Here is a 45,953-nt window from a genome sequence, read left to right on the forward strand (position 1 = left end):
TGGGAGTAAATTACGAATATCCGAAAGAAATGGAGAAACATTACACGGTTAGAGATGTTATAGGAAGTTTGCCAGAGCCGCCTGAAGATGGAAGTGATAGAATGATTTATATAACTGGCGACTGTCATCGGAATTTTGAGAGATTTAATACAAGGAATTTTCCAGAACAAAAGGAAATGTCAAAAGAAGATTATGTAATTATCTGTGGAGATTTTGGAGGAATCTGGGATCAGGAAGAGGAAAGTAAAGAAGAAACAATGCTCATGGACTGGCTGGATTGTAAATCATTTACCACTTTATTTGTAGATGGTAATCATGAGAATTTTGACAGACTCTATGAGTATCCGGTAGAGGAATGGCATGGCGGAAAAGTTCATAAGATCAGACCATCTGTCATTCACCTGATGCGCGGCCAGATATTTGAAATTGAAGGAAAAAGTATATTTACATTTGGTGGTGCGAGCAGTTATGATATTGATGGAGGGATTCTGGATCTGGACGATCCTGACTATAAGAACAAGAAGAAAAGGCTTGATCGCGGATGGAAGCCTTATCGACTTAATCATGTGAGCTGGTGGCAGCAGGAGCTTCCAGCCATAGAAGAGATGGAAGAGGGACGAAAGAATCTGACAGCACATGATAATTCGGTGGATTTTATCGTGACACATTGCTGTGCGTCGAGCACACAGATTCAGTTAGGCGGAAGTATGTACAAGCCAGACATATTAACAACTTATTTTGAAGAGATCAGGCAGAATACAAAGTTCAAGAAATGGTTCTTCGGGCATTATCATGATAATCAGAATGTGAGTGCGGAAGAGATATTGCTCTATGAGCAGATTATAAGAATTGTGTAACAGGAGATAATTAGAAATTAAGCCGGCTAGAGCAGAGATGTTCTGGCTGGCTTTATTGCTATAAAAAAAGAATGCGGATGTAGAACTTGAGCAATTGAATAAAAGGGTGGTGACAACAAATTTAAAAGGTTAATGGAAATTTTTGGTGAATACAGAAAACGCTATATAAATTCCAGTGTAGTAATGATACAATTAATATAAGAATGTTTAATTGCGGTTTACGGCGCTCAGCAGTCACTATTCCGTTTTAGAACGACCGCTTTCCGAAGTGAACTTGATGTGCCTGTGTTAAAGCGAGAGATAATGGAAGAATTAGACACAGAAGTAACTGTTGGAGAATGGATTGAAACAATAGAATATGATTATCCGATGTTTCATCTTTCCATGGATTGTTTTTGGTGTGAGATTGTAAAAGGGAATTTGGTGTTAGAGGAACATGAGGCAGCAAGATGGTTAAGTGAAGAGCAGCTAGATGAAGTAGAATGGTTACCGGCAGATGTGACACTTATTGAGAAGATTAGAAAGGAAATGAATGGGTAATAGGGTATGATTTCAGCAAAACCAACTAAAAATTTTGTATAGAGGTAGATTTTTCACGGCGGACTGAAGCATATATAAGAGGATGAGTTATGAGGAAAAAGAGAATTATATTAAAAAGAAGTATTTCTGCATTAGTAATAGGTGCAGTGACGATTTCAATTCTGGCAGGAGCGACATCCGCATCAAGCAGCGTGAATGCAGATGATGCGACGGCAAGTGTAGCTGTGTTTGAAAATCTGTTGAACGATCGCTCTTTTGTAGTCGATACATTTACGCAAGATACGATGCCGGAATCTAATCCATATGGAAGACTGGATGGAGTTGCAAATACAGATTATCTGTCTACGGATTTTCTGAAACAATATGAGAATGATCCGATTTTTAAAAGTGGTGTGAGTCTTTATTACAGAATGAACCATACAGGGGAGACAATCAGTGAGATTCCATCGGTACTTCTGGATGTTTTTGCAACGGATGCAGACTGGACAAAATTCTGCGCTGGTGCAAAGAGCAAAAATTATGATTCTCTGCTAACAAGCATTTATCAGAATGATTACAAATCCGTTTCAGGTAATTCTATTGGCAGTGAAGAGGAAGGTATGCAGACATTGCGGGCATATTCTGATTTATTGGACAATTCAAAAACCAAAGATGCATCAAAATGGTTGAATGACTATTTAGGAGCCATTACAGATGTTAATGATATAGATAAATATAATTACCTGTTAAAAAATACGGAGCTATACGATGAAAATCTGACAAAGTATGTATCAAATGTGAAAAAAACATTGCTTCAGGCATCAAAAAATTCAGATGGCAAAAAAGAGATGAAAGATTTTTCGGATTTGTATGAAGCACAGTTTTATGCGGATTACGGCGCGGGCGATATACCGCATAAATGGGATGATCAGTATAAGACCATGCAGATTGATAAATATGGCAGCAAAATTAAGAAAATTGCCAAAAGCGTAAAAACAGTGATCAGCACAGGTGTATCAACCGTTAATAATATCGTGATGATGGAAAATCTCTACAGAAATCAGGAGTCCATGCACGATACGCTGGTACGTGTACGCAGTAATGCAACGAAAAATAATGATAACACATTTATCCGTGCGTCATCTTCTTATCTGAGTCTGCTGGAATCTGATGAGCTTGGTGACAATGTTATTAGAAGTGCAGCGCTGAAATCTATTTACGATTATGGCAGCGACGAGCTTGGCAAATATGTATGGGACACTGCAAAGGGTGGTGCCAGAGATGAAGCTGCGATTATGGTTGCCAGAAAAACAGGGATGGACACATTGAGCTCCAAAATGGCGGTATCTGCAGCAGTCGGCAGAGCCAATGCGATACTGGCTGTAGGAAAAGACCTTATTAATTATGGAACCGGCTTTGATGATGTCTGTGAAAAAATATATTTAATGAAATATCTGCAGGAAATAAAACAGTACGCAGTTGATGCATTTAATGATGATAAGAATAATTATAATAAATATAAAAGCCAGGCTGATATGAAAAATATGGATATCTGGGCATCGGCAGCAATAGATGATCTGCAATTTATTAAAAGAATTGTGCTGCTCCAGAATGATCTGGGATACCAAACTGCAAATGCACAGATTGGCAGCAAATATGGAGAAATCCTTTCGTGGATTGATGGATGCAATGACGCAGCAGGATTGGAAGCAAGATACACGAATCTTCAAAATGCACTTGTGGATACGACAATCAATCCGGTTTCCACAAATCCGATTTCAGTTGACGAAGGCTGCACTTTGCAGATTATCCACTCAACAGACAGTGACTTGCAGACATATGCAGTTTATACGAACAGAAGTGGACAGAAGTGTTCCATTGCAGAATTTGAAAATGTGATGCTTGCCGGTATTCGGATCAACGGTGGTACATTGAAGATCAGTGACCAGTCGAAAGAAGAAATGAAGTTTAATGGTTTATTTGTAACGGATAAGGCAGGAAATCTTGAAATTACCGGCAACGGCGGAGAGATTTATGTCGGCAGACTGGATATCAATGGATTTTTACAGATAAATGATAAATGCTCGAAAAAGATTAATGTAGCAAGTAACCTTAATATCAGAAACTATGTAAGCATTAAGAACATGGATATCCATGTGGCTGGAAACTGCAATGTGGCTGGAAGTCTGGAATTTGCTAGCAGTGAACTGGTTGTAGATGGAAATATGGAGGCTGACAATGGGTATCTGCAGATGCAGGATACCGAGGACAAACTGCTTGTGAAAGGGAATCTGACGTTAGGTGAAACATATGGAAGCAGTAAGGGGGAGTGTTTAACAAATGGAACAGTAGAAGTAAAAGGAGATTTCACCTCGAACTATAAGGAAACAGGCTCCAACTGGTATGGCTATTATGAGACAAATATGCATAAGACGATATTTTCAGGAGAGAAGACACAGAAGATTAGTTTTAAAGAGCCAAGTCAGGTAAATGGATTCAATGATAATCTGGAACTTCAAAATAACAATATCAATTTTGTAACACCACTCTACTCGCTCACAGTAAATAATGATATGACGATTTCGAAAACAGAAGATTTACAGATCGTTACGCAATTGATAATTAATAATGGATCTTTTGTAACAACTGGAAATGTTGAGGCTAACATGTTAAACATCAACAATACAAAAGAAAATCAGATACAAGGGAATCTGAATATGACTGGAACTGTTGTCTTTAAAAAGGGAAGTCTGGAAGTAGGAGGAAATGCGAAATTTGACAATGGGTATCTGCAGATGAAGGATACCGAGGATAAACTGGTTGTAAAAGGAAATATGACGTTAGGTGAAACATATGGAGGCAGTGAGAGTGATTGCTTAACAAATGGAACAGTAGAAGTGAAGGGAGATTTCACCTCGAACTATAAGGAAACAGGCTCCAACTGGTATGGCTATTATGAAACGAATACGCATAAGACAATATTTTCAGGAGAGAAGACGCAGAAGATCAGCTTTAAAGAGGCGAGTCAAGTAAATGGATTTAGTGATAAGTTGGAGCTTCAGAATAACGATATCAATTTTGCAACACCAATTTATAATGTGAAGATCAATCAGGACACACAGCTTACGAATACAGAAAAACTGATGATAACAGGTACATTAAATACAGGCGGTTATAAATTTGCAACAACCGGAAATATAGATGCAGAAAGACTGGACATGGGAGGTGCAGGAGTAGAAATTGCCGGAGATGTAGCGGTCAGAACAATGAATGTGTCAGGCAGTGATAACCTTATTAAAGGAAATCTGATGGTGAACGGAGGAGGTGCTGCCTTTAAGCAGGGAAGTCTGGAAGTAGGAGGAAATGCGGAATTTAATAATGGCTTTCTGCAGATGCAGGATACAGAAGACAAACTGCTTGTGAAAGGGAATCTGGCGTTAGGTGAAACATATGGAAGCAGTAAGGGGGAGTGTTTAACAAATGGAACAGTAGAAGTAAAAGGAGATTTCACCTCGAACTATAAGGAAACAGGCTCCAACTGGTATGGCTATTATGAGACAAATATGCATAAGACGATATTTTCAGGAGAGAAGACACAGAAGATTAGTTTTAAAGAGCCAAGTCGGGTAAATGGATTTAGTGAGAATCTGGAACTTCAAAATACAGACATTAATTTTGCGACTCCGCTCTATTCATTGACGCTGAATCAGGATACCGTACTGATTCACACAAATTTGTTAAAGATTAATGAGTTCCTGAATCTGAACGGACATAAACTGGCAACTACAGGAAAAACAGAGTGCAGCAATGTAGCCGAAAATGGTGGAACATTAGAAGAAAATCCGAAATTTGGACATAATTATTATAATCAATTGAAACCGGCTGATTTAAAAGATCATGATATTAAATATGCGGATGAAGCGTGGGTATGTACAAGCTGTGGAAAAATATTTACGGATGCAGAAGGAATTGTGGAATATGATCCAGATCCATGCAAAGACGGACATACAATCGTGATTGATCAGGGAAAAGCGGCAACCTGCACTACCGACGGACTTACAGAAGGCAAGCATTGCAGCGTCTGCAAAACCGTTCTTGTACCACAGGAAGTAATTCCTGCAAGTCATAATTGGGAAGAAAATTTCACAATTGACAAAGAACCAAGCTGCACAACGGAAGGAAGAAAATCTATCCATTGCAAGAAATGTGGCGAAACAAAGGATGAGCAGGTTATTCCGGCAACAGGTCATGATTTTACCGAATGGGAGACGATTGAAGAAACCAGTTGCACAAAAGAAGGAATTACACAGCGCCGATGTAAAATTTGTGGCTTCACAGAGACGAAAAAACTGGATAAAAAGGCGCATGAATGGGGAACAGAATATACGGTAGATCAGCCGGCAACATTTGCAGCAGATGGAAGTAAGTCTATCCACTGTAAGAATTGTGAAACGATTTCAGAAGCAATCGCAATTCCAAGGATAAACTCTGTAAAAATTTCGGCAACGGCTTATACTTATTCAGGTGGAGTAAAAACACCGTCTGTAACGGTAAAAGATGCGAACGGAAATGCATTGCACAACAAAACAGATTATATAGTGCAATATGCATCCGGCAGAAAAAATGTAGGAACGTATAAAGTAATTGTAACTTTTAAAGATAATTACAGTGGTAAAAAGACGTTATCATTTACCATTGATCCGAAAGGCACCACTATAAGCAGTTTAAGTAAATCGAAAAAAGCATTTACTGCAAAATGGAAGAAGCAGAGTGCACAGACATCCGGTTACCAGTTACTCTATTCTACAAATAGTAAGTTCAAATCTCGAAATAAGTATGTCACAGTCAGCAGTTATAAAACAACTTCGAAAACTATTAAAAAGCTGGCGGCAAAGAAGAAATATTATGTGAAAATCCGTACTTATAGGAGTGTTTCCGGTAAAAAATATTATTCCGGATGGTCGGCAGCAAAAACAGTAGTGACGAAATAAGAGCAGAAAGGATAAAGGATAAAGCACATTATGAACAAGCTGGTGATATTTGACGCTGCTGGCAACGAAATCGGGATGATACTTCAAAAAGTAATAGAAAAATCATACGTAAAGGGATATATTTGAACATAGGAATGAAAAAGAAAAAAGAATCAAGTGAACAGTTGAATATCGTCATATTTCTGCTGCTTGTGATTGCCGCATTGGTCTGTCGCTGGCTGGGGAAGATGAGCGCCGGTCGCATCTTCTTTGGCACACTTCGGACGGTGATCTACATCGGATTATATATCGGGTGGGCGATTAGCATTCATAAGAGAGTCATTCAAAAATCAGTGAGAAATACATTGCTGTTAGTCGCAGGTCTGATGGTATTTTGGTTTGTTGTACGCACGACAAAATATTTCTTCACCTATGATCTGCAGATCTCGCGCTACCTTTGGTATTGCTACTACATACCAATGCTGTTTATTCCGCTGACTGCATTGCAGGCGGCCTTTCTTCTTGGACAGCCGGAAGAATACAGGCTGCCGGGGTGGCTGAAAGGATTATGCATTCCGACGGGGATTCTTAGTATATTTGTGCTGACGAATGATCTTCACCAGCTTGTCTTTGCCTTCCCGGAAGGAGCGGCATGGTCGGATAGCAGTTATACATATGGATGGGGCTATTATACAGTGATTTTGTGGGAAATTGTCTGTGCATTGATCGGCTTCCTTTTGATGCTCTATAAATGCAGACATTCCCGAAAGAAGAAATATTTACCGCTGATCGGAATTAGTGCAACTGTACTTTACGCGGCCATTTACGTAAGTGGTGTGGAATGGATGAAGAAAATAGGTGGAGACATTACCGCAGTTTTATGTTTATTTTTTGTGGGCATACTGGAAAGCTGTGTACGTTGCGGATTGATCCAGACAAATACAGGGTATGAGCGGCTGTTTGAAGTCTGCGCATTGGGAGCCAAGATTACAGATCAGGACTATAATGTCTGCTACACATCCTCCAATGCAATGCCTTTATCTAAGAAAATAATGAAGGAAGCGATGGAGAAAGAAGTCGTGATCGATAAGAAGACACTGATACAGAACCGGGATATCCCGGGCGGTCATGTTCTCTGGCAGGAAGATATCGAAGACATCATCCAGCTTCTTGAGAGACTGGAAGAAAACAGAAAGACAATCGAAGAAAGTAACTGTATTGAGCAGGAAAATTATCAGACAAAGGCAGCCATCAATATGCTGCGTGAGAAGAATCGCTTATTTGACAAGCTACAGACACAGACCGCAAAACAGATCGATCTGTTAAATGACCTGCTCCGCCACTATGACGAGGAAGAAAATCAGGAGAAAAGCCGTAGGCTTTTAGCGAAGATCAGTCTTGTCGGAACGTATATAAAAAGACGCGGAAATCTGGAATTTATCGAAGAGAGATCAAAAATATCCGATGCCGCCGAACTGGAAGCCTGCATAGAAGAATCTTTTTCCAGCTTGCGATTGATGGACATCGACTGTGCCTGTTCGTTCCCAACCGGTGAGGAGATTTATGTAAGTGACGCTGTGTCGATGTATCAGTTTTTTGAAACAGTGGTGGAAAAATGCGTGGACACATGCAATTCTCTGTGGATAAAGCTTCGAAGCCAGGGAGAAAAGCTTCTCTTCTGTATGGAAATAGAAAGCAAGATGGATCTTACCATTTTTTCGAAAATGGTGCAGTCCTGTACATGTGAAGATGGCATATGGCGTTTTACATTTGCCGTGGAAAAGGCAGGTGAACCGTAATGCAGACATTTTTAATGATCGTTATTTTATTAAGTCTCGTAGGGAATATGATTCTGTTGTTTGCTTTTCAAAATATGAAGCTGGATGATCGAAAATGGTATATCAACATTGCACTTTTTGTGTTTTTATTTCTGCTTTTAAATGCGTTGGCCTATTCATTCGAGGCGGCCCATGGAGGAGAAATATATTTGCAAATGCCATCTGTTCCGATCGGAGTATGGTGGTGTGTTGTCGGTGTGATCGATGCGTTACTTATCTGGGAAGGACTTCGGCTGAAAAAGATGAGAACAGAAACTATCAGGCAAAATTCTATCAAAGAGGCGATGAACGTACTGCCGATCGGAATCTGTTATTTTATGGATGATGGAATGTTGAAGCTTTGCAATGAGCAGATGTATCGCCTTTTTCAGACGCTCACTCACAGAGATCTGCAAAAGCAAGAAGAATTAAAAGAAGCGCTTCAGCAATGTGAGCGCTACGGTGTGAGTCGGATCAACAACAAAGAAATCTACCTTTTCCCTGACGGGAAGGCATGGAGCTATCGGGAAAATGAAGTGACAGATCGAAAGGGAAAGGTATATACAGAAGCTATTTTTCTGGACATTACGAAACAATATGAGGAAAAAATAAATCTGACAAAGCAGACCGAAAAGTTAAAAGAAATATCAAAAGAACTCCGCTATCTGTCGGACAATGTATTGATTCTGACACGTGAGCGGGAAGTGCTTGCGGCAAAGACAAAGCTTCACGATCAGATGAGCGCCGGTCTTACTGCGATCCGCCAGAGTCTGGTGCAGGAGAACGCAGATTATAAAGATGCGGTGCGCTTGCTTCGGCAGGCCGTAAATGCAATCTGGAATGACAACCAGTATCCGCTGGAAGAAGGCGATTTTGAAAGATTTCTGCAGGATGCAAAGACACTTGGCGTGGAGGTAGTGTGCGAGGGAACATTGCCGGAGTCAGAGGAACTGGCTAATGTCTGCGTCCTTGCAATGCGTGAGTGTCTGACAAATGGCGTCTGCCATGCCGGTGCGACAAAGCTTTGGATCGAGATGCAGAATGAAAATCAGCAATGTCGCATCCGTATTACGAATAACGGAGAGACACCGGATAAAGAGATTGTTCCAAAAGGCGGATTGTATAATATTTCCAGACATGTATTTGACTATGGCGGAGAAATGCAGATACAGTCATTTCCGTATTTTGCATTGACGATTGCATTTCAAAAGGAGAGAGTATGAAACAGGTATTAATCGTTGAGGATCAGAGGATGCCTCGTGAAAATATGGAGAGAGTCATTTCAGAAAGTGACAATTATACGCTTTCTGCCAGTGTAAATGGCGCAGATGTTGCACTTGCCATATGCAGAAGACAGCGTATCGATCTTATATTGATGGATGTATGTACGTCCGGAAATAAAGACGGGATCGAAGCGGCAGCAGAGATAAAGGCAGAGTTTCCAAATATAAAAATCATTATCGTAACTTCCATGGTGGAAGTCGGATATTTGCAGCGGGCAAGAGAGGCGAAAGTAGACAGCTTCTGGTATAAGGATATCAGTCCGGAGAGACTGGACGATGTTATGGCTCGAACGATGGACGGAGAAAGTGTATTTCCGGATAAAACACCGAGCGTACAGTTAGGACTTGCCGACAGTTCAGAGCTTACAGCCAAGGAAATCGAAGTGCTACGCTATGTCTGCGATGGACTCGAATACAGTGAGATCGCAGAGCAGATGAACATCTCGCTGCGAACAGTGAAATTTCACATCTCGAATATTTTATCCAAAACAGGATATGCAAATAAGACGAGACTTGCAATCGCAGTGACAAATAAGAACTTCATCATACCGAGCAGTCAGGAAAAAAATCAATAATATTCCTTGTATGTTCAGATAATACTTATCTGACAGATAAAATTCTCAGTAAAAATAACGAAAACCTGTCCATATGGACAGGTTTTATTTTTTGTCTCTCTGTTATAATCTATTATAAGAAAACTATGTCGTTTGAGGAGGTAAAGACCAGTAACTTAGTTGGAAAAGAAGAAGGAGGGATATGTTATGAAAAACTGGAAATCGGGACGAATATGTAACTATCTAATGAAAAGATTGCTGTTGTGCGCCCTGGTTGTAGGTGGCTGGTTCACTGCTGGTATTGGAGCGAAAGCGGAATCGCTTACTCACTCAGTGGAATTTAAATCTGAAGAATCACAAATAGTACAATTTGAGAGAGCAGATGGGCTTGAGCAGCATATTGAAGTAACAAATAATACACAGAGGCCGATGAAAGTAACATTTTCGCACAATGTTCCTATACGGAATTACAATACGAAATTATGGATAGGCGGTCATGAAGTTGCCAGCCGTATGGCTACAGCAGTAAAGGATGCAAATGTACTATATTTATATCCGTGCCAGTGGGTAGAAAAGGCCTGTGAAGTGGAATTTACAACATCTGCACCAGCTTATACGGATATTACTATCAGCGCAGAATACATTGATCAAAAAATCGGATTCAAAGAAGACGAGATTGGTCTTACAAAAGATACAGCATATGAGATTCCGTTATCCGGACATCCGTACAGTCTTTATGAAGGTCTGACAGGAACGGGAACAGATAAACGCTGGTACAAGTTTAATGTTGCAGACAGGGCAGTGATTGATCCAAGCTTCCATCTTGTTAACACAGAAAGAGCAACTTATTTCGGACAGAATCGTACTTTCATTCGTGTCTATGACTCTAATAATAATCAAATCTATAGCGAAGGATCCTCACAATACAATGGCAAAGAGGCGTGGGAGCCTGGAGCAAAGGTGTTAACGCGTGGAACATATTATGTATGTATATCAACAAGTAATGCTGCTTATTACCCGGCAATTTTTGATTTTAATCTGAATGGACATGACTATATTTCGGCTGAGAAGATTAAATGCTCTCATAAAGAAGTGAAAAAATCACAGTTAGGAAATATAAAGGTTGTTGCTGAGACGGTACCTGCAAATTCCGATGACAAGATTGTAGAAGTATATGATCATATTTCCGGAAAGTCATGGAAGCACAACAGCAATAAAGTTACGCATAGTGAAGTTCCGGTATACAATATTAAAGCTGGTAGACAGAGCTGGCTTACATTCAAGACAAAGAATGGAAAAACCTATACAACGAATCTCTACGTACCGGCAGAGAAATTTAAAAAACCGAAAGTAATAGCTTACCATAATTATGCAAAAGTAACTGTAGGATCAGCAAAGATGATGGGTACAAATGCCAGAATTCAGATTTATAAAGGTGGCAAATGGACAACAGTAAAAACGGTAAACTATATGTACTGCCCAGATGCGATGAAAATAAAGAATTTGAAGCCGTTGACAACCTATAAGTTCCGCACACAGGCTTATGCGAATGGAACAACCGGTACACCGTCTGATGTAGTGACAGTAAAGACTGGATCTGCTGTGAAACCAGTTGTGAAGTCTATTAAGATTGTACAGAAGAAAAAGATAAAAGTAAATGGCTGGACATCTCCGGGACACTGGAGTGGAGGTTACTGGTATCCGCCGATTTATCACAAACCGTACACATGGACAAAATACAAAGTAAAAGTTACTTTAAAGAAGAAAGTTCCGAAGATTGGTGGTATGAGGATCGGTGATACATGGACAAAAGGCAATAAGACAAGCTACACTGTATGGCTGCCAAAGGGAGCACAGACAGGTAAGAAGCTGAATATTTATATGAATACAGGATTAAGCAAGAGCAATGGTCAGGGACCGCAGATTAAAAAAGTGATCAAAGCGAAGTAACGCTTCCTAAAAACACCTGAAAAACAACAAAACCGCAAGTGGCGTAAGCTGTTTGCGGTTTTGTTGTTTTGTGACTTTGGGATCCATTGCTACAATGAATAATTTCCTGCGAAATTGATTATATACTGTCCTTTAGGACGGGGTGAAAAAGAAATCTATATGTTATACTTTATTTACAAATAATATATTGTGCTTGAATTATCAGACAAAATGGATGATTGTCTTCTGATGAGTGGAAAATTATCCTGAAAAGTATTATGCAAAGGAGGCGTAGATGATATGAAAACAAAAAGACAAGGACAGAGTAAATTATTTGTAGTGCTTGCAACACTTCTGGCGATTGTATTTTTTTCATTTGCCGGGGAGACAGATGTAAAAGCTGCTGAGACGTACACACAAAATTATACACCGACGAGAAAGTCTCCGTTGAAAAAGATTGAATATATCAATCGTGGGGATAATACATTTGATATTAATGTAACGGTAGATTTGTCGGTATATTATCCAAATGATGTTTTGGGTATTCACGATTATGATATAACTGCGTGGACGAATGGTACAAGTGGGAAAGAGTATGTTGCTTTAATAGGCGGCGAAATAGATGTAGGAAAATATGTGCATACTCATCAGATTAGGAGCGAACATCTGAAACATGTAAAACCAGGAGAAAAATTCTGGATTAGATATGAACTTTACAAGAATCTTCAACTTGAGGAGTATGGTCCATATTGTGATTTTGAAGCAAGGGAATTGACAGCACCGACTATTAAAGAGCCGGAACAGACTGAGAATTTATTTAGCAAAGTAAACAGGTACACATGGAGTGTCAAGTCTTCAAATGGAAAAGAATATTCAGAAATCAATGCAGAGATGGAAGCAACAAAAGCACCTGGTCAGGGTGAATCCTTATGGGCATATAATAAGGATGACGGCATGATATATGGTAGGTCTTTTACCAACAAGATTAAAGCACTTGTATATCGTGATTTGGAGTCAAAAGAAATTGATATAACTGGTGTTAAGACAGGAATGGTTCTTGTAATTGCAAAAGATGCGGCATCGGCAAAAACAGCAGGAGATGCAATTACATTAAAGGATAGTGATAGGGTTAGATTTGATCAGGCTGCATATACTAAATCAGTAGCGGCGAAGGGCTACAAGTTTCAAATGGGTTCTGATCGATATGATCAGCTTATCGGTTACATTGATGCGTCAAGTTATAGTTATGCTACGGCACATATCGTAGAAGTCTATAATTACTCAACAAAAAATGGAGAAGGATCACTTTTTAAAAGATATGTGATTAAAGGAAGTAATAATTATCAGAGAAGTTTTAAACTTACAGGATTAAAACCTGGCACGGCCAAGCATTATACAGTGCATCTTATACGAGCAGATTCAAGTGGAACTGAATATGAATATATAGATAACCAATATTGGACATTGAAATCAGCAAGCTTTAAAACACCATCTGTTTCAGGTGTTAAATTTGCACCTAAAAAAGCAAAACTTATAATAAATGTACCGTCTACACAGGCGGGTAAAGGTCTTTCCACTATGCATGTATACAAAGGAAATAAGAAGATTAAAACAATTAAGAGTAATGGAAAAACAAGAATTACCTTTGTATATAGTGGAAGTAAAGCAAGTACTTCTTCTTATAAAGTAAAAGCGGTTTGCGCAAAGAATACAAAGATTACAAAGACTAGTAAGGCAAAGAAACCGGTTGCTAGTAAGTATAAGAGGCAAGGATGGATCAATCCGAATATAAATGCGATTACGCCATATGCAACAGCAACATTTGTACCGTGGGAAATGAGTTATTACAATGGCAAGGTAACAGTTACAGGATATGTTGTAAACAATCGTATTTTTAAGCTTAAAACTTATAAAGTGAAGGTTGGAGTTGGAGTCGATAATAAGATTTACGCATCAACAACAAAGACTTATAAGAATGTAAAAGACAGTACAATTAAAAAGGTTAAATTTTCATTTAAGTCAAAGAAAGCACTTGATTTCGTTAATAACTCCCCAACATGGAGTGTGAGAACACTGAAATCTGTATGGTAATGCATTTAGAAACACGATCAATAATAATCGTATGATAAGGGGCTAGAGAAGACATTAAAGTCAATTGGATTTTATCGTTTGACGCTTTCGGCGGAGTGTTACGATAAGCACTTCGCCATTTTTATTTTGATTAAGAACAGTCACCTTTTTACATATAATCGCACAGCATCTTTATGTGAAAAGCGTGATATCAGTAAATACAGATTATATTCTAGCACCAAAGTATTCACATTATTTTATTCGTTATGCTTTTTCTTGTCGGTGGTTTTATAGATATTTCAACAATCCATGCAGAAGCAGGAAGCAGAACAGGAAGCATTCAAATTATTTACAAGGAGAGAAATAGTTCGGATAAAGAAGTGACTCTTTCCGGAGCAAAGTTCTCGATATTTCCAATTCAATACATGAAAAATGATGAGCTGGTCTGGGAAAATGGTTTTAAAGATTCAGGGATATCATTACAAGATACCAGTGCAGAAGCAAGAGAAAAACAAGCAAAACAATTGTTTGCATTTGCGAAGAAAAATGATATTTCCGGTTTAATGCAAGAAACAGATAGTTTGGGATGCACGAGTTTTGGAGAAGTGGATGAAGGAATTTATCTGATTGCACAGATTGGAAATGTGGAAAGTGGTACAGTTTTCACCAGAGCATTGTAGATTTTATTCAAAACATTACGCTCGCCCAGACTGCCGACATCCTGGTCACGGGTATCTTCCAAAAGGCAATGCGACTACAAAGAAATCAATACTGCAGAATTGCAAAAACAGAGCCGACAGTTGACCTCGGAAAAGATGAAACTCTATGATGATTGAGTGTAACCGTATGGTTGGTTCAGGTAGTGCAGCTTCCTTTTTTGTGTGTGCGTAGAGGGCTGATTGGTGTTGTCTTGGGGGCCAGCGCCTCCCCCGGGCAAAATTATCATTAACTATAAAAACTATGTTGCACGAGGGCATATTCTGCTATAATAAAAGGCAGAATGACCAAAGGAAGTAAAGGGGATTAGTATGGAGCGTTATAAAGTACTTCTGGTAGATGATGAAGTGGAAGTTATTGATATTATGGAGCAAAAGATTCATTGGAATGATCTTGGATTCAAGGTTGTGGGCAGTGCAACGAACGGCGTGAAAGCATTAGAGCTTGTGGAGAAGCTCCAGCCGGACGTTGTGCTTACGGACATTAAGATGCCTTACATGAACGGGTTGCAGCTTGCGAGAAGACTGAACGAGGATTATCCGAATATTTACATTATGATTTGTACCGGTTTCGATGAATTTGAGTATGCAAAGGAAGCGGTGCATTTAGAAATCAAAGAATATATGTTGAAGCCGATCAACTCGACAGAACTGTCTGCAAGTCTTGAGGACTTGAAAGAGACACTGGATCGAGAGCGAGAAGAAAAATTGAATGTAAAGAAATTAAATAATTACTTTCAGGAGGCACTGCCGAAGCTGCAGTCGAATTTTCTTATTTCGCTTATCGAAGGAAGAGTTGGTGAAGAGGATTATGACCGGTTTTTACAGGCGTATCAGCTTGATATGAAAGGACCGCATTTTTGCTGTGTGATCTTTCATACTTCTGCAAATCATGTGCCGGATGGAATGGATCCGTTGCTTCTTTCCATGTCCGTAGAGCGCGAGATCAAAGACCGGCTCGTAGAAGAGTGGGAATGCAAGGAATTTATTTACATGGGCAATACGCTTCTTATTTTGGAACTTGATTCAAAGGAGAAGATGGCACAGGTGACAGATGCCTGCGACAGATTCTGCCGTTGGGCTTATCGAATTATGGGAGCAGTCGTTACGGCAGGAATCGGAACGGTGTGTGACAGCCTTCGTGACATCAGCATTTCTTATGAAGGGGCGAGAGATGCCATTTCTTATCGTGTGCTGTATGGTACAAAGCGCGCCATCAACATCGGAGAGATTGTCCCAAAAGAGCAGAAGCAGACAGCGCAGCCGGAAGAGATCAGCATGCAGGAGCTTCTTCGCGCGATCCGTATCGGTGATCCGGAAGAGATTAAGGAGATGGCACACAAGGAAATTGAGAAAATTTATAAAAATACAGAGACAATCAGCCAGCATAATCTGGCAACATTAGAGATTGTCAGCAGATTTGTTCGCTTCTGTACAAATAACTCGCTTGATTTCAATGAGATTTCCGGATATTCGCAAAATATTTACGAAAAAGTATCACAGATGGATGAAAGCTTGCTTACAAACTGGACGGTCAATATGTCTATGGCAATCAGCGACTGTCTTATGAATGCCAGAAATAATACATCGAAAAGACTGATCGTAGACGCCCAGAACATTGTGAAAGACCGATATATGGAGGCCGACATTTCGCTCGATGAAGTGTGTGCACAGCTTGGTGTGTCGAACTCTTACTTTTCATCTATTTTCAAAAAAGAAGTAGGAAAGTCTTTTATTTCTTATCTGACAGATTACCGAATGGATATCGCAGAGGACCTGGTTCTTAACACAGATGAGAAGAGTTACACGATCGCAGAGAAGGTAGGGTATCTGGATGCGAACTATTTCAGTTACGTATTTAAGAAGAAATTTGGTGTTTCACCTTCCAAATACCGGGCATCTGCGAAAAAATAATGCACGTGAAGGGAATAGAATAGCGTGAAAAACAGATTGAGAAAATTTTCAAAAGAAAATATAACATTCAACATCCAGTCGATCATCATGTCGGTGCTTATGGCGATCACTGTTGTGACAATCGTTGTTATGGGATTTTTGCTCTATCACCGTTTCAAGCTCGCCATTGATCGAATGGCGGTTGCGAATACAGAATCGAACGTAGAGAGTATGGTGGACCGTGTAAATGCGGATCTTTTGGATATGCGTCAGATTTTCAATGCGGCGAACTACAATATCGTTCAGGAATTTGACATTTCCAGCCGTGAATTTACCGAGCAGTTCAGTCTTCTGTACGAAACGAATTCGGACAAGGTGCAGAGCGTGGCGCTGTATGGAAGTGATGGGAAACTTATCAGTTCTGAGCCGGTATCGGTGGAGAAGAAAATAGACGTAACAAGGCAGGACTGGTACCGGAATGCGGAGGACGCAATTGAAAATATCCATTTCTCCGTTCCGCATATCCAAAATCTTTTTGCGGATGGTTCTTACCGTTTCCATCGAGTTGTTTCGCTGAGCCGCTATGTGGATGTCAACGACGGCGATAAGCCGCGAAGTGGTGTCCTCTTAGTGGATATGAAATATTCGGTTATTGAGGATGTGTTAAAACAGATCAATGACTCTTCGGAAGGCATTTACTATTATCTTATCAGCCGCGATGGAGAAATTATTTACCATCCGAGAAGAGCAGAGATGGACCGAGGGCTTTTTAACGAAAAGAGTGTCGGAACAGCCAAATACGAAGATGGAACGTATTCCATCAATGCGGATGGCCATAGGGAAAGCATTGTTGTCGGAAGTATTGCATATACCGGATGGAAACTTGTCGGTGTTGTGCCGGAGAGTGTGCAGACTGCAAGCATCAATCGATTCCGTTACTATGTATTTACGACGATCACAATTCTTCTGATGATGCTCCTTTATGGAAATAGATTAGTTTCCCGAAAGATTTCCAAACCGATCCGCCAGCTGGAAGAGTCCGTAAAAGACCATGAGGCCGGTGGAAAACCGGACATTTACATTGGAGGTTCTACGGAGATCCGACATTTGGGATATTCCGTTCAGAAGTCTTACGAGCAGATTGAGACTTTGATGGAAGAGATCATCCGCCAGCAGAATGAGCGAAGAAAGAGCGAGCTGGATGCATTGCAGAGCCAGATCAATCCACATTTTCTTTATAATACGCTGGAGTCGATCACGTGGATGATCGAGGCATACAAAAATGAAGGTGCTGTCGTTATGATTTCAGAGCTTGCGAAACTTTTGCGTGTCAGTTTGTCCCGGGGAAAGACAATTATTTCTATCAAGGATGAATTGCAGCACAGCCGAAGTTATATGAATATACAGCTTGTGCGCTATAAAGAGCGTTTTAAGATGGAATTTCAGATTGATGAAGAGATTGAAAAATATTGCATTGTAAAATTAGTCATTCAGCCGATCTTGGAAAATGCAATTTACTATGGCGTTGGAAATATGGATGAGGACGATGACGGCAAGATCATCGTGCGCGGTGAGAAGAAAGGCGATGACATTTACATTTCCATTGAGGATAATGGAATGGGCATGCGCGAAGAAGTGTTGGAAAATATTTTGACAAATAATAATAAAGTTCCAAAGCACGGTTCCGGCGTAGGTGTTATTAACGTACATTCGAGAATCAAGCTTATGTTCGGTGAGCAGTATGGACTGGAAGTGTACAGCGAACCGGATGAGGGAACGAAAGTTGTAATCCACATTCCGGCGATTTTGCATACGCCTGAGAATGCGGAAATGCTGGAAATGCAAAAATACACGCAGGGGAGGAATTTAGATGAAAAAAAATAAAATAACCTTCCTCGTGCTGGAGACGATTTTGCTTGTGCTGGCATTGTTTTTCGTGTTGAAGATTTTCGATAAAAATGTGCCGGAGAAGCGAGTGGCAGTCATTCTCTCCGAATCGGGTGACAACCGCTGGGATTCGCTTATAAAAGGCCTGAAGCAGGCGGCGGATATCAATGGTCTTCATATGATCATCTGCAATACGGATAAGATTGACAGTACGGAGACGGAAAAAGAAATCATAAATGAACAGAAAAATAATGATATCGATGCATTTATCATTTGCCCGGCGCCGGGTGCGGACACCGAAAAAATGATCAAAAAGCAGTGCTCCGGCATCCCGTATATTCTTATTATGGATGAATTTTATAACGGAACGCAGTTGATTAATGGGCAATCTTCAGACAGGGCGTCTCAGAATAAAGCGACTTCGGAATCGGCGAAAAAATCGCTTGGTGCAGTGATCGGGCCGGATTATTATAAAATCGGTACAACATTAGGAAAGCAGATTGGCAAAAAGAAGAAGACGGTAGGAATTGTAGCCGACTGGCGAGAGTCTGCGGCAAATCGTCAGATGATCAAAGGTTTGAAAGACGTGCTTAAAGATACCGAAAATGAAATCAGCTGGTGCTATTACCGTCAAAAAGGACAGGACATCTGTGAAAGTGTAGCCCAGAAAAGTGATGTGGACGCCCTAGTCGTGCTGGATTCGAAAGCGTTGGAAGAGCTTGGCGAGAAATCGGAGCAAGGCACATACAGCAAGGCAGAAATATATGGAATTGGCAGCAGTGAAAAGGCAATCGTCTTGCTTGATGACGGAGTGCTCAACGGCCTTATCGTTCCGGATACCTATTCCGTCGGCTACAAGAGCGTAGAAGAGATTGCGCAGAAACTGAACCGCAGATTTTATCGAATCAAAGGTCATGAGACAGATATAAAGATATTTAGCAAACCAATATTTTCTTTAGATGACAATATGGAAAGGTTCATGTATTCCTATGAGTAAAAGAAATGAAAGAAACAGAAAGTATAAACGTGTGATCGCAGTTACATTAATGCTCACCCTTCTCGCATCTGGATGTGGAAAGGAAAAGCCGAAGTCCAATAATATTCTTCGAGTTGGTGTCGTAACGTACACCCAGGATGATCCATTTATCAATGCTATGACAGATAAATTGAAAGAGAATTTCAAGGAAATGGAATCCGAAGATTTTAAGATTATCGTGTCTGTGAAAAATGGAGATGATAACCAGCAGGATCAAAATGAGATCGTAGAAGAAATGATCGACGCTGGATGTGACGTGCTTTGTGTAAATCTCGTTGACAGAACAGCGCCATCCCGCATTATAAGGATGGCGAAACAAGAAAGTATACCGATCATTTTCTTTAACCGTGAGCCGGTAAAAGAAGACATTATGCAGTGGGAGAAACTATATTATGTCGGATGTGACGCAGAGCAGTCTGGCGTAATGCAAGGTGAAATTGTTGCAAACTACCTTAAAAATCATCCGGAGGTGGATGTGAACAAAGATGGCAAGATACAGTATGTTCTTTTAGAAGGTGAGGCCGGTCACCAGGATGCCATTAGCCGAACGGACTATGCAGTAAAGACACTGATCGAACACGATGTGAAATTAGAAAAATTAAGCTATCAGTTTGCAGACTGGAACCGTGGGCAGGCGGAAAATCGAATGACCCGTCTCATCCAGCAATATGGCAAAGAAATCGAACTTGTTATTTCAAATAACGACGAGATGGCATTGGGCGCTGTGGAGGCTTGCAGAAAGGCCGGATACAGAGGAAATGATTGGCCGGTGATTTTCGGAATTGACGGGCTGGAGGATGCTCTGAATGCGATCAAGAACGGCCAGATGCAAGGAACTGTCTACAACGACAACGAAGACCAGGCAAGTGAGCTTGCGAAGTTGTCTGTGGAAGTATTTCGCGGGGACAACAAGTATCGAAGCCAGCTGACGGACGGCAGATATTATGTCTCTGAATACCGTCAGGTAGATGAGGAGAATGTAGATGAGTTCTTGGAAAAATAGTCCGGAGAAGTTATTAGGAAAAATAAGTATAGATAGCGTGAGATAGCGTGAGAAGAGAGCGAAAGGATAGAAAAATGGACAATACATGGGTAGCACAGTTTTATGAGGAAACCGATCCGGTGAAGCGAATGGAAATGCTGGAGGCGCATGGAGAAGATGCAGCCGGTGAGGAGGCGAGTGAGGAAGCGAAAAGAAATGCATGCAGGAAAGAATTGTGGGTTGTGCGCTATGGAAAACGCAGACCAAGAAAAGATGAATTTGTCGGAGGCTTTGTGGAATTAAAAGGCATGGCAGAGGCAACGACAATCGATATCGGTGGCATGCGCAGAAAGCAGGCTGCAAAAATCCTTTCCACATTGGGGTTATCCGCAGTAAGACTACAGGATGAACTGTACAAAGAAGTACTTCTGGCGGAACTTCAGAATGCATTCAAGCGTTACTTTGAAGTGAGCCGCGGAGGCAGAGGATTTACTTCTCTCGTATTTGGAATGGGACAGCTTTCAGACGAAGGCGTTGCAAAGAAGCTTGCAGAGCAGGTCAGTATTATTGCTTTTAAGGCACCGCGGATGCTTCGTATGGAGAAAGAATTCGCACTGCTTAAGGAAGCGGCACTTCTTGCTTTTAGAGAGGAATATCCGAATAGAGAGCATTTTTTGAATAAGTAGAATATATTTCGGGCAAGAAAAACCCCGGCCGGTGCGGTCGGGGTTTTTTGATGTGTGATTGTGGGTTGTTACTGGTGTCCGCAAGACAACACCAATCAGCCCTCTACGCACACAAAAAAAAGGAAGCTGCCGCCCCGCGATTAAGAAATCGCGGGGCGGCAGCTTCCTTTATGTACATCCACTTAATGGAAGGACAATTTAATTATTTCTTCTGGACATATTTCAGACAGTCAAGTGTTACGGCTGCGAGGATGATAATACCTTCGAAGATGAACTGAAGGTTTGTATCAATACCAAGGATTGTCAGAGAGTATGTAAGAGATGTGAAGATAAGTACACCAGTTACAACTCCGGAAATCTTACCGATACCACCAGTAAATGATACACCACCAACTACGCAGGCTGCAATGGCATCCATATCCCATCCTTGTCCGTAAGCTGCACTACCTGAACCAACCATACGGTTACACTCAAGCCATGAACCAAATCCATAAAGGATACCAGCAAGGATAAATGCTCCCATTGTTACTTTGAATACGGAAATACCAGAAACTGCTGCTGCTTCCGGGTTTCCACCTACAGCGTAGAGGTTTTTACCAAATGTTGTTTTGTTCCAGATGAACCATACGATTGCAACTGCAGCTACAGCCCAAAGTACGATTGTCGGGAATCTTCCAGCCTGTGGAATGAACATTTTCGGAATCTCTGAATCAATCGCACCGAAGGAAACACCTTTTGTTGCGTATGTTACAAGACCGAAGATGATAAGCATGTTCGCCATTGTAGAAATGAACGGATGCATCTTAAATCTTGCCATGAAGAATCCAGCGATCATAGAGAATACAGTTGTCAGGATTACACAAACGCCTAATGCTAATAAAGCTTTCGGTACCGGAGCCATCTTTGAGAAGTCAAATACATGTCCGAATACTGTACCTGTGTTGATTCCGTTATGCATGATGATTGTAGATGTTACCATACCCATACCAACCATACGTCCTACGGAAAGGTCTGTACCTGTTAAGAGGATCAGTCCTGCAACACCAAGTGCTAAGAACATACGAGGTGAAGCCTGCTGTAAAATATTCAAAATGTTAGTTGCTGTAAATAACTGTGTATTCTTTACGATTGGTGTAATGATACACAGAGCGATGAAGATTAAAATGATTACAATGTAAAGACCATTCTTGTATAAGAACTGTGCTACATTGAAAGAATATTTATAGTTTTCAATCTTCTGTGCATACTGCTGAGAAAGTGTAAATTCAGACATTCTCAGAAGGTCGATCAAATGGAATTTGTGCATATATGCATCATGTTTTCTGTCTTTGATTTCCTGTACTCTTGACTCGTGAGTCATTTCCGCATCAAAGAGGTGATTCTTTAATACATATTTCTCAGCTTTAATCTCTTCAGAGTCTTTCAGAGCTGCAACTTTTTTCTTGTGCTCTTCCTGAAGTTTCATTTTAACCTTAGCGTATCTGCTCTCTTCGTCCTTCATCTCAGTTTCGCAGCTCTTAGCTACGATATTATAATAGTCGTTATTATAATGTTTAGCGAGATATCCTTCAGCGTCAGCAATCAGCTTGTTGATCGTTGCTTTGTTTTTATTTTCAACAGCAACTGCTTTTTCAAGCTCTTTCTTGCTGTTAGCAATAATCTTAGAACTCTCTTCTTTGCTTAAGTTTTTATCTTCTTTTGCGATTGCGATCTGGTTCTTTAAAGTATTCACTTTATCTGTACCTTCGATACGCAATTCGTCAATCTGTTTCTGAATCTTACCTACATATTCATCAATCGGTTGGAGAAGTTTCGCTTCTTCTTCAGCCGAGATAATAAAGCTCTTTTCTGCCATTTCTAATACTCCTCTCTGTTACAAATACTTCGCACTGAGTCTCAATAATTCTTCCTGATCTGTTTCCTTTGTATTAACAATACCTGCGAGACGTCCGTTGGACATAACTCCGATACGGTTTGTAATACCAAGGATCTCCGGCATCTCTGAGGAAACAACGATAATCGTCTTTCCCTGTTTTGCCATGTTAATGATCAGTTCGTAAATTTCATATTTTGCACCAACATCGATACCTCTGGTCGGGTCATCCATCATGAATACCTGTGGTGAACGTTCTAGCCATTTTCCGAAGATCGCTTTCTGCTGGTTTCCTCCGGAAAGGTTTGAGATCATATCATCCGGTCCCATACATTTTGTATGCATAACCTTGATTTCCTCAGCAGTTGCACGTACCATTCTGTCATGTGATAATGCAATACCTTTTTTGTAATGATTCATGTTCGCGATCGTAGTGTTAAATGTAATATCGCCTTTCAGGAACAATCCGTTGGCCTTTCTTTCCTCTGTGATCAGAGCAAATCCGTGGTCCATTGCATCCTTAGGTGATGTAAAGTTCATAACTTTACCGTTGTATAATACATTTCCTTCTGCTCTTGTACGTATTCCGAAAATAGTTTCCAGAAGTTCTGTACGTCCGGCTCCAACCAGACCATAGAATCCAAAGATTTCTCCTTTTTTGATATCAAAGGAAATATTCTGAAGTTTTGGTGCATACTTTGTTGAAAGATTTTGTACAGAGAAAATGGTTTCTCCCGGTTCATTGTCAACAGGCGGGAATCTGTTATCCAGAGAACGACCAACCATGGCTGCAATCAATTCGTTCATATCTGTGTTCTTGCTCTCTTTTGTCATAACAAGGCTACCATCTCGCAGTACGGAGATCTCATCACAGATATTGAAAATTTCGTCCATCTTATGTGAAATATAGATCAGGGAAATTCCCTGTGCTTTCAGCTGACGCATCATTTTGAAAAGTTTTTCAACCTCTGGTGCTGTCAGGGATGATGTAGGCTCATCCAAAACGATTACCTTAGAATTATAAGAAATTGCTTTTGCAATCTCACACATCTGTCTCTGAGATACAGACATCTTCTTCATAGGCTGTGTCAGGTTTGCTGTGATTCCAAGCTTTCTGAACAACTGTGCTGTTTCTTTTTTCATTCTTCCCTCGTCGATAACTCCAAGTGAATTCTTTGGATATCGACCAAGGAACATATTGTCAATAACGCTTCTTTCAAGACACTGGTTCAACTCCTGATGTACCATCGCTACACCGTTCTCCAGTGCATCCTTCGGTCCTGAGAAGTTTACTTCTTTGCCATCTAATATTATTGTCCCCTCATCTTTCTGATAAGTTCCAAAGAGACATTTCATCATCGTCGATTTTCCGGCACCGTTTTCACCCATAAGTCCCATAATGGTTCCAGGTTTCACATTCATGTTGATACCCTTCAGTACTTTATTTCTACCGAATGATTTACTCATGCCATTAATCGATAAGATGTATTTATTCTTATCTTCTGTCATAGCTCTGCTTCCTTTTCTTATTGAAAGAGAGGTATCATCACTGACACCCCTCTATTGTTTCATTCATTTACCAGTTTACGAACTTTAATTATTTGAGAAGTTCTGTGTATGAAGATGCATTGTCTGTTTTAACCATGTTAATTGCAAATGCGTCATACTCGTCTGGGTTTCCAAGACGGTTTGTGATGTTAGACTCTGTCTGTCCATCTCCACCGATGTAGTCAACTTTCAGATTGAGAAGGTCATCGTAGTTCTCAAGAAGCGGCTGATATGTTGAGCTTAAGAAGTTATCTGAAGCATTGTAGATGTTAAGCCATACTTTCTTTTCTGGGCTCTTCTTAGCATCAAGCTGGTTAGCAACTTTTTTGTATACTACTGTTGAATCTGTAAAGTCTTTATAGTTATCAGCTGTTACAGCAATGTTTAATGCGTAGTAAGATCTCTCTTCTTCGCTATATCTGTAATCTTCGCCTTCTTTCAGACAGTTACCAGCATCATCTTTTGTTCCGATACCTGTGTTAATGTCTACTCCGTCAAGAGCGTTACGAAGAACTCTCAGTGTCAGGTACGCCTGAACGTCTGCATGCTGAGAAATTGTTCCGCCGTATCCTTCTGCGATAGCTGCTACAGCGTCACTGTTTGCATCGTATCCGAATGTAGGTACTTTGTTTTTCTTAGCCCATGCGTTGAACATTGACATTCCCATACCATCGTTGTTAGAAACAACTACGTCGATCTTATCTCCGAAAGAAGCTTTCCATGTTCCGATAGCGTTACCTGCTGTAGCGGCATCCCATGTAGCTCCTGCTGCATTCTTCATTTCCTGAGAAGCAAGCTCACGAACTGTGTATTTCTTTCCATTAACTTCAAGTGTTGCGTCTTTAACAATTTTAGATTTTCCATCTACGTTTGTTCCAGCTGGTTTAGAGTTGATTTCTTTCTTCTCTTCAATACCTGTTCCGAGTGCTTTACGAACTCCACGTGTACGAGCGATTGAATCGTTGTGTCCGATATCACCGATTGCAAGAACATATCCGATAACTCCGTCACCGTTTCTATCGATCTTGTCGATGTTAGCTTTGATGTAATCAAGAACCATCTGTCCCTGAAGTTCAGCTCCCTGGTTAGCATCGAAACCTACATAGTAAGTATTTTTGTTGAAGCTAAGAGCATCTTTGTCAAGCTCTCCTGTTGAGCTGTTAGATGGCTGACGGTTAAACCAGCAAAGTGGTTTGTCCTTGTTCGCTACCTTAGTGTCAGATGAGTCTGAAGATCCTGAAGATCCTGAAGATCCACATCCTGCCAATGATAATGCGAGTATTACTGCCATCATTGATGCAACTACTTTTCTTTTTTTCATTGTTGTTTTCCTCCCGTTTTGTGAAATTTGTTTTAAAACATGTCTTTCTTAATGACTGACCTTAGTATAATCACCAAAGGAGGAAAATAAAATAGAATATTTTTGGATTAAGTATTAATTTTCTCTGATTTTCAATAAAAAATTTATGCATGTTGTTTATTCGTTTTTTTCATTTATTATAGAAAGTTTACGTCTACAGCTCGCTGTATATCGTAGCGCAAAAGTGGAAGAACAGTATCCGAATATTTTGTTCGCAAAAGATGGAGAAATATATAATTTTCATGGAAAGAAAGTGATGCCAATCGGTGGTGCATACAGCGTTGACAAATATTATAGGATACGAAACGGGTTACCATGGTTTGAATCAGAACAGCCGGATGAAGTGATAAAAGAATATGTGGAACAGCAGTTAGATAAAGCCAAGTGGAATGTGGATATCGTACTCTCGCATACAGTACCGATTGAAGCGGAACCAGTGTGGGCGTTTATTCCAGGGCTTGCTCAATCAGCAGTGGACAAGACAACGGAAAAATGGCTACAGAAGATTTATGACAGGTTAGATTTTACAGAGTGGTATGCGGGACATTACCATGTAGAAAGTGAGGAGTGTGGAATACGAATTATGTATGAAGATTATGATGAAATTTGTGCTGAAGGGTAAAAGAATGGTTTGCTGATTTGAAAAATATAAGTTTATAGATGAAGGGGTATTTTTTAATGATATATCTCAGCAGTTTTAAATTAAGTGACAGAAGCATTAAAAATCCTAATATATATCCATATAATGTGTTTCATCGAAAAGACATAGATCCGTTCATATTTGCACCAATCACCGTGTTATATGGGAATAATGGTTCTGGAAAATCTATTATTTTGAATATCATAGCAAATAAACTCATGCTAACAGGGAAAGAGTATGCGACCAGTAATTCTTTTGGAATTGTGGACTATTGCGGAAAATTTTCATCAGAGTGCCAGTTTAGTTATGGAGAGGATGAATTTGGCAATGCATTTAGGAGATTCCCTGAAAACAGCAGATTTATCAAGAGTGAGGATATCCTGTATGAAATAAAAAAATACAGCAAAGACAGATTCTTTCTGATGGTATGGAATATGATTATATAAAAAATGGACATTCACAAAAAAGAAGCCGCTTTCTTGTTGCTTTTCAGTCAACTGATATGCTCCCTTCTAAGTAGACAAGAGAAATAATAAAATCTTGTTTATTTAGAAGGGAGCATATCAATTTATGGAGCAATAGCCCCATTTAGTACTATATAAGTGTAAGCCGTCTTTTAGATCAGATCGGTATCGGTTTACAGTTGTGATGCCAAATTTGAATTACAATGTCTCTCAGGATGTCCTTCGGAATGTCCCTCAGAATGTCCCTCAGAAAAAAGAGAGAAATCCGTCGGAAATTCAAATATTGAATATGATAAAAAGGATAATAAAATATGATCACAAACAGCAACATCGGTGTAGCAGGCAGTTTGTAAAAATATCTTTTGGAAACCCTGAAAGTGTGATATTATTTAAGTAAAGATTTTAGTCAAAGGGGTAAATGATGTGGCTACATTAAAAGATATCGCTGAAAAGGTAAAGGTTTCTCAAAGCACGGTTTCAAGAGTTCTGAATGGTGATCCGAACTTAAATGTGTCAGATGAGACCAGAGAAAATATAGTTACCGTGGCATGTGAGCTTGGATATAAGACGGTAAGTCAGAGATATAGTAAGCGTCAGGGAGATGCAGGAAAAAAGGCATCAGTAGAAGAGATGACGGAAAGCCAGAACCTTCCGGAGCGCAGAATCGGGATTGCGCAGATGTTCGAGATGAAGGAGCAGATGGAAGATATCTATTATATTATGCTGAAGAACCGTTTGGATGAAGCATGTTTTGAAAAGAAATGGACGACTGTCATGCTTTACCGGGATGAGAAGAAAAGATTTACCAAGAATGATGACCGTCCGATTGACGGACTGATTGCAATCGGAAGATTCAGTCCGGAGGAAATTCAGGATTTCCATCAATATACGGACAACATCGTATTTTTGGATTCTTCACCGGATGATATGAAGTATTACAGTATTGTGCCGAATTATCACCTGGCAATCCGTGAAGTACTGCAATGCTTTGAGGCAAAAGGCAAAGAGCGGATTGCATATCTTGGAAGTGTGGATACCCTTGGTGACGACAAGAAGCTGACGATGGACCCACGTTATTACTATTATAAAAATACACTGAATAATCAGAATCGGTTTGATGAGAGTCTGGTCATAGACTGCGAGATGAATTCGAGAAGCAGCTGCCAGAAAGTGCTGGAGTATCTGGACAGCCACACGCCAGAGGAATATCCGGACGCGATTTTTGCATCGAGTGATGCGGTAGCGCCGGGACTTGTAAAGGCGTTGCATGAAAGGGAGATTCTGCTTCCGGGACAAATAGGTGTCATTACATTTAACAACACCAGCTTCTCGGAGTTTTCTAATCCGCCGCTTTCTTCGGTCGAAGTATATATGAGAGAAAGCGTGGAGTCGACAGTGATGTGTATGGAACTTCTGTGGAAGAAGAATTCACTTCCGAAGAAGATTATTGTTCCGTGCAGTCTAGTGGACAGAGGAAGCGTATAAAATGGATAGAGATGTCGCTGGTACTCCACAATGCACTTGAAGTGAAAATGTGTCAGGCTACATTTTCTATGCGGCAATTTCCACAAAAACGACAAGCCAATTTAGTAAACATTTCATGAAAATAGTTTTCTTTAAGTAAAAATTTGCGTAAAAATATTGACTAAATATTTTTACGCTGATATATTCATTTCACAAGATACGAAAAATAAACGCAATAAAACAAAAGAAAATGCGTAAAAACGTATGGAAAAGCGAAAGCAAAATTCTACTAAATAAGGAGTAGAGAGATGGAGAAACTTATAAAATGATTCGTGACGAACTTCGTAAGAGAAAGGAACAGTAATATGTGGCGTGGAGTTGATTATTATCCGGAACAGTGGGATGAGGCTTTTTTAGAAGAAGATTTGGAAAATATCTGTGAGCTTGGATGCAATGTGATCCGTATCGCAGAGTTCGCATGGCATCTGATGGAAAAAACAGAAGGAAATTATGATTTTTCCTTTTTTGACCGTGTAATTGAAAAGGCAAAAGAAAAAGGTCTGAAGGTGATCATGGGAACTCCGACAGCGACCATTCCGGCATGGCTTGTGAAAAAGCATCCGGATATCCTGTCAGAGTTTGAAGACGGAACCGTCCGCACTTTTGGTGGACGCCATGTATATTGCTTTAACAGCGATGTGATGTATGAGTACTCAGAGAAGATCATTCGCGCACAGGCTGAGCATTATAAAAATGAAGATGCGATCGTGGCATGGCAGATTGACAATGAGCTGGGACATGAAGACAGTGACATCTGCTACTGTCCGAAATGCCGCTGCGCATTCCAGGGATTCCTTGAGCAGAAATTCGAGGGAAATATTGATAAGTTGAACGAAATTTACGGAACCACATTCTGGTCACAGGAATACAACGGATTTGATGAGATCCCACTTCCATCCAAGACCATAACCACACACAATCCGGCACTTCGTCTGGACTGGGAAAGATTCCGCAGCGAAAGCATTGTAAAATTTGCAAACTTCCAGACAGCGCTTCTTAAGGAAATCATTCCAGATGCGGTTGTGATGCATGACTTCCCGGGCGGAGGACTTGGAAAGCACGTAGATTATTCAGAAGTTGCAAAGAATCTGGATGTGGTAGCTTACAACAATTACCCGGTATGGGGTGGGCAGAAAGAGCCGCTTCCTGCAAATGAAATTGCATTTGGACTGGATTATATCCGTGGGCTCAAACGGGAAAACTTCTGGATCACAGAAGCGATTATGGGAGCACAGGGACATGATGTAACCGGATTTGCTCCACGCCCGAATCAGGCAAAGCTCTGGTCTTATCAGAGTATGGCGAGAGGTTGCGAATCGCTGATGTATTTCCGATACAGAGGTGCAACAAAAGGGGCAGAGCAGTTCTGTTATGGAATCTTGGATGCAGATAATGTTAAACGTAGAAAGTTTCACGAAGTACAGGGATTCTTTAATGAGATTAAGAATTACGAAAAAGAACTGAGCGCACCGGTTAAAAGTGAAGTTGCAATCGTATATGATTATGATTCGCTTGCAGCATTCCGTATCCAGAGACAAAGTTTCCTTCTCGACTGCGAAGCAGAGATGAAGAAGTTCCATAAAGTATTCTTTGATGCAAATGTTCCGGTGGATGTGATTTCGGCGGGAAGTACTCTTTCTGGTTATAAGATCGTGATTCTTCCACAGATGATCATTGCGAAACCGGATTTCCAGAAGCAGGTGAAAGAATTTACCGAGAACGGCGGAACGCTGGTTCTGACTTTCCGTGATTTTGTAAAAGATGAAAATAACAATCTGTTGTTTAAAAAAGTACTTCCAGTTGACTTTGATGAGTTTGCAGGAATCTATGTGACAGAGACTGAAAGTCTTCAGGAAGGACAGGAATTCCCGCTTGCAGGCGAAGAAGATTTCAGTTGTACACAGGGAGAGGGAGGAATTTTCCGTGACCTGCTCAGTGTGACAGATGCAGAAGTGCTGTTCCGCTACAATGATGTATTCTTCAAGGACTACGCAGCAGTGACAAAGAAGAAGCAGAAAGATGGATATGTATATTACCTTGGATGCGGATTGGATGAAACTATTTTAAAACAGCTTCTCAAGAAAATGGTAGACGAACAGGGAATCGTATCTGAGCATTCAACTGATGGCGTTGAGATCGTATACCGAGAGAGCGAAGATAGAAAGATTAAGATCACCATGAACCACAATGCATGCGAGGTACAAAATGCAGGTGTGACACTGGCGCCGTTTGAATGCAAGGTGGAAGAAGTTCGGAAATAAGTAGGATTTTTTTACAGAGAACAGTGGATTTGGTATTGTTTAAAAGATGAAAAATCTGACAGACGAGAAAATGAATCGGTAATATAGAAATAAAATAATGAAATGGCAATTGAAGAGATACAAAATAAATCTGGTGTAGAAGGCTGTATTGATTAGTAAAACAAGGAGATTTTTATGATTAAAGTTATTATGATGTGTGGAATATGCGGTTCCGGGAAAACAACTTATGCAAAGCAGAAAGAAAAAGAAGGCTATGTTCGCTTGTCCATTGATGAGGAAATGTGGAAAACTTACGGGAGAAAGGGGATTGATTATCCAAACGAACAGTATGAGAAACTTTCAGAAATAGTGGAAATGGCACTCCAGAAGGAGCTCCTGTCTCTCATTCAACAAGGAAAACATGTAGTCCTTGATTTCAGCTTTTGGAATAAGGCAAATAGAGCGTATTATAAAAGGCTTATAGAAAAAGCTGGCGGTACACCAGAACTTGTTTATATGAAGGCTAGTAAAGGAACCTTACAAAAAAGATTGTATAAAAGGAATCAGTCTTTGAATGCTAATTCTCCATTCATAATAACAAATGAGATACTAGAGCATCATTATAACGATTTTCAAGAACCATGTGGCGAAGGAGAAAAAGTAATTTTACAGGAAGAAGATTGTGTTGGGGCAGCCATTGATAGCCCTGACCACCTTTAGTGGTAGGCAATACGAGGGGGAACCGCAAGGAATGTTGCTACCCCGTACTGTCATTCCGAGAGGGGGAATTTCCGTTACCGAAGATGAAGACTACAAATGTATATCCAGTACAATTAAAGTAATGGCTTGTATCAAATCTTACTGGCGATGAAGTACCTGCGTTTATCTGATGAGGAGTGGACAGTATTTGTAAATGCTTTCGATCAGAAGTATATGGAAGATCTGACGGATATGCAGAACCATGTACTGCCGTATCTGCAGAGCTTTTGCAGTCTGGAAGAAAAAGGCGTGAAGGAGAGACAAGAACGGTTCGAGTATATGTATCGGCTGTTCTTTTTTGTTTTTGAACGTAAAAATGGTAATGTTTTTCTTGTGTACAGCAGAGCACTATAGTATAATAAATCCGGTTTTATTGCATAAGTTTAAAGGCTATAATAAGGAAAACGACAAACCAGATGAAAGTCTGGGACGCAAAGCCAGAAGAGGCTAAAGTCAGAAAGTTTGACCAGGTCTGCCGGTTGCAACTGTTTCTATATCATATATGGAAAAGATGTGAAAGCGGAAGAAATCTCGATAACTTATATACTATATCGATGAGTGATTCTAAAGAAATGTAGTAGGGATACGGGCATATTTGGGCAAGTATCCTTTTTATATGCCAAAATGGGTACGAAAACTGGCAGGGATAGGTTCTCTGTATACAGATAAAAGCAGGATGAAGAAGGCATAAGACGGAGAGAGGACTTTTATAAAATGAAAAATTATGAAGACAAAATATATTCATTAGGTGAGACTGTAACAGGGCAGACACAGGCCATGTCACAGGCCGTACAGAAAACACTGGAAAATAATGGCGGGGTAGGTATAATGACAGGATCTTATGACCAAAACCTGTCTATTTTGTCTGTGGATAATCTGCTGTTGCATAGTACAGGATATACATTCGATACTTTCATGGAACATACAAAAGGCTCATTGAAAAACTTCTTTTATGACGAGGAAGATAAACTGGAGCGAGACCGTTTTTTGCAGCTTCACGGAACAGGGGAAGCACAGATCCTTGCAGCAGACGGTACAGTGAATAATGTATGGCTTTGTAAAGAGGATGCGACAGATGAGGCGGGCAGACAGATCTGGGTTATGTCCGTACAGGTCAACTGGGATCATGTAAATTTGGCACTGCTCAATGAGGCTATCTATTCCGGCTTCTGGTATTTTGACTGTGACGAAAACAGTGAGATTGTGTATGCAAACTGGAGTCATGAATTCCGAAAAATGCTTGGCTATCATGACACTCTGGACTTTCCGAATAAACTGGAATCCTGGTCAGATCTTCTGCATCCACAGGATAAAGAAAGAGTAATGGTGCAGCTTCAGGCGGCAATTAAGGATAAGACGAACCAGATAAAATACCAGGTAGAGTATCGTATGAGAATGAAGGATAATCAATACCAGTGGTTTCGGGCATCTGCAGAAGTAATACGCCGTCTGGATGGTTCTGCCAGCAGGATTGCCGGGATTTTTATTAACATTGATAGGGAGAAAAAAGAAACCATGCAGGCACAAAAATCTGCTGCTTTCCACCGGGCTTTTACGAAAACAGATCTGTGCGAGTATTATGTAAATCTGGAAGCGAATACTTTTGATACCTTTAAGGTTGAACCGTCCCTGATGACAGTTTTTGAACAGAGTCGTACATGGGATGAACTGATCCGGCATTTTGTGGATTCCTATGTTGTGGGAACAGATAAGAAAGCGGTAGCTGCTTTTTATGACCGTGGTTATATTGCAGAAAAACTGAAAGGTCTGGAAACAGAATTATCTTTAGAGTGCCGAATCACTCTGGATGGAGAAGAACGATGGGTCCGCAATGTGATTATACGTGGCGAGATAGAGGATTCAGAATATGCCATGATCTTTCTGCGTGATATCACGGAGGCTAAGGTAGAGAGCGCACGGCATCTGCAGATGGCAGCGGACAATGCTTCCATGGAGCAGCTGATCCAGAGCATTGTGCGTCTGGTTGACCGTTTTGTTGTCTGTGATCTGGAAAATGACAGATATGAATTCTACAACCTGAATGGACAGATGATATATAAACCTCTGGGATTTTATCATGATTTTCAGATGCAGGTTCTTGAAAAATATAAGACACTGGAACCATTAGAAGCTATAGATATCCTGATAGCCCCGGATAATATCCGGAAAAAACTGAAAAGTGAAAATGATATTTATAAGTTTGAGTATTGCAGCCTGGATGAAAAGACTTATAAAATCGCTTCTTATATTCCCTTGGAATGGAAGAATGGAAAGCTGGAAAAGGTATTGCTGGCATCCATGGATGTGACACAGGAAAAGAAAGCAGAGATTGAATCCCGTCAGGCACTGATAGAAGCTTACCGGTCCGCAGAAAATGCAAATCGTGCGAAAACAGAATTCCTTTCCAATATGTCCCATGATATCCGGACACCAATGAATGCGATTGTGGGTCTGACGGCAATCGCAGGGGCAAATGTTGAGAGCCAGGACAGAGTCATTGAATGCCTCGGCAAGATCACAGAATCAAGCCGCCATCTGCTGGGGCTGATTAATGAAGTATTGGATATGGCACGTATTGAAAGTGGAAAAATGACACTGGCACAGGAAGATTTCAATCTGTCAGAGCTGGTAGATAATCTTATTACACTTACGAAACCGGTGCTTGATGAACATAAACATAATTTTGATATACACATCAATCATATTGAACATGAGGCTGTCTGTGGTGACAGCTTGAGGATTCAGCAGGTATTTGTGAATCTGATGAGTAATGCGATTAAGTATACAACGGATGGTGGAAATATTATTTTTTCCATAGAGGAAAAGCCAAATGGATTTTCAGAACTTGGATGCTATGAATTTACGATTGAGGATAATGGGATCGGTATGTCACCGGAATTCCAGGAAATCATGTTTGATCCTTTCAGCCGCGCGGATGACCAACGTACAACCAGAGTCCAGGGAACTGGTCTGGGAATGGCAATCAGCAGAAATATTGTGAACCTGATGAATGGCACTATTAAAGTGGATAGTACCTTGCACAAGGGAACTAAAATCACAGTAACAATTTATCTGGAGCTTCAGGAAAAAGAAAAAGAACAGGACAAAAATCTGATGAATCTGCCGGTTCTGGTAGTGGATGATGATAAGACATGCTGTGAAAGTACAGTTGCCACACTGAAGGAAATCGGTATTATGGGTGAATGGGTTCTCTCTGGCAGGGAAGCGGTTGAGCGCTGTTATGCACGGCATGAGTTGAAAGATGATTACTTTGCTGTTATTTTAGACTGGAAGATGCCGGAGATGGATGGTATAGAAACTGCCAGACAGATCCGGAAACGGATCGGGAAAGAGATTACCATCATTGTATTGACATCCTATGAATTCAGCGAAATTGAAGAAGAAGCAAAGGCTGCAGGTGTAGATGCTTTTATTGCAAAACCGCTGTTCCGTTCCCGGCTGACGGCAACACTGCGGCAGTTTACTTCAGGAAGAAAAGAAAAAACAGCGAGAAATTATCTGGAGAAGCTGTCAGAAGCAGACTACACAGGAAAAAGGATTCTGCTGGTTGAGGATAATGAGTTGAACAGAGAAATTGCTGGTGAAATTTTGCAGATGACAGGGGCAGAAGTGGAAACAGCAGAAAATGGAAAAATCGCAGTTGAAAAAGTGGAAGCTTATCCGGAAGGATTGTATGATCTTGTTTTTATGGATATCCAAATGCCTGTCATGAATGGTTATGAGGCAACTGCAGCAATCAGGAGCCTTCCGGGTGAAAAGGGAAAACTGCCTATTGTTGCCATGACTGCCAATGCTTTTGCAGAAGATGTACAGTTAGCCAAAAATACAGGCATGAATGGACATATCGCGAAACCGCTGGATATGAATAAGTTGAATGATGTTCTGGAAAACTGGCTGTAATTGCCTTCCAGATGCATGGGAAAAGCAGACAGGAAACATAGAGAGAGGATTTTGTTGTGACAGAAATATTCCTATTTGTAAAGGTGGAAAAGGTAGTGCAGTAATAGAGAAAAAGCTAGAGTTAGAACAATACATAGAAATTGTTTTTAGTTATAACACAGAAACAAGTTTAGAAGAATTTATGTTAGATTATAAAAAAATAGAGATGTTAATCACGATTGGCTCAGGTATAATTCCGTACAGAAGAAAAACTTGTTTTTATGATAGAAACAAATAATTTACACCTTATTTATACCTTTGGAAGACCGAATCGGAATAATTAAAAAAGTTGTCATAATTTAGTTGGTCAAAAAATAATACTACACTCAAAATCAATTAAAAAATCAATCGTAAAAAAATACGATTGATTTTTTGCACATTTCTTTTTGGGGTTGATGATAATGGAAATGTGAAAGGATTGCCAGATGTAAAACAGGCCTGTTTGGATATCGAAAATAAAATCAATGACAGTATATCACCTCAACCAAACTATACACTTGAAATACAGAATAATGACCAGACGATAAAACTTACTGTAAAAAGTGGTCTTCAAAAACCGTATTTATATAAATCAAAAGCATACAAACGAAATGATACAGCAACGATAGAGGTAGATACATTAGAATTTTCAAGGCTTGTATTAGATGGAAAAAATATTAGCTTCGAAGAATTACCTTGTAAAGATCAGGAGCTATCTTTTAAAATTTTACAGTGTAAACTGAAAGAAAATATTTACATTGAAACTTTCAATCAAGATACTTTAAAGACATTGAACCTATATGACAATATAAATGGTTATAATAATGCAGCGGGACTTTTGGCAGATAAAAATCATTTTTCAGGAATTGATATTGTTAAGTTCGGTGAGAATATCAGTATTATTCAAAAAAGAGTAACGTTTGAACATATATCGTTTTTAGAAATATATGAAAAAGCACTTGCTGTATTTAGAGATTATTACCAATATGAAGTAATACAGGGGGCTGACAGAAAGATGGTAGAGAAAATACCGGAAGCAGCTTTCAGAGAAGCAATTGCAAATGCTTTGATTCATAGGGTATGGGATATTAATTCACACATCAGAGTTTCTATGTTTGATGATAGAATAGAAGTAGTGTCTCCTGGTGGATTGCTGGCTGGAATAACGGCAGAAGAATATTTATCAGGTAAACTATCTATTTTAAGAAATAGAAATCTTGCAAATGTATTTTACAGACTGGGATTAGTAGAGATATTTGGAACAGGAATTACACGAATCAAACAACTGTATGCAGAGAGTTTGATAAAACCAGAATTTGAAGTGTCAGAAAATGCTATAAAAATCGTACTACCGATATTTGAAACGAATGTCAATTTAATCGAAGACGAAAAAGTGATTTACAAATTATTAAGTAAGACGATGCTGAAACCAATAAGTGAAATTGCACCATATGTCCCATTTGGCAAATCAAAAACAACACAATTACTGAAAGCTATGGAGAAAAAGGGTGTGATTGCAGTTGAAGGAAAAGGCAGAGGAACAAAATATATCATTAAGTGATTGAGAACAGATCACTGTCAGCATCGGACGGACCATTGCCCCCATGGTCGTCACAAAGCGTCCGAAGCATAAGACATAGTTTTCTTTTCTAAGACCTTTGTATTGTGAAATTAGATTCATGATACGTTTTCCCCTTTGCATATTCCCCAGTTTCCAACTACTAATAATATACAATGCGGGCACTTTTTTGTCTATCGTATTCCGTCGGGTTTCAGCAAAAAATGGCGGTTGATTGAAGCCGGAAAATGATGTATCTTAGTACTTAGGAAATAGCAGTTGTAAGGGGATTATGACTGAGCGAAAAAGGAGAATATGATGAAATCAGAAGAGGTTATGAGAATACTGGAAAATGCCATCCGTATCGGAAAAGGTGTAATCCGGTATGGAAGTGTTGCATCGTATATTCCGGAGCTTGCCAAGGCAGATAAGAATAAACTGGGAATCTGCCTTTACACAATAGACGGCAATCAATTTGAGACCGGAAATACAGAAGACAGATTTACGATACAGTCCATTTCCAAAGTAATGGCACTGTGTCTGGCACTGGAAACATTTGGAGCAGAGTTTGTGTTTGATTATGTTGGTGTGGAGCCGTCAGGGGAGGCTTTTAACTCACTGGTAGAACTGGATAACCGAAGTAACCGGCCCTTTAATCCGATGATCAATTCTGGAGCAATCACGGTTGCGAGCCTGCTTGTAAACCACTATTCCATCGAAGATATGCAGAAGTATATGCAGGACGTATGTGAAGATCCGGAGATTGCAGTAGACGAAGCTGTATTTCAGTCTGAGATGGCGACTTGCGCAAGAAATAAGGCGATTGCCTATCTTTTAAAAAGTAAGGAGATCATTGATACCGATGTAGAAGATAGTGTTACCTTTTATACAAAGATGTGTTCCATGTCGGTAAATGCAAGAGATCTGGCAATGTTCGGTCTTCTGCTTGCAAATGACGGAGTGCAATTATCTACCGGAAAACGTCTGATCTCATCTCAGACTGTACGGATGGTACAGACCATTATGCTCACCTGCGGGATGTATGACGGATCAGGTGAATTTGCGTTAAGAACAGGAATTCCGACTAAGAGCGGAGTCGGCGGCGGCCTGCTTAGCGTATCGAAAAAGAAAATGGGAATCGGGATCTACGGACCGTCTCTTGATAAAAAAGGAAACTGTATCGCAGGCTGCGAATTGTTGGGATATATTTCAGAAGCACTGCATCTTCACATCTTTGATACCAGAGAGTGGAAGGTAGAAGAATAAAAAAAGACGATACTGCAGAACTCCCTTAGCATGTGGTTTGGCAGTGTCGCTTTTCTTTTATCCGCTTATTTTTCAGAGGATGGAAGACAATTTCCATCTTTAACAATGGTTGGTTCTTTTCCGGCAATCATGGTTACCATGTATCCATTTTTTCCCAAATTGATTGCAACGACTTTTCCTTTTTTCGTATGGAAAATCTGAATAAGGATATCTTTTGAAGTCGGTTTGTTCTTAAAATAGTTGCTTGGTCTGCTGTCCCCGGTAGGAATCGCACCATTGGCGTGTAAAGTAGAAAGATGGAATTTTGTCTATGTTGATAAATCTTATCGAGATGATTTTGAATTGACAAAGCTTTGTATGGAACAGGTTGGAAATCTCAATACGATTTATGAGTATATGAGTGCAAGGTTGCGAGGTAACAAGGAATTGGCAATGCTTGATTTACAAGAGGATTTTCCAAATACAGAATACTATTCATCTAAACTTAGAAATGATGATGAAATAGCAGCGACATTGTTTAGACTTCATGGAGCTGATTCATGGGCATGGCATCATATGAGCAAGCGTCTAAAGAAAAAATACAAGATAGAAGAAATGTAGAGGTGTGGTAAATGTGAAAGATTAGCTTTATGCTAATCGGATAAGCATTTTATATATTATGGGTGATGTATTAAGAATAATAGATCGATTTAAAATAACAGGCCATGGCGTTATTTATACAGTAAAAATCAGTAAAGGTGCAAATGTTCGCATGGGAGATCTTCTGTCTGATCTTAGGGGAAATAGATTTGAAGTTAGTGGAATCGAAATGTTTAGAAGAAAGATACCGGAAGGAAAGACTTTTGAAGATATGCCTCTTGGATTAATGCTTAAGCAAATAGACAGCGTGGATCCCTTTGGAAATGTACTTGTTAAAAATCTGAAGGAGATTAATTTCATTTTTTGTAATCATCCGCTGTATCAAAGAAAAGTTGATGAAGACTATGAAGATGAGTATCAAGAGGCTGGGTTACATCACTCTTGTGCATTATTCAGCTATGAAGACATGGAAAGCGGTAAGCTGTCATTGTTTGGAGAAGAGATATCTGGTCTTACAATTTATCGTGGTTGGATGATGAAGCCGGAAATGTATTCGGATTTCTATAAGTTACTGGAACAGAAAGGAATTTATCTGATTAATACTCCAGAGGAATATGAGAGGTATCACACGTTACCTGGATGGCATGATGACTTTGCAGAAGAAACTGCGCAGTCAGTATGGGAGACTGAGGGAAATATTGAAAATATATTGTTGAAGGCTAAACAATTAAATGGTCCTTATATTGTAAAAGACTATGTTAAGAGCAGAAAACATGAATGGTATGATGCATGTTTTATAAAAAATATTTCGGATATTGCGAATACAACAAGAGTAATAAGAAATTTTGTAGAACGTCAAGGTGATTCATTGGTAGGCGGAATTGTTCTACGAAAATTTATGGACTTACATCAAATTGGATTTCATGAAAGAAGTGGAATGCCTATATCAGAAGAATATAGAATATTCGTTTACGCTGGAAAAATTCTGATAATGGATAACTACTGGACGGAAAAAGAGGATATAAGATTATCCGACGTTGAAATTAGTTGGATAGAATGCATCGCAAAAAAAGTTAGAAGCAACTTTGTAACAATTGATATAGCACGGAAAGATGACGGAGAGCTGATGATCATGGAATTTGGTGATGGTCAAGTTTCTGGATTGCAGCAAATCGAAACAAAAGATTTTTATCAATCATTTGAACAAGAAGAACGTATTTCGGCTAAAGAGTTTTTTACAGACGGAACTGCAATATTGATTGGAGATCCAATGCCGGATAAGTCAGTTGAGCAAATGCAATTAGATATTGCAAGCATCAGTAGTACTCAAGAACTGGTTGATGTTTATGTACAGGTACACAATAAATTCTGGTATATTGAAGATGCTCTGTATGATTATGAAGAAGAATCCGAAGAGTATATCAGAGTAAAAGAAATTGTGGAAGCTTGGGGTGAAATGATGGATTTGCTCGACAAAAAGATCATGGTTGCAGCAAAGGAAGAGAGACTTCTTGCAGAACGTCAGCTCAATTCTGGAACTGTCAAACAGCTTGAAAGCTTTATGAAGAAGTATGGCTATAAAGATGGAGGCAGATGGTGGATTAAGTTAGAATAAATAATGTGGCTGTAAGATAGTGCTTTTGTATGTGTTAGAACAGAGATAAAGTGTCCAAGTATTAGCAAATCAGAATCTACACAGCCTTCTATAAAACCAATTTTCCGATAAAAACATACACCTTATTTTACACCTTTTGCGGACGATATTATGCGAAAATAAACCAGGTTATGCCAGAAAGCAAAAATTTACAAAGGCTTACAAAGCCCGAAAAACCAAGAAAAACTAAGAAATGCGAGGTTATGCAACAATGATAAAAGTATTATTCATCTGCCACGGCAATATCTGCCGTTCAACCATGGCAGAATACGTTATGAAATATTTAGTAGAGCAGGCAGAGCTTTCTGCCGACTTCTACATTGATTCTGCGGCGACCAGCCGGGAGGAGATTGGTAATGGTGTACACCGTGGTACAAGAAAGAAATTAAAAGAAGTTGGCATCCCTTGCGGGGATCACCGTGCACGCCAGATGACAAGAAGAGATTACGATGAATTTGATTATCTGATAGGAATGGAAAGCTGGAATATCCGCAACATGTTACGAATTGTCGGAGATGATCCGGAACAGAAAATTTATAAATTACTGGATTTTACAGACCGGAAGGGTGAGGATATTGCCGATCCATGGTACACAGGAAATTTTGATGCGACTTATCGTGATGTGAGAGAAGGATGCGAAGCTCTTCTTGCATGGCTTGTGAATCGATAAGAGTGCTTGAAAAAGCAGTGCTTTCGATTGGTGTGATTGACCGGGAAGGTGTATGCTTGAAAACAATAATCGCAGCAGACCCTTGTGTGATGTCCTTAAGGAATGCACTGGATCTGCTGCGATAATATTACATATTATTCACAATATTTAGCAAGATCTTTCTTGAATCCGGCGAGCTGTTCAGAAAGAGCGGCAGTGTTTTCATCAGAAAGAGTTTCAAGAATAGCCTGCATGTCAGATTTAATTTTTTCTGGATTATATGGAACTTCCAGAGCGAAGTCGCTATATGCGCGGATTTTCTGGAAATACATGTTTGTTTCTTTTTCTTCTTGCTGGTTCCGGCACATCTGATACATAGATACGCTATCGGTAGCATCTAATTCCGTACATTCTTTACAAATCCATTTTCCAAGAAAATAGTATTTTCCATTGATTTCATATATAAATCCCGGTTGCTGTAAAAATTCTTCTAATAACATAATAGAACCTCCTTTTTAATTGATTATACCGTAACAAATGTAGATGGAAAATGCAACATTCTTGCGAAAAATCAATAATGTATCGCATTTATAGATATGAGTCGATAATACATTTTTATACACTTACGCGAATAAATATGCTATAATAAAAATTCGCAGAGATTTTTTGAGGGAGGATATAAGATGAGACCGAAAAATGCATGTATGTTGTTGCTGACAGCATTTATATGGGGAACTGCATTTGTTGCACAAAGTGTGGGAATGGACTATTTGGAACCATTTACATTTAACGGTGTAAGATGCTTGATCGGAGCAATTGCATTGCTACCGTGTATCTGGTTCTTTAATCGTGGAAAAGAAAAAGAGAATAAGGTAAATGATAAAAATGCAAAAAGAGATTTAATTAAGGGCGGAATTGCCTGCGGTATTTTACTGTTTGCAGCAAGCAGTCTGCAACAAATCGGGCTGGTATATACAGCAGCTGGTAAGGCCGGATTTATCACAGCCTTTTATATTGTACTTGTTCCGGTATTTGGCATTTTCCTTCATAAAAATATAGGATGGAAAGTATGGACAGCCGTTGCAATAGCACTGGCAGGACTTTATTTCTTGTGTATTACAGAGACATTTACCATTGGAGTTGGAGATATTTACGTGTTTTTATGTGCATTGATCTTCTCGGTTCACATATTAGTTGTAGATCATTATGCACCAAAAGTAGATGGAGTAAAATTATCATGTATACAGTTCTTGGTCGCTGGTATTGTATCCATTCCATTTATGTTGATATTAGAAAGTCCAAAGATGGGAAATATGATGACAAGCTGGTTCCCGTTGATTTATGCCGGGGTATTTTCCTGCGGAATTGCATATACTTTGCAGATCCTTGGACAGAAGAATGTTAATCCGGCGATTGCATCGCTGATTTTAAGTTTGGAATCCTGCTTTTCTGTATTATCTGGCTGGGTAATTTTGGGAGAGCGGTTATCGGCAAGAGAGACAATAGGATGTATTATGATGTTTGCGGCAATCATTCTGGCGCAGATTCCAGACAAAAAGAGCAGTGCAGATACAAACTAAAAATACAGTAACTGGTGCTTTGTAAGAGTATAGAAACTATTTAACATAGAAAGGAAAGAAAACATGAGATTTGTAATTCAGAGAGTATTAGAAAGTGAAGTAAAGGTAGACGGTGAGAGTCTGGGCAAGATTGGAAAAGGGTTCATGGTACTGATCGGTGTCAGCGATTCCGATACAAAAGAAGTAGCAGATAAGATGGTGAAAAAAATGCTTGGACTGCGCATTTTTGAGGATGAACAGGGCAAAACGAATCTTTCTCTGGAAAGCGTAGACGGAGAGCTCCTTCTGATTTCTCAGTTTACGTTATATGCAAACTGTAAGAGAGGAAACCGTCCAAGCTTCATCGAAGCGGGTGCACCGGATATGGCATCGGATATGTATGAGTACATTGTTGAGAAATGCAAAGAACAGGTACCGGTTGTAGAGCGCGGACAGTTTGGAGCAGATATGAAAGTAAGTCTGGTAAATGACGGACCGTTTACGATAGTTTTGGATTCAGATACACTTTAAGATTCAGGCAAATATAAAAAATAAAGATATCATTAATGGAAAATGAGCGTCTGCAAATGTATAATACTGCAGGCGCTCATTTTGATTGCCATAGTATATGGAAAAAGTTGCCAGTGGCGGGCCATGCGGGTAACTATGAGAGTAAAAGTTTATTGTATTCTGAGCTTTTGCGAGACCGAATCTAAGAGTCTGATTTGTCAAGATGTTTTCTCTGGTGTTCCAGACGTTCTTCCAGCTTTTTACGATGCTTTTCCAGTTTTTCAAAAATTTCCGGATGCTCACGTAATATTTTGTCTTTCAGTATACGTCTTCGCTTTTCAATCAGCTGGTAAATGAGATGTTTATTGTCAGCAAGACTCTTTGGCATTTCATCTACATGCAGTTCAATACGGCGTAAGATTTCGTCTTCATCAAAAGCTCCAAGTGAATGCCAGCTTTCCAGATGATCTTCCAGACCGTTTTCAATAATTTCTTCAATATCTTTCAAACCGTGAATATGATTTAAAATATGATGAACCTCATGCTCGATTTCCTCAACAACCTGATCACCGTAAGCCCAGGCAAATTCTTCCAGTGTATTTTCTTCTTCGGCAGGAAGAAAGCTAAGACGACGTGTAACGAATTCACGCTCTTCTTCCGGAACATCCAGTGTATATGGCGGCAGGATTTCTGCATCATGAAGTGCCGCAAGAATTGTCCTTCGTACATGACCTTCACGGATCAGATGTTCTATTCCGAGCTGGCGCATCTGCAGATTCAGTTGTTCTGTATGCTCTGTAATATAGAATTTTATATTTTTCTTTGAAAAACTTGCCGTCAGTTCTTCCAGATGATCGGCAGCAGTGATATCCATGCTGTTAACTGCGCGTGCATCGATAATAATGACTTTCGTGTCTTCTTTAATTGCATTTTCCAGATCTGACTGAAGTACATTAATATTTGCAAAAAAGAGATTTTCGTTGAAACGATACAGAAGAACTCCTTTTATTGGATAGGCATGTATGTTTCTGCTCAGATCATGATAGCCTTCTTTGCCAGGTATAATACCAAGGAAAAAACGGTTTGGATTCGCGGCTTTTGTGATGACAGCGAAGAAGGAAAGCAGTACACCGATCAATACGCCATAAATAGTACCCAGGCATAATACACTGATGCAGGCAGCCATAAATATATGAAATTCCTGTTTGCTCTGGTGAAAGAGCCGAATACATAAATGAATTTCAACGACATCCATTAATGCAGAAATAACAATAGCGGTCAGAATAGGAACAGGAAGAAATCCAATAAATCCTGTAAAAAACAAAAGTAAAAATGTCATTGTTATACCGGCTGTAATAGAAACAACCTGTGAATGTCCACTATATTGTTCGTTCATTGATGTACGGGAAATACTTCCATTTACAGGGCAGGAGCCAACAATAGCGGAAGCAATATTACCGGCAGCACATGCCAGAATTTCCTGACGGTCTTCCAGCGGATAGCCATTCCGGAAAGCAAAATTATTTTCAGCAAGTAAAGTTTCAGCCATTACGACAAGTGAGATCATGAGTCCACGCCCGGCAGCCTGTGTAAGGTCAATCTGACTGAAATCCGGAAAAGTAAGAGCCGGAAGTCCACGGTTTACGGAGGCGAGTAACTGCACACCATATGTATCAATATGCAGGAAAATAGTACATAAAACTGCGAGAAACATAATCAAAATAGCAATCGGAAATTTCGGAATGATTTTTTTGCAAAGTCTTATGACAAGCAAAGTAATAATTCCTAATAATAAGGAAAGCCAGTGAATGTTTTTTGCAGCGGAATAAATATATTCAGCCAGCTCGATAATTTCACCGGATCCCGCGGAACTTCCCATAAGCTTTGGTATTTGCATTAAAATAATCGTCAAAGCGATACCGCTGATAAATCCACCCATGACAGGCGTAGAGATGAAACCGACCATTCGGTCTGCCCGGATAAAATAAAAAAAGAGCAGCCACAACCCTGTAAATAGTGCCAGTGCCGAAACATAGTTTAGAGCTTCTCTGGAACCCGGAGTGATGCCAAGTGTAAGGAGAGCGCTTCCGGCGAGGGCAGCAGGTGCAGCATCCACACCGAAAATAAACTGGCGTGAAGTGGAAAAAATTGCAAATAATAAAATAGGTAAAACAGAACCGTATAAACCATATACCGCGGGCAGCCCTGAAATCTGTGCATAACCCATAGAAATAGGAATAGATACAGCAGCAATGATAATTCCGGAGAAAATATCCTGTTTTAAATAATTTTTGTCATAATTTCTTAATGTAGATAAAATATGTATTTTCATAATGAAGACCTCCAATAGAAATAATAGTGAAAATATATGTAGGTTTCAATCTTTGCTTTTTGTTTTCATTGAAATTATAACAGTATAAAAAGAAAAGAACAATCAAAAGAAAATTAGAAAAAGTTGTTGACAGGAAAATTTATACTGTGATATATTAGATAGGCTGTCGCAAGAGAGCAGAATAACTCAGAAATGAGTTGCAAAAAAGATTAAAATAATTATTGACAAAGAGTTGAAATTATGATAATCTATTATAGCTGTCGCGTGAGACACACCTGAGAAGCGTAGATGTCACACGGA

General features: G+C 39.8%; 33 protein-coding genes, 1 pseudogene and 1 riboswitch. Of the genes and pseudogenes, 29 read left to right on the forward strand and 5 right to left on the reverse strand.

The genetic code is table 11. The annotated features are described in order from the left end of the window. The 14 genes and pseudogenes from H8S07_RS12850 to H8S07_RS12915 all read left to right on the forward strand — a co-directional run. Positions 1-857, forward strand: an 857-nt coding sequence (locus H8S07_RS12850; protein WP_330598588.1) for a metallophosphoesterase, incomplete at its 5' end; no start/stop codon positions are given. A gap of 288 nt (positions 858-1,145) precedes the next feature. Beyond that, a pseudogene (locus H8S07_RS12855) lies at positions 1,146-1,397 on the forward strand (8-oxo-dGTP diphosphatase MutT); the annotation flags it as partial. A gap of 89 nt (positions 1,398-1,486) precedes the next feature. After that, complete coding sequence (locus H8S07_RS12860; RefSeq protein WP_186856153.1) at positions 1,487-6,367, forward strand: hypothetical protein; 4,881 nt, start codon at positions 1,487-1,489, stop codon at positions 6,365-6,367. A 134-nt stretch (positions 6,368-6,501) separates the two neighbouring features. After that, positions 6,502-8,145: a histidine kinase N-terminal 7TM domain-containing protein gene (locus H8S07_RS12865; RefSeq protein ID WP_186856154.1), complete on the forward strand. Its 1,644-nt coding sequence runs from the start codon at positions 6,502-6,504 to the stop codon at positions 8,143-8,145. Beyond that, positions 8,145-9,386 (forward strand): sensor histidine kinase, encoded by a 1,242-nt coding sequence (locus H8S07_RS12870; protein WP_186856155.1) that lies wholly within the window; start codon positions 8,145-8,147, stop codon positions 9,384-9,386. The genes H8S07_RS12865 and H8S07_RS12870 overlap by 1 nt, the downstream gene beginning before the upstream one ends. After that, positions 9,383-10,021 carry a response regulator transcription factor gene (locus tag H8S07_RS12875; RefSeq protein ID WP_186856156.1) on the forward strand — a complete coding sequence of 213 codons (639 nt, stop codon included), beginning with the start codon at positions 9,383-9,385 and terminating at the stop codon, positions 10,019-10,021. Before H8S07_RS12870 ends, H8S07_RS12875 begins: the two co-directional genes overlap by 4 nt. Before the next feature lie 186 nt (positions 10,022-10,207). After that, positions 10,208-11,950 (forward strand): fibronectin type III domain-containing protein, encoded by a 1,743-nt coding sequence (locus tag H8S07_RS12880; RefSeq protein WP_186856157.1) that lies wholly within the window; start codon positions 10,208-10,210, stop codon positions 11,948-11,950. 279 nt (positions 11,951-12,229) lie between these two features. Continuing rightward, on the forward strand, positions 12,230-14,020 hold the full coding sequence (locus H8S07_RS12885; RefSeq protein WP_186856158.1) for a hypothetical protein: 1,791 nt from the start codon (positions 12,230-12,232) through the stop codon (positions 14,018-14,020). A gap of 404 nt (positions 14,021-14,424) precedes the next feature. After that, a complete protein-coding gene (locus H8S07_RS14525) occupies positions 14,425-14,679 on the forward strand; it encodes a hypothetical protein (protein WP_243176029.1) in 255 nt (84 codons plus the stop codon). A 348-nt stretch (positions 14,680-15,027) separates the two neighbouring features. Then, positions 15,028-16,629: a response regulator gene (locus H8S07_RS12895; protein WP_117538043.1), complete on the forward strand. Its 1,602-nt coding sequence runs from the start codon at positions 15,028-15,030 to the stop codon at positions 16,627-16,629. 87 nt (positions 16,630-16,716) lie between these two features. Beyond that, entirely contained in the window at positions 16,717-18,492 is a 1,776-nt protein-coding gene (locus H8S07_RS12900; protein WP_117538087.1) for a cache domain-containing sensor histidine kinase, read from the forward strand. Continuing rightward, positions 18,479-19,492 (forward strand): sugar ABC transporter substrate-binding protein, encoded by a 1,014-nt coding sequence (locus H8S07_RS12905; RefSeq protein ID WP_021860340.1) that lies wholly within the window; start codon positions 18,479-18,481, stop codon positions 19,490-19,492. Before H8S07_RS12900 ends, H8S07_RS12905 begins: the two co-directional genes overlap by 14 nt. Then, entirely contained in the window at positions 19,485-20,534 is a 1,050-nt protein-coding gene (locus H8S07_RS12910) for a galactose ABC transporter substrate-binding protein (RefSeq protein ID WP_021860341.1), read from the forward strand. The genes H8S07_RS12905 and H8S07_RS12910 overlap by 8 nt, the downstream gene beginning before the upstream one ends. A 74-nt stretch (positions 20,535-20,608) precedes the next feature. Next, positions 20,609-21,199, forward strand: coding sequence for a DUF6553 family protein (locus tag H8S07_RS12915; RefSeq protein WP_118520333.1), 591 nt, complete (start codon positions 20,609-20,611; stop codon positions 21,197-21,199). A gap of 202 nt (positions 21,200-21,401) precedes the next feature. Here the strand turns inward: H8S07_RS12915 and H8S07_RS12920 are convergent, their stop codons facing one another. The 3 genes from H8S07_RS12920 to H8S07_RS12930 all read right to left on the reverse strand — a co-directional run bounded on the left by H8S07_RS12920 (position 21,402) and on the right by H8S07_RS12930 (position 25,941). Beyond that, positions 21,402-23,054: a galactose/methyl galactoside ABC transporter permease MglC gene (locus H8S07_RS12920; RefSeq protein WP_117538046.1), complete on the reverse strand. Its 1,653-nt coding sequence runs from the start codon at positions 23,052-23,054 to the stop codon at positions 21,402-21,404. An 18-nt stretch (positions 23,055-23,072) separates the two neighbouring features. Beyond that, positions 23,073-24,581, reverse strand: coding sequence for a sugar ABC transporter ATP-binding protein (locus H8S07_RS12925; protein ID WP_118661261.1), 1,509 nt, complete (start codon positions 24,579-24,581; stop codon positions 23,073-23,075). Between the two features lie 88 nt (positions 24,582-24,669). Then, the gene (locus H8S07_RS12930; RefSeq protein ID WP_117538048.1) at positions 24,670-25,941 is read right to left on the reverse strand and encodes a substrate-binding domain-containing protein; all 1,272 of its coding nucleotides are present in this window, start codon (positions 25,939-25,941) and stop codon (positions 24,670-24,672) included. A gap of 223 nt (positions 25,942-26,164) precedes the next feature. Here H8S07_RS12930 and H8S07_RS12935 point away from each other — a divergent pair, with 223 nt between their 5' ends. The 13 genes from H8S07_RS12935 (at position 26,165) to H8S07_RS12995 (ending at position 41,273) form a co-directional block, all read left to right on the forward strand. After that, positions 26,165-26,602, forward strand: coding sequence for a hypothetical protein (locus tag H8S07_RS12935; RefSeq protein WP_147366248.1), 438 nt, complete (start codon positions 26,165-26,167; stop codon positions 26,600-26,602). Positions 26,603-26,658: 56 nt separating this feature from the next. Continuing rightward, on the forward strand, positions 26,659-27,066 hold the full coding sequence (locus H8S07_RS12940; RefSeq protein WP_243176030.1) for an AAA family ATPase: 408 nt from the start codon (positions 26,659-26,661) through the stop codon (positions 27,064-27,066). Between the two features lie 441 nt (positions 27,067-27,507). Continuing rightward, positions 27,508-28,569, forward strand: a complete 1,062-nt coding sequence (locus tag H8S07_RS14790; protein WP_186856159.1) for a LacI family DNA-binding transcriptional regulator — start codon at positions 27,508-27,510, stop codon at positions 28,567-28,569. Between the two features lie 344 nt (positions 28,570-28,913). After that, on the forward strand, positions 28,914-30,869 hold the full coding sequence (locus H8S07_RS12950; RefSeq protein WP_186856160.1) for a beta-galactosidase: 1,956 nt from the start codon (positions 28,914-28,916) through the stop codon (positions 30,867-30,869). Between the two features lie 174 nt (positions 30,870-31,043). Further along, on the forward strand, positions 31,044-31,568 hold the full coding sequence (locus H8S07_RS12955; RefSeq protein ID WP_186856161.1) for an AAA family ATPase: 525 nt from the start codon (positions 31,044-31,046) through the stop codon (positions 31,566-31,568). 126 nt (positions 31,569-31,694) lie between these two features. Further along, positions 31,695-31,961: a hypothetical protein gene (locus H8S07_RS12960; protein WP_186856162.1), complete on the forward strand. Its 267-nt coding sequence runs from the start codon at positions 31,695-31,697 to the stop codon at positions 31,959-31,961. Positions 31,962-32,003: 42 nt separating this feature from the next. Continuing rightward, positions 32,004-32,094: riboswitch (cyclic di-GMP riboswitch) on the forward strand. A gap of 227 nt (positions 32,095-32,321) precedes the next feature. After that, positions 32,322-35,528 (forward strand): hybrid sensor histidine kinase/response regulator, encoded by a 3,207-nt coding sequence (locus tag H8S07_RS12965; protein ID WP_186856163.1) that lies wholly within the window; start codon positions 32,322-32,324, stop codon positions 35,526-35,528. After that, positions 35,503-35,805: a hypothetical protein gene (locus H8S07_RS12970; protein WP_186856164.1), complete on the forward strand. Its 303-nt coding sequence runs from the start codon at positions 35,503-35,505 to the stop codon at positions 35,803-35,805. Before H8S07_RS12965 ends, H8S07_RS12970 begins: the two co-directional genes overlap by 26 nt. 126 nt (positions 35,806-35,931) lie before the next feature. Then, positions 35,932-37,107, forward strand: coding sequence for an ATP-binding protein (locus H8S07_RS12975; protein ID WP_279287688.1), 1,176 nt, complete (start codon positions 35,932-35,934; stop codon positions 37,105-37,107). Positions 37,108-37,419: 312 nt separating this feature from the next. After that, positions 37,420-38,370 (forward strand): glutaminase A, encoded by a 951-nt coding sequence (gene glsA / locus H8S07_RS12980; RefSeq protein ID WP_186856165.1) that lies wholly within the window; start codon positions 37,420-37,422, stop codon positions 38,368-38,370. A 276-nt stretch (positions 38,371-38,646) separates the two neighbouring features. Next, entirely contained in the window at positions 38,647-38,970 is a 324-nt protein-coding gene (locus tag H8S07_RS12985) for a hypothetical protein (protein ID WP_186856166.1), read from the forward strand. A 58-nt stretch (positions 38,971-39,028) separates the two neighbouring features. Further along, entirely contained in the window at positions 39,029-40,564 is a 1,536-nt protein-coding gene (locus H8S07_RS12990) for an ATP-grasp domain-containing protein (RefSeq protein WP_243176032.1), read from the forward strand. Between the two features lie 250 nt (positions 40,565-40,814). Next, on the forward strand, positions 40,815-41,273 hold the full coding sequence (locus tag H8S07_RS12995) for a low molecular weight protein-tyrosine-phosphatase (protein ID WP_186856167.1): 459 nt from the start codon (positions 40,815-40,817) through the stop codon (positions 41,271-41,273). A gap of 134 nt (positions 41,274-41,407) precedes the next feature. Here H8S07_RS12995 and H8S07_RS13000 read toward each other — a convergent pair whose 3' ends face one another. Continuing rightward, complete coding sequence (locus H8S07_RS13000; protein WP_118288575.1) at positions 41,408-41,752, reverse strand: hypothetical protein; 345 nt, start codon at positions 41,750-41,752, stop codon at positions 41,408-41,410. 183 nt (positions 41,753-41,935) lie between these two features. Between H8S07_RS13000 and H8S07_RS13005 the strand changes: the two genes are divergently transcribed. Both H8S07_RS13005 and dtd read left to right on the forward strand, forming a co-directional pair. Next, positions 41,936-42,832, forward strand: coding sequence for a DMT family transporter (locus H8S07_RS13005; RefSeq protein ID WP_186856168.1), 897 nt, complete (start codon positions 41,936-41,938; stop codon positions 42,830-42,832). Positions 42,833-42,895: 63 nt separating this feature from the next. Next, complete coding sequence (gene dtd / locus H8S07_RS13010; RefSeq protein ID WP_117538078.1) at positions 42,896-43,342, forward strand: D-aminoacyl-tRNA deacylase; 447 nt, start codon at positions 42,896-42,898, stop codon at positions 43,340-43,342. A gap of 181 nt (positions 43,343-43,523) precedes the next feature. On the opposite strand, the gene H8S07_RS13015 is transcribed toward dtd, so the two are convergent. Beyond that, entirely contained in the window at positions 43,524-45,653 is a 2,130-nt protein-coding gene (locus H8S07_RS13015) for a SulP family inorganic anion transporter (protein WP_186856169.1), read from the reverse strand. Positions 45,654-45,953 lie beyond the last annotated feature (300 nt).

Origin of the sequence: Dorea hominis (genome assembly GCF_014287705.1) — a bacterium.
GTDB classification, from domain to species: domain Bacteria; phylum Bacillota; class Clostridia; order Lachnospirales; family Lachnospiraceae; genus Dorea_D; species Dorea_D hominis.

Coding starts and splice junctions, on each gene's coding strand:
- H8S07_RS12990 (WP_243176032.1), top strand. CDS start 39,029: ATGGGTGATGTATTAAGAATAATAGATCGATTTAAAATAACAGGCCAT.
- H8S07_RS12915 (WP_118520333.1), top strand. CDS start 20,609: ATGGACAATACATGGGTAGCACAGTTTTATGAGGAAACCGATCCGGTG.
- H8S07_RS12875 (WP_186856156.1), top strand. CDS start 9,383: ATGAAACAGGTATTAATCGTTGAGGATCAGAGGATGCCTCGTGAAAAT.
- H8S07_RS12970 (WP_186856164.1), top strand. CDS start 35,503: ATGATGTTCTGGAAAACTGGCTGTAATTGCCTTCCAGATGCATGGGAA.
- H8S07_RS12930 (WP_117538048.1), bottom strand. CDS start 25,941: ATGAAAAAAAGAAAAGTAGTTGCATCAATGATGGCAGTAATACTCGCA.
- H8S07_RS12925 (WP_118661261.1), bottom strand. CDS start 24,581: ATGACAGAAGATAAGAATAAATACATCTTATCGATTAATGGCATGAGT.
- glsA (WP_186856165.1), top strand. CDS start 37,420: ATGATGAAATCAGAAGAGGTTATGAGAATACTGGAAAATGCCATCCGT.
- H8S07_RS12900 (WP_117538087.1), top strand. CDS start 16,717: ATGTCGGTGCTTATGGCGATCACTGTTGTGACAATCGTTGTTATGGGA.
- H8S07_RS12905 (WP_021860340.1), top strand. CDS start 18,479: ATGAAAAAAAATAAAATAACCTTCCTCGTGCTGGAGACGATTTTGCTT.
- H8S07_RS13005 (WP_186856168.1), top strand. CDS start 41,936: ATGAGACCGAAAAATGCATGTATGTTGTTGCTGACAGCATTTATATGG.
- H8S07_RS13015 (WP_186856169.1), bottom strand. CDS start 45,653: ATGAAAATACATATTTTATCTACATTAAGAAATTATGACAAAAATTAT.
- H8S07_RS12865 (WP_186856154.1), top strand. CDS start 6,502: ATGAAAAAGAAAAAAGAATCAAGTGAACAGTTGAATATCGTCATATTT.
- H8S07_RS12965 (WP_186856163.1), top strand. CDS start 32,322: ATGAAAAATTATGAAGACAAAATATATTCATTAGGTGAGACTGTAACA.
- H8S07_RS12955 (WP_186856161.1), top strand. CDS start 31,044: ATGATTAAAGTTATTATGATGTGTGGAATATGCGGTTCCGGGAAAACA.
- H8S07_RS12885 (WP_186856158.1), top strand. CDS start 12,230: ATGAAAACAAAAAGACAAGGACAGAGTAAATTATTTGTAGTGCTTGCA.
- H8S07_RS12910 (WP_021860341.1), top strand. CDS start 19,485: ATGAGTAAAAGAAATGAAAGAAACAGAAAGTATAAACGTGTGATCGCA.
- H8S07_RS12860 (WP_186856153.1), top strand. CDS start 1,487: ATGAGGAAAAAGAGAATTATATTAAAAAGAAGTATTTCTGCATTAGTA.
- H8S07_RS12870 (WP_186856155.1), top strand. CDS start 8,145: ATGCAGACATTTTTAATGATCGTTATTTTATTAAGTCTCGTAGGGAAT.
- H8S07_RS12950 (WP_186856160.1), top strand. CDS start 28,914: ATGTGGCGTGGAGTTGATTATTATCCGGAACAGTGGGATGAGGCTTTT.
- H8S07_RS12880 (WP_186856157.1), top strand. CDS start 10,208: ATGAAAAACTGGAAATCGGGACGAATATGTAACTATCTAATGAAAAGA.
- dtd (WP_117538078.1), top strand. CDS start 42,896: ATGAGATTTGTAATTCAGAGAGTATTAGAAAGTGAAGTAAAGGTAGAC.
- H8S07_RS13000 (WP_118288575.1), bottom strand. CDS start 41,752: ATGTTATTAGAAGAATTTTTACAGCAACCGGGATTTATATATGAAATC.
- H8S07_RS12995 (WP_186856167.1), top strand. CDS start 40,815: ATGATAAAAGTATTATTCATCTGCCACGGCAATATCTGCCGTTCAACC.
- H8S07_RS12895 (WP_117538043.1), top strand. CDS start 15,028: ATGGAGCGTTATAAAGTACTTCTGGTAGATGATGAAGTGGAAGTTATT.
- H8S07_RS12940 (WP_243176030.1), top strand. CDS start 26,659: ATGATATATCTCAGCAGTTTTAAATTAAGTGACAGAAGCATTAAAAAT.
- H8S07_RS14525 (WP_243176029.1), top strand. CDS start 14,425: ATGAAAAATGATGAGCTGGTCTGGGAAAATGGTTTTAAAGATTCAGGG.
- H8S07_RS12920 (WP_117538046.1), bottom strand. CDS start 23,054: ATGGCAGAAAAGAGCTTTATTATCTCGGCTGAAGAAGAAGCGAAACTT.